This window comes from Luteibacter sp. TLI7-4A (assembly GCF_056754745.1).
Genome location: NZ_JBPGWO010000001.1, coordinates 2162523 through 2218293, shown reverse-complemented (window position 1 = coordinate 2218293; position 55771 = coordinate 2162523). Strand labels below are relative to the sequence as shown.

The 55771-nt window shown below is 65.6% G+C and carries 50 protein-coding genes and 2 tRNA genes (2 of these 52 only partly in view); 32 read left to right on the top strand and 20 right to left on the bottom strand.

Annotated features, from left to right (window positions below; translation table 11 throughout):
* Both ACR9Y6_RS09770 and ACR9Y6_RS09765 read right to left on the bottom strand, forming a co-directional pair.
* Positions 1-1087: the 5' portion of an ABC transporter permease gene (locus ACR9Y6_RS09770; RefSeq protein WP_481281106.1), read on the bottom strand. The gene continues 1397 nt to the left of window position 1, outside the view; 1087 of the gene's 2484 nt are visible here — the first part of the coding sequence; the start codon lies at positions 1085-1087; the stop codon falls past the left edge of the window.
* Positions 1084-1770 (bottom strand): ABC transporter ATP-binding protein, encoded by a 687-nt coding sequence (locus tag ACR9Y6_RS09765; protein ID WP_306851566.1) that lies wholly within the window; start codon positions 1768-1770, stop codon positions 1084-1086. Before ACR9Y6_RS09765 ends, ACR9Y6_RS09770 begins: the two co-directional genes overlap by 4 nt.
* Here ACR9Y6_RS09765 and ACR9Y6_RS09760 point away from each other — a divergent pair.
* The 3 genes from ACR9Y6_RS09760 (at position 1769) to ACR9Y6_RS09750 (ending at position 4243) form a co-directional block, all read left to right on the top strand.
* Entirely contained in the window at positions 1769-2380 is a 612-nt protein-coding gene (locus tag ACR9Y6_RS09760) for an arylesterase (RefSeq protein WP_481281105.1), read from the top strand. The genes ACR9Y6_RS09765 and ACR9Y6_RS09760 overlap by 2 nt on opposite strands.
* Positions 2381-2498: 118 nt before the next feature.
* Entirely contained in the window at positions 2499-3224 is a 726-nt protein-coding gene (locus tag ACR9Y6_RS09755; RefSeq protein ID WP_306851562.1) for a response regulator transcription factor, read from the top strand.
* Positions 3225-3250: 26 nt separating this feature from the next.
* Positions 3251-4243 (top strand): sensor histidine kinase, encoded by a 993-nt coding sequence (locus ACR9Y6_RS09750; protein WP_481281104.1) that lies wholly within the window; start codon positions 3251-3253, stop codon positions 4241-4243.
* A gap of 125 nt (positions 4244-4368) precedes the next feature.
* Here ACR9Y6_RS09750 and ACR9Y6_RS09745 read toward each other — a convergent pair whose 3' ends face one another.
* Genes ACR9Y6_RS09745 through ACR9Y6_RS09725 form a run of 5 tightly spaced genes read right to left on the bottom strand, consistent with a single transcriptional unit; the run spans position 4369 to position 9461 of the window.
* Positions 4369-4827 (bottom strand): thioredoxin domain-containing protein, encoded by a 459-nt coding sequence (locus ACR9Y6_RS09745; RefSeq protein WP_481281103.1) that lies wholly within the window; start codon positions 4825-4827, stop codon positions 4369-4371.
* Positions 4824-6008, bottom strand: coding sequence for an NHL repeat-containing protein (locus tag ACR9Y6_RS09740; RefSeq protein ID WP_481281102.1), 1185 nt, complete (start codon positions 6006-6008; stop codon positions 4824-4826). Before ACR9Y6_RS09740 ends, ACR9Y6_RS09745 begins: the two co-directional genes overlap by 4 nt.
* A gap of 2 nt (positions 6009-6010) precedes the next feature.
* Positions 6011-6592 (bottom strand): response regulator transcription factor, encoded by a 582-nt coding sequence (locus tag ACR9Y6_RS09735; RefSeq protein WP_481281101.1) that lies wholly within the window; start codon positions 6590-6592, stop codon positions 6011-6013.
* Positions 6589-7884: an ATP-binding protein gene (locus tag ACR9Y6_RS09730; protein ID WP_481281100.1), complete on the bottom strand. Its 1296-nt coding sequence runs from the start codon at positions 7882-7884 to the stop codon at positions 6589-6591. Before ACR9Y6_RS09730 ends, ACR9Y6_RS09735 begins: the two co-directional genes overlap by 4 nt.
* A 41-nt stretch (positions 7885-7925) precedes the next feature.
* On the bottom strand, positions 7926-9461 hold the full coding sequence (locus tag ACR9Y6_RS09725) for a peptide MFS transporter (RefSeq protein WP_481281099.1): 1536 nt from the start codon (positions 9459-9461) through the stop codon (positions 7926-7928).
* A gap of 299 nt (positions 9462-9760) precedes the next feature.
* On the opposite strand from ACR9Y6_RS09725, the gene ACR9Y6_RS09720 reads away from it, so the two are divergent.
* From ACR9Y6_RS09720 to ACR9Y6_RS09705, 4 genes are all read left to right on the top strand, one after another.
* Positions 9761-10135, top strand: a complete 375-nt coding sequence (locus ACR9Y6_RS09720; RefSeq protein ID WP_481281098.1) for a diacylglycerol kinase — start codon at positions 9761-9763, stop codon at positions 10133-10135.
* 86 nt (positions 10136-10221) lie between these two features.
* Positions 10222-10845: a LemA family protein gene (locus tag ACR9Y6_RS09715; protein WP_481281097.1), complete on the top strand. Its 624-nt coding sequence runs from the start codon at positions 10222-10224 to the stop codon at positions 10843-10845.
* Positions 10845-11741, top strand: coding sequence for a TPM domain-containing protein (locus ACR9Y6_RS09710; RefSeq protein ID WP_481281096.1), 897 nt, complete (start codon positions 10845-10847; stop codon positions 11739-11741). Before ACR9Y6_RS09715 ends, ACR9Y6_RS09710 begins: the two co-directional genes overlap by 1 nt.
* Positions 11741-12241, top strand: coding sequence for a TPM domain-containing protein (locus ACR9Y6_RS09705; RefSeq protein WP_481281095.1), 501 nt, complete (start codon positions 11741-11743; stop codon positions 12239-12241). The genes ACR9Y6_RS09710 and ACR9Y6_RS09705 overlap by 1 nt, the downstream gene beginning before the upstream one ends.
* Positions 12242-12493: 252 nt before the next feature.
* Here the strand turns inward: ACR9Y6_RS09705 and ACR9Y6_RS09700 are convergent, their stop codons facing one another.
* The 3 genes from ACR9Y6_RS09700 to ACR9Y6_RS09690 form a co-directional block, all read right to left on the bottom strand.
* On the bottom strand, positions 12494-15514 hold the full coding sequence (locus ACR9Y6_RS09700; RefSeq protein WP_481281094.1) for a TonB-dependent receptor: 3021 nt from the start codon (positions 15512-15514) through the stop codon (positions 12494-12496).
* Between the two features lie 277 nt (positions 15515-15791).
* Positions 15792-18671, bottom strand: coding sequence for a TonB-dependent receptor domain-containing protein (locus ACR9Y6_RS09695; RefSeq protein WP_481281093.1), 2880 nt, complete (start codon positions 18669-18671; stop codon positions 15792-15794).
* Positions 18672-18785: 114 nt separating this feature from the next.
* A complete protein-coding gene (locus ACR9Y6_RS09690; protein WP_481281092.1) occupies positions 18786-20765 on the bottom strand; it encodes an alpha/beta hydrolase family protein in 1980 nt (659 codons plus the stop codon).
* A gap of 149 nt (positions 20766-20914) precedes the next feature.
* Between ACR9Y6_RS09690 and lgt the strand changes: the two genes are divergently transcribed.
* From lgt to ACR9Y6_RS09670, 4 genes are all read left to right on the top strand, one after another.
* Complete coding sequence (lgt, locus tag ACR9Y6_RS09685) at positions 20915-21742, top strand: prolipoprotein diacylglyceryl transferase (protein ID WP_481281091.1); 828 nt, start codon at positions 20915-20917, stop codon at positions 21740-21742.
* A 13-nt stretch (positions 21743-21755) separates the two neighbouring features.
* On the top strand, positions 21756-22550 hold the full coding sequence (locus ACR9Y6_RS09680; protein ID WP_481281090.1) for a thymidylate synthase: 795 nt from the start codon (positions 21756-21758) through the stop codon (positions 22548-22550).
* 104 nt (positions 22551-22654) lie between these two features.
* The gene (locus ACR9Y6_RS09675) at positions 22655-23143 is read left to right on the top strand and encodes a dihydrofolate reductase (protein ID WP_371022071.1); all 489 of its coding nucleotides are present in this window, start codon (positions 22655-22657) and stop codon (positions 23141-23143) included.
* The gene (locus ACR9Y6_RS09670; protein WP_481281089.1) at positions 23143-24075 is read left to right on the top strand and encodes a Nudix family hydrolase; all 933 of its coding nucleotides are present in this window, start codon (positions 23143-23145) and stop codon (positions 24073-24075) included. The genes ACR9Y6_RS09675 and ACR9Y6_RS09670 overlap by 1 nt, the downstream gene beginning before the upstream one ends.
* Positions 24076-24610: 535 nt before the next feature.
* Here the strand turns inward: ACR9Y6_RS09670 and ACR9Y6_RS09665 are convergent.
* The 4 genes from ACR9Y6_RS09665 to uvrA all read right to left on the bottom strand — a co-directional run bounded on the left by ACR9Y6_RS09665 (position 24611) and on the right by uvrA (position 30355).
* Entirely contained in the window at positions 24611-25366 is a 756-nt protein-coding gene (locus tag ACR9Y6_RS09665) for an enoyl-CoA hydratase/isomerase family protein (RefSeq protein WP_481281088.1), read from the bottom strand.
* A gap of 38 nt (positions 25367-25404) precedes the next feature.
* Positions 25405-26871, bottom strand: a complete 1467-nt coding sequence (locus ACR9Y6_RS09660) for a DUF4139 domain-containing protein (RefSeq protein ID WP_481281087.1) — start codon at positions 26869-26871, stop codon at positions 25405-25407.
* Between the two features lie 108 nt (positions 26872-26979).
* Positions 26980-27420, bottom strand: a complete 441-nt coding sequence (locus ACR9Y6_RS09655; protein ID WP_481281086.1) for an acyl-CoA thioesterase — start codon at positions 27418-27420, stop codon at positions 26980-26982.
* Complete coding sequence (uvrA, locus tag ACR9Y6_RS09650; protein ID WP_481281085.1) at positions 27410-30355, bottom strand: excinuclease ABC subunit UvrA; 2946 nt, start codon at positions 30353-30355, stop codon at positions 27410-27412. Before uvrA ends, ACR9Y6_RS09655 begins: the two co-directional genes overlap by 11 nt.
* A 201-nt stretch (positions 30356-30556) precedes the next feature.
* Between uvrA and ACR9Y6_RS09645 the strand changes: the two genes are divergently transcribed.
* The 4 genes from ACR9Y6_RS09645 to cgtA all read left to right on the top strand — a co-directional run bounded on the left by ACR9Y6_RS09645 (position 30557) and on the right by cgtA (position 33197).
* Positions 30557-31081, top strand: coding sequence for a DUF2059 domain-containing protein (locus ACR9Y6_RS09645; protein WP_371022065.1), 525 nt, complete (start codon positions 30557-30559; stop codon positions 31079-31081).
* 366 nt (positions 31082-31447) lie between these two features.
* The gene (gene rplU, locus ACR9Y6_RS09640; RefSeq protein WP_306851521.1) at positions 31448-31762 is read left to right on the top strand and encodes a 50S ribosomal protein L21; all 315 of its coding nucleotides are present in this window, start codon (positions 31448-31450) and stop codon (positions 31760-31762) included.
* Between the two features lie 20 nt (positions 31763-31782).
* Positions 31783-32040, top strand: a complete 258-nt coding sequence (rpmA, locus tag ACR9Y6_RS09635) for a 50S ribosomal protein L27 (RefSeq protein ID WP_144911162.1) — start codon at positions 31783-31785, stop codon at positions 32038-32040.
* A gap of 86 nt (positions 32041-32126) precedes the next feature.
* Positions 32127-33197, top strand: coding sequence for an Obg family GTPase CgtA (gene cgtA / locus ACR9Y6_RS09630; RefSeq protein ID WP_481281084.1), 1071 nt, complete (start codon positions 32127-32129; stop codon positions 33195-33197).
* A gap of 157 nt (positions 33198-33354) precedes the next feature.
* Here the strand turns inward: cgtA and rpsT are convergent, their stop codons facing one another.
* Positions 33355-33618 carry a 30S ribosomal protein S20 gene (rpsT, locus tag ACR9Y6_RS09625; protein WP_072321609.1) on the bottom strand — a complete coding sequence of 88 codons (264 nt, stop codon included), beginning with the start codon at positions 33616-33618 and terminating at the stop codon, positions 33355-33357.
* Between the two features lie 202 nt (positions 33619-33820).
* On the opposite strand from rpsT, the gene murJ reads away from it, so the two are divergent.
* The 6 genes from murJ (at position 33821) to ACR9Y6_RS09595 (ending at position 41036) form a co-directional block, all read left to right on the top strand.
* Entirely contained in the window at positions 33821-35428 is a 1608-nt protein-coding gene (gene murJ, locus ACR9Y6_RS09620; protein WP_481281083.1) for a murein biosynthesis integral membrane protein MurJ, read from the top strand.
* An 88-nt stretch (positions 35429-35516) separates the two neighbouring features.
* Positions 35517-36497 (top strand): bifunctional riboflavin kinase/FAD synthetase, encoded by a 981-nt coding sequence (locus ACR9Y6_RS09615; RefSeq protein ID WP_481281082.1) that lies wholly within the window; start codon positions 35517-35519, stop codon positions 36495-36497.
* Positions 36494-39352 carry an isoleucine--tRNA ligase gene (ileS, locus tag ACR9Y6_RS09610; RefSeq protein ID WP_481281081.1) on the top strand — a complete coding sequence of 953 codons (2859 nt, stop codon included), beginning with the start codon at positions 36494-36496 and terminating at the stop codon, positions 39350-39352. Before ACR9Y6_RS09615 ends, ileS begins: the two co-directional genes overlap by 4 nt.
* A 49-nt stretch (positions 39353-39401) precedes the next feature.
* Positions 39402-39908: a signal peptidase II gene (gene lspA / locus ACR9Y6_RS09605; RefSeq protein WP_426287147.1), complete on the top strand. Its 507-nt coding sequence runs from the start codon at positions 39402-39404 to the stop codon at positions 39906-39908.
* A 68-nt stretch (positions 39909-39976) separates the two neighbouring features.
* The gene (gene ispH / locus ACR9Y6_RS09600) at positions 39977-40918 is read left to right on the top strand and encodes a 4-hydroxy-3-methylbut-2-enyl diphosphate reductase (protein WP_481281080.1); all 942 of its coding nucleotides are present in this window, start codon (positions 39977-39979) and stop codon (positions 40916-40918) included.
* A 42-nt stretch (positions 40919-40960) separates the two neighbouring features.
* Positions 40961-41036: transfer RNA gene (locus tag ACR9Y6_RS09595), tRNA-Thr, on the top strand.
* Positions 41037-41290: 254 nt separating this feature from the next.
* Here the strand turns inward: ACR9Y6_RS09595 and ACR9Y6_RS09590 are convergent.
* Positions 41291-42055, bottom strand: coding sequence for an SDR family oxidoreductase (locus tag ACR9Y6_RS09590; RefSeq protein WP_481281079.1), 765 nt, complete (start codon positions 42053-42055; stop codon positions 41291-41293).
* A 110-nt stretch (positions 42056-42165) separates the two neighbouring features.
* Between ACR9Y6_RS09590 and ACR9Y6_RS09585 the strand changes: the two genes are divergently transcribed.
* Genes ACR9Y6_RS09585 through ACR9Y6_RS09575 form a run of 3 tightly spaced genes read left to right on the top strand, consistent with a single transcriptional unit; the run spans position 42166 to position 43412 of the window.
* Positions 42166-42588 (top strand): winged helix-turn-helix transcriptional regulator, encoded by a 423-nt coding sequence (locus ACR9Y6_RS09585; RefSeq protein ID WP_481281078.1) that lies wholly within the window; start codon positions 42166-42168, stop codon positions 42586-42588.
* A 34-nt stretch (positions 42589-42622) separates the two neighbouring features.
* Positions 42623-43183: a GNAT family N-acetyltransferase gene (locus ACR9Y6_RS09580; RefSeq protein WP_481281077.1), complete on the top strand. Its 561-nt coding sequence runs from the start codon at positions 42623-42625 to the stop codon at positions 43181-43183.
* A 16-nt stretch (positions 43184-43199) separates the two neighbouring features.
* A complete protein-coding gene (locus tag ACR9Y6_RS09575; protein WP_481281076.1) occupies positions 43200-43412 on the top strand; it encodes a hypothetical protein in 213 nt (70 codons plus the stop codon).
* 376 nt (positions 43413-43788) lie between these two features.
* Here the strand turns inward: ACR9Y6_RS09575 and ACR9Y6_RS09570 are convergent, their stop codons facing one another.
* Positions 43789-43971, bottom strand: coding sequence for a hypothetical protein (locus tag ACR9Y6_RS09570; RefSeq protein WP_481281075.1), 183 nt, complete (start codon positions 43969-43971; stop codon positions 43789-43791).
* A 71-nt stretch (positions 43972-44042) separates the two neighbouring features.
* Complete coding sequence (locus ACR9Y6_RS09565) at positions 44043-44396, bottom strand: hypothetical protein (RefSeq protein WP_481281074.1); 354 nt, start codon at positions 44394-44396, stop codon at positions 44043-44045.
* 180 nt (positions 44397-44576) lie between these two features.
* Here ACR9Y6_RS09565 and pilV point away from each other — a divergent pair, with 180 nt between their 5' ends.
* From pilV to ACR9Y6_RS09525, 8 genes are all read left to right on the top strand, one after another.
* Positions 44577-45128, top strand: coding sequence for a type IV pilus modification protein PilV (pilV, locus tag ACR9Y6_RS09560; RefSeq protein ID WP_481281073.1), 552 nt, complete (start codon positions 44577-44579; stop codon positions 45126-45128).
* A complete protein-coding gene (locus ACR9Y6_RS09555; protein WP_481281072.1) occupies positions 45125-46507 on the top strand; it encodes a PilW family protein in 1383 nt (460 codons plus the stop codon). The genes pilV and ACR9Y6_RS09555 overlap by 4 nt, the downstream gene beginning before the upstream one ends.
* Positions 46508-46529: 22 nt before the next feature.
* Complete coding sequence (locus ACR9Y6_RS09550) at positions 46530-47144, top strand: pilus assembly PilX family protein (RefSeq protein ID WP_481281071.1); 615 nt, start codon at positions 46530-46532, stop codon at positions 47142-47144.
* Positions 47145-47155: 11 nt separating this feature from the next.
* Positions 47156-50965, top strand: a complete 3810-nt coding sequence (locus tag ACR9Y6_RS09545) for a pilus assembly protein (RefSeq protein ID WP_481281070.1) — start codon at positions 47156-47158, stop codon at positions 50963-50965.
* On the top strand, positions 50955-51386 hold the full coding sequence (locus ACR9Y6_RS09540; protein WP_481281069.1) for a type IV pilin protein: 432 nt from the start codon (positions 50955-50957) through the stop codon (positions 51384-51386). Before ACR9Y6_RS09545 ends, ACR9Y6_RS09540 begins: the two co-directional genes overlap by 11 nt.
* Positions 51386-52021, top strand: coding sequence for a GspH/FimT family pseudopilin (locus ACR9Y6_RS09535; RefSeq protein WP_481281068.1), 636 nt, complete (start codon positions 51386-51388; stop codon positions 52019-52021). The genes ACR9Y6_RS09540 and ACR9Y6_RS09535 overlap by 1 nt, the downstream gene beginning before the upstream one ends.
* A 48-nt stretch (positions 52022-52069) precedes the next feature.
* Positions 52070-52144, top strand: a tRNA-Val gene (locus tag ACR9Y6_RS09530).
* A 97-nt stretch (positions 52145-52241) separates the two neighbouring features.
* A complete protein-coding gene (locus tag ACR9Y6_RS09525; protein WP_481281067.1) occupies positions 52242-52574 on the top strand; it encodes a lipid-A-disaccharide synthase N-terminal domain-containing protein in 333 nt (110 codons plus the stop codon).
* Positions 52575-52722: 148 nt separating this feature from the next.
* On the opposite strand, the gene metH is transcribed toward ACR9Y6_RS09525, so the two are convergent.
* Positions 52723-55422, bottom strand: a complete 2700-nt coding sequence (metH, locus tag ACR9Y6_RS09520) for a methionine synthase (protein ID WP_481281066.1) — start codon at positions 55420-55422, stop codon at positions 52723-52725.
* A protein-coding gene (locus ACR9Y6_RS09515) for a homocysteine S-methyltransferase family protein (RefSeq protein WP_481281065.1) crosses the window boundary here: on the bottom strand, positions 55419-55771 show its 3' end. It continues 730 nt past the right edge of the window; the window shows 353 of its 1083 coding nt (coding positions 731-1083); its start codon lies beyond the right edge, outside the window — the gene reads right to left on this strand; the stop codon is at positions 55419-55421. The genes metH and ACR9Y6_RS09515 overlap by 4 nt, the downstream gene beginning before the upstream one ends.

The window sequence follows — 55771 nt, the reverse complement described above, 5'->3', positions numbered from 1 at the left end:
CGAAGCCGGCAAGCACGGCCAGGCCCATCGCGGCGGCCGCGAACGCCGGGCCGAGCGGCAAGGTGGTGGGGATGTTGTCGAACAGCTGGCGCGCGAAATACCACGCGCCCTGGGCAAGGCCCAGGGCGATGGCCATGCCCAGCGCGGCGGCCGGCAGGGCGAGCGCCGCGAGCGTGGTGACGAGCAGGGCCGCCACGCGCCGGCGCGGCGTGCCCAGGGCACGGAGCAGGGCCACTTCCGCGGCCTTGCGGCGTGCATAACGTGCGGAAGCCAGCGCGATCGCCACTCCGGCGAGCAAGGCGGACAGCAGCGCGGTCAGGCGGAGGAAGGCGCTGGCGCGGTCGAACGCGGTGCGCATGCGCTCCTGCATCTTCTCGGGCGTGATCAGTTCGCCGCCCTGCGGCAGCGCGCCGCTTTCGACACGGGCGCGCCACGTCGCCACGGCGGCGGGTGGACCGGCCACGAGCAGGCGGTGGCGCGCGCGGCTACCCAGGGAAAGCAGGCCCGCTTCGCTGGCGTCGTCCAGGTTCATCAGCGCGCGTGGCGCGAGGGCGAACAATTCGCCGCCATCGGGCTGGCGTACCAGTTCGGCGGCCACGTGCAGGTCGCGGCCACCGATCTGGATCGCCTGGCCCGCGTGGATGCCGAGGCCGACCATCGCACGGTGGTCGAGGAATACTTCGCCCCGGGCGGGACCGCGGGCCGTGCGGTCGCGGCCGTCCACGCCGCGGACCTCGAGGGTGCCACGCAGTGGGTAGGCGCTGTCCGTCGCCAGGACGTCGAGCAGCTGGCTACGTTCGCCGACGAAGGCCACGCTGCGGAACGCCGCGCCGCGCGTCGCGGCCAGGCCATCGGCACGCGCCGATCGCAGCATCGGCTCGGGCAGGGGCGCGGGCGCGGACACGCCGAGATCGCCACCGATCAGTTCGGCCGCGCTGGCCAATATGCCGCGCTCGATCCGGGTGGAAAGCGTCGCGACCACGCCCAGCGCGATGACCGCGAGGACCAGCGAGGCGGCCAGGGTGCGGAGCTCCACCAGGTGCCATTCACGTCGCAGCGTGCGCAGGGCCAGCCGGAAGACGTTCACGCGGGCACTCCGAGGCGGCCTTCGTGCAATTCCGCGGAGCGTGCACAACGGGCTGCGAGGCGCGCGTCGTGGGTGACCAGGATCAGGGTGGTGGCATGGTGCCGGTTCATCTCGAAGAGCAGGTCGCCGATATGTTCGCCAGTGTGCTGGTCCAGGTTGCCGGTGGGCTCGTCGGCGAACAGGATGCGCGGGCGGTGGACGAAGGCGCGGGCCAGCGCGACGCGTTGCTGTTCCCCACCGGAGAGTTGGGCCGGATAGTGCCGGCGCCGCGCGCCGAGGCCGACCGATTCCAGTGCCGCATGGGCACGCTCGCGGGCGCCGTTGTCGCCCTCCAGTTCCAGGGGGAGCATCACGTTTTCCTCGGCCGTCAGCGCCGGGAGCAGGTGGAACGACTGGAAGACGAAGCCCACCAGCCGCCGCCGGATCGCCGCCCGGGCCTCCTCGTCCATGCTTTCCAGCGGCTGGCCGTCGAGACGGATGCTGCCCGCCGTGGGAACATCCAGTCCGGCCAGCAGTCCGAGAAGGGTCGTCTTGCCCGAACCGGATGCCCCCACGATGGCGAAGCTCTCGCCTTCCGCGACGCGCAGGTTGACGCCGGAGAGGATGTCCAGCTGGCCCTCGGGGCCGAAAACCGACTTGCTAACATCCGCTACTTCGAGAAGAACACGGGAAGAATCGCTCATGCGTCGTTGCCTGGTCCTGTTGCTGTTCGTCTGGTGCGCCATCGCCTCCGCGGCGGATACGCCGCGCAAGGTGCTGGTGCTCGGGGACTCGTTGTCGGCGGCGCACAACATTCCGGTGGAGGCCGGCTGGGTGCGTTTGCTGGACGCGCGCACCTCGAAGATGGCGACGCCATGGACGATGGTCAATGCCAGCATCAGTGGGGAAACGTCCCTGAGCGGCCGTAACCGGCTGCCCGGGCTGCTCGAGAAGCAGCGGCCGGGAGTGGTCGTGATCGAGCTGGGTGCGAACGACGGCCTGCAAGGCCTCCCCCTGGGCAAGCTCGCGGACAACCTCGATGCGATGATCGGCGCCGCCACGCGCGCCGGGGCGAAGGTGCTCCTCCTCGGCATCGAATTGCCGGTGAACTACGGCCCCCAATACCGCGACGGGCTACGCAAGGTCTACGTGGACGCGGCCAAGAAACACGGCGTGACGCTGGTGCCATTCCTGCTCGACGGCGTGGCCCTGGATCCGGCCCTCATGCAGGACGACGGACTGCACCCGACGGCTGCCGGCGAACCTCGCGTCGCGGAGAACGTATGGACGGCGCTAAGCCCGATGCTCCGCTAGACGACGCTGTCTCCACGTTGCGTTACCGACAATGAATCCTTGTTTTCGGTCTTCACGCTGTTCTCACCGGTCCGACCGTTAACTCTTCACATTTGTGAATCACCAGAGGAGTGGAGCGATGAGCAACGACGTACAGGCGGGTTTGATCCTTCTCGTCGAGGACAATCGCCAGATCGCCGAGATGGTCGGTGAGTTCCTCGAACGCAGGGGATACTCGGTCGACTACGCCGCCGATGGCGTCAGTGGCCTGCATCTGGCGGTTTCCAACAGCTACGACGTCATCGTGCTGGATCTCATGCTGCCGGGCATGGATGGCCTGGACGTGTGCCGCAAGTTGCGCAAGGACGGCAAGAAGTCCACGCCGGTGCTGATGCTCACGGCGCGCGACACGCTGGAAGACAAACTGGTGGGCCTGGAGGCCGGAGCCGACGACTACCTCGTGAAGCCTTTCGAGGTACGCGAACTGGAAGCGCGCCTGCGTGCCCTGATCCGGCGCGACCGCCGCCAGGTCTCGTCCGAGGTTCTCAACGTGGGCGACATGACCCTCGACACCGCCACCTTGCGCCTCACCCGTGGCGGCCAGGAACTCACCGTCTCGCCGATCGGCCTGAAACTTCTCGCCATCCTCATGCGCGAATCCCCGCGGGTCGTAAGCCGTCGCGATATCGAACGGGAAATCTGGGGCGATACGCTGCCCGATTCCGACACGCTGCGTTCGCACCTGTACAACCTGCGCCGCGTGATCGACAAGCCGTTCGACCGGCCACTGCTGCACACGATCCACTCCGCGGGGTACCGGTTGGCCGACCTCGATTCCGAAGTCGCTGCGTCGCAGACGGCATGAAGCGGGGGCGGGTTCGGAACTGATCGATGGAAGGCAGGGCATCGCAGGGGACCAGGCGCCGGCGCGGATCGTTCCGCGCGCGTGTCGCGATCGTCTTCGCACTGCAGACGGCCGTCGTGATCATCGCTTCGTTGATGGCGGCGAACAATGTCGCCCCCATCGGCGCGGCGATCGCGATCATGCTTTGTTCCGGCGGCCTTGCCTGGCTCGCGGTGTCGCGTGAGTGGATTCCCGTGGCGGCGCTGGCGCGCCTGTTGGAAGGCTGGGACCCCGATCGTCCCGACATGGAAGGCCTGGATCGCGAGAACGGGAGGCACCCCGATGGCGATGTCTCGTCGCTGATCCGCGGATTGCACGGCCTCGCCTCGCGTATCGAAGGCTTCGGTGAGCGCGAGCGCAACTTCACCCGGGACGCCAGCCATGAGTTGCGCAGCCCCCTCACCGTCATCAAGATGTCTTCCGACATGCTTGCCGACGAGATCGACCTTTCGGATTTCGGGCATCGCTCGCTGGAGCGCATTCGCCGCTCCACGCGCGAACTGGAAGCACTGGTCGAGGCTTTCCTCATCCTCTCGCGTGAGTCCGACCAGGGCCTCGCGGAAGAAGACTTCGTGGTGAACAGCGTGTTGCGCCAGGAAGTGGATTATGCGCGCGAACTGATCGCGGGACGTCCGGTGGAGTTGATCCTCGACGAGCCGGCGAGTTTCGCGTTGCACGCTTCGCCGCGGGTCTTCGCGGTGCTCTGCGGCCAGTTGATCCGGCATGCCTTGCAGCAGACCGACCAGGGCACGATCGTCGTCACGGTGATGCCCGGCAGCGTGAGCGTGATCAACCCCGCACTCGATATGCCCGAAGCCGGCAGTCGCCGGCATGCATCGGTCGACCGGCACGGGTTCGACCTGGCGATCGCGCGTCGGCTCTCGGACCGGTTCCAGTGGCCGCTGGAGTTGCGTTCCTTGCCCGGGGCCAGTCGCATCGCCAGTGTGCGGTTTCCGCATCCGCAGCCGGTGGAGGCCTGAGGCCAGGTTGTATCGCCGACAGGGTCGGCTCCCATTACCAGAGGCGATCGCCGGGCTGCCTGGTGGAAACCCATCAAGCCCGCCGGTTCTGGTGGGAGCCGATCCTGTCGGCGATGGGTGCGCTCTCAGTCCACCAGCTTCGCGATACGCCCCGCATCCAACGCCCCACTCACCGCCTCGCGCGTCCCATCCGCCCTGATCGCCAACGTCCGCGGCGTCTCCCCGCCCCATGTCGGATCGATAAGGAAATTGATCCGTTCCGGTGTCGCGTCCGCGTAGGCGCGCGAGGGCACGGCATCGAGCTTCGCCGCCTTCAGGCGTGTCTCCAATGCGGCACGCTCTCCGATGGGATCGGTGGCGACGAAGACCAGTTCCACGTTCGCATGGCTGCGTTGGAATGCAAGCAGCGCCGCGAGGTTCTCCTCGCAGTAGGCGCAATCCAGCGACCACAGCGCCACGATGCGCACGCCCTTGCCGGGTGGAGCGATGAGCGCCTTCGTGTCGGCCGCGGTCAATACGGTGGGAGCGGCGGCGGACGCCGCTGCCGGGAACAGGAAGATGAGCGCGGCGAACCAGTACCTCATAACAGTTCCGTCGGCACCAGCCGGAAGTGTCCGTCGGGATTCCAGCCGACGAAGGCGCGGTGCCGCCAGAGCAGCAGCTTCGGCCAACCCGATCCGCCATCGACGTGGGCGATGGCGCGTGCCTCTGCGAAGGTCGCGCCGCCATCGGACGATTCGCGCAGCATCAGCTCCACTCCCTTCGCCGATACCTGGTGGTAGGCGATCCACACGTGCTTCCCATCCACCGCGATATCGGCATGGGAGGCCCCCGCCGCAGCGACCGTGGCGAGGTGCGCGGGCTTGTCGCCGGGATGCAGCTGTCCGTACCAGATCGTCGCCTTGCCATCGGCCGCGCTGAACCAGACGGCGTGGCGCGTTCCCGCCGTGTCGATCGCGAGCGAGGGGCCGTGGTGCGGACAGCCTTCGATATGCCATTGGGTGAAGGTGGCGCGTTCCACCTTCGGCATGCCCTTGCCGACGGGAAGATCGGCGAAGGCGTGGTCGCGGATGTTGTCGCCGTAGATCGCACGGAAGAACGCGTCGATCGTGCCGTCGGGTGCCCGCGCCAGCGCGATGCGGCAGCACTCGCAACTTTCATCGACGATCTTGCGCTCGGGCGCGAACGTGGCGCCGCGGTCGCTCGACCAGCTGTAATAAGTGGCGGCGCCCAGGTAGGGCTTGCCGCTCGCCTTGGCCGCTTCGACATCGCGCTTGTCGATCCACGCGACGATCACGTTGCCCTTGCCGTCGACGGCGAGCGAATCGAAACGGTGAGTGATCTCGGCGCGATCGGCGTGCACGGTCATGGGCGTATCGAAATGCGCGCCGCCGTCGAGGGATCGCGAAAAGCGTACGAAACCCGTCCACGGAAGCTTGCGTGGTTGTGACCAGCTGACGTAAAGCTCGCCCTTCGGGCCCAGCGCGATCTTCGGTCGGTTCTCGCCCTCGGCGTAAAGGGGCTCGCCGATGGGATTGACGATGGTGGACATGGCGAAGCTGCGGCCCATGTCATCGGATCGCCGCGCGCGGACATGCTCGCCTACCGTGTCGACCACCCAGAGATGGCCCGCCGCATCGAATGTGGCGTCGAAGCCCAACGGGGCCTCGTGGCCCATCGTCATGCCGGCCATGCCGTCATGCGCCTGCGCCATGGTGGCGCTGGCGAGGACCGAAGCGAAAACAAGGGCGATGAACTGGCGCATGGTCAATGCTCGTCGGGACGTTCGCGCACCGGATGCTTGCTGAGCTTGCGCTGCAGCGTGCGGCGGTGCATGCCGAGGCGACGTGCCGTTTCCGAGATGTTGCCTTCGCATTCGGTCAGCACGCGCTGGATGTGTTCCCACTCGAGCCGGCGCAGCGGCAACGGGGCATCGGGCGCGTCGACCAGGTCGTCGAGATCGGCGGGGCCGGCATCGCCATCGAGCAGGGCGCGGACCACGGCGTCCGCATCCACCGGTTTGGCCAGGTAATCGTGGGCGCCGCGCTTGATGGCCTCCACGGCGGTGGCGATCGACGCATAGCCGGTGAGCAGCAGCACGCGCATGTCGGGGACCAGCGACTGCAACTCGGGGATGAGGCGCAAGCCGTTCTCGTCGCCGAGCTTCAGGTCGAGCACGCAGTACCGAGGCTGGTGGCGGCGGGCGAGGGCCCGCGCGTCGTCGGCGTTGTCGCAACCGATCACGTCGAATCCGCGCGAGGTGAGGGCGCGGCCCAGTACACGGGCGAACGTGGCGTCGTCATCGACGATCAACAGCGGGCGCCCGCCGGGTGGAACGAGGTCGTTCATGCATGGTCTCCAATGACCGGAAGGGGCAGGCGCAGGCGCATTTGCGCACCGTGGCCGGTATTGCTCGCGGAGAGTTCGCCATCGAGGCGTTCGGCGGTGGCTTCGGCCAGGGCGAGGCCGATGCCGAGGCCGGTCGCTTTCTGCGACAGCCCGAGCGTTCCCAGCTCGTCGAATTCGTCGAAACCCGGGCCTTCGTCGGTGACCACCAGTTCGAGCCACGGCCCGACGATGCCGACCCCGAGGGTGACGGCGGTGCTTTCGTTCAGCGCGGAAGCGTCGGCGGCGTTATTGAGCAGGTTGATGAGGGCGTGACGCAACCCCGGCGGCGAACGGAGTGCGATACGGCCGGCGCCGGGTTCGAGCTGGAGGGACACGTCGGCCTCGGGCCTCAGCAATTGGAAGCGCTCCAGGCAGCCGTGGACGAACTCGTCCAGGGTGACCTTCTCGGGCACCTGCGACAGCTGTGCCTGGCCGAAGGCGACCATCTCGCGGAGGATCGTGCGGCAGCGTTCGACCTGGCCCTGGAGCAGGTCGAGGTCCTCGCCCAGCGCGTTGTCGGTGGCGTGTTCGCGGCGGATCTCCGGCAGGAGCGTGCGCATCGTCGACAGCGGCGTGTTCAGTTCGTGCGCGGCGCCGGCCGCCTGGGTGGCGATGGCCAGGATGCCCTCGTCGCGCAGCGCGCGCTCACGCACGCGCTGGACTTCACCCTGCTGCACCCGGATCGCCTTGGCCAGGTTGCTGATGAAGACGCCGAGCAGGATCGCCATGATGACGAAGTTGACCCCCATGCCCGCGACGTACAGGTCGAAGTCGAGGCTCTTGCTGCCCAGCGTGGGCAGCGGCAGGTGATAGGGCACCAGCAGCACGTACGCCACGCCGGTGAGGATCGCCACGAGCGACACCCCGGCGATCGACAGCGCCGCCGCCGACAGCGCGATCGGCACCAGCAAGAGCGTGACGAAGGGATTCGCCGCGCCACCGGTGAAATAGAGCAGGTAGCCGAGAACCAGCGTGTCGGCCGCGATATGCACGATGGCCTCGCCCTCGCTGACCTTCCATGGCATCCCCAGCCGGAACGACGCCGCGGCGGCGAAGACCGCGAGCACGCACACGCCGATCATCAACGGCAGGAGGGGGATATCCAGCTTGAGCAGCGTGACGCAGGAAAGGATCGCCACGCTCTGGCCGGCGATGGCACACAGGCGGAGCCAGGCGAGGGTGCGCGCGAGCGCGAAGGGACCGGAGCGGGACGATGGCATGCGCAGATTGTCGCTCACGGTAAGTCTCTTCATGGCGAAAGGGCCGCTCCGCGAGGGAGCGGCCCTTCACCGCGTCACAGGTCTTCGTTGTGTACGGGCGGCACCGGCGGCACGTTCGCCAGCGCGTGGTTCAGCGACAGCTTCTTCATCAACGGCAGCATGCCCACGGCGATGGCCGTGCAGAGCAGGCCCACGAAGCCGAGCTTGTTGAACAGGCTGGTGTAGATCGCCAGCGACTCCAGCGGGTTCGTGATGTTGTCCGGGATGGCGGCGTAGTTGGCGACGACGCTGCCCATGTACTGGGAGACACCGGATGCCACGTAGTAGGCACCCATCATGAAGCCACCCATGCGCGCCGGCACGTAGCGGGCGATCATGGCCAGGCCGAGGCCGCTCACCAGCACTTCGCCCAGCGAATACAGGCCGTAGCCCCAGACCATGTACCACGACGAGATCGCCCCGTTGACGGCGGTGGTCGCACCCAGCCCGTACATGAAGAAGCCGGCGGCGACGGCGGCGAAGCCGAGCGCGAACTTGGCCGCGACCGGGAAGTCCTTGCCATGCTTGCCCAGGGAGTTGTAGATCCAGACCAGGATCGGCGAAAGGATGACGATCCAGATCGCGTTGAGCGACTGGAACTGTTCCGGAATCCAGCGGAACAGCTGGAAGCCGAACAGGTTGAAGTCGAGGTCGACGTTGCGCTGGGCGAACAGGTTCAGCGAGGTCGACATCTGCTGGTAGAAAATGAAGAAGAAGATCGTCTGCATCGTCAGCACCAGCGCGGCGATGAGACCGGCGCGTTCGCCCGGTTCGCTGGAGCGGATCAGGTGGACGAAGATGCCGAGGATGACGATGCCGGCCGCGTAGACGCAGGCCTCCGCCACGCCCTGGTTCTGCAGGATGTACGCCGAGGCGGCGATGATGAGCAGGCCGCCCACGATCACGCCCAGGACGTTCTTCAGCACCGGCGGCCGCTCGTCGCAGTCCGAGCCGATGTGGGCCAGGGTGCGGCGCATGAAGAAGTAGTTGACCAGGCCGAGGATCAGGCCGATCGAGCAGACGCCGAAGGCGGTATGCCAGCCCAGCGCATCGCCGTAGTGCTCGCCGACGTAGTCGCGGATCCATGGGGTGAGCAACATCGAGATCGTCGAGCCGATGTTCACCGCCATGTAGTAGATGGTGAAGGCGCTGTCGATGCGGACTTCGTCGCCCTCGTAGATCTTGCGCACGAGGTTGCCCGCGTTGGGCTTGAACAGGCCGTTGCCGAGGATGATCACGCCCAGGGCGAGATACAGGAAATACGTGTTGTTGGTCGGTATCCAGAGCAAGGCATAGCCGAACATCAGGACGACCGCGCCGGTGAGCATCGTGCGGCGCGTGCCGAGGAATTTGTCGCCGATCCAGCCGCCGATGGCCGGGGTGGCGTAGATCAGGGCGGAAGCCGCGCCCCAGACGAGGTTGGCGTCGACGTCGGCGAAGCCGAGCTTCTTCACCATATAGGTGACCATCAGCACCTGCATGCCGTAGAAGCCGAATCGCTCCCACATCTCGATGAGGAAGACCGTACTGAAGGACTTGGTCTGTGAAACAGGCGGGTTCTGGATGGACATGTATTTTCCGGACACATTGGAAACAGCGAACCGGGCTTTTCGACCCGGTTCCCGTCGCCGTGACCCTGAACGGATCACAACCGTTCAAGCGTAATACAAATGGTCCGCCCGGTTGTGTTGTGGCGCCAGAGGGGCGCGTCGATTCGCCACGGCCACGCGCCGTAAGCCGGACCCAAGGCGGGCTGTGGCATGATACCGGGCCATTCCCGTCCTCCCTTCCAGACCCGATGCCGCAGTGCACGCAAAATTTTGTCGTCCGGACCCTGCTTCGGGCCCTGGGCCCGGTGGCCTGACCGCCCATGGCCTCGACGGAGCGGCGCGGGCCGCGGCAGATCTATGCGGCGTTCCAGTGGTCCATGAAGGGGCTGAGGGCCGCCTTCCGGCACGAAGCTTCCTTTCGGCTTGAGGTTTTTCTCGCCGTCGTGATCGTTCCACTCGGCCTTTGGCTGGGCCACGGAGCGGTCGAGAAGATCGTCCTGATCACCTTCCCGATCCTGGTCCTCTCGGCCGAGTTGCTCAATTCAGCGATCGAGGCGGTGGTGGACAAGGTCAGCCCGGAATTCCACGAACTGGCCGGTCGGGCCAAGGACATGGGTTCGGCGGCCGTTTTCCTGCTGTTGACGATGGTGGTGGTGAGCTGGGGCCTGATCCTCGGCCCCCGGTTCCTCGGCTGACCCGCCCCCGGGAAGATCCGCTCGTTATCCGCCAGCCATGGCTTTAGGGTAAGTTGTTGCGGGCACACCTCAAGGAACCGTCCGCCATGAAGACACTCGTCCGCGCTTTCGCACTCGTACTTTTCGCCGGATTCCTCTCCGGCTGCGGCTACAACGCCATCCAGCGCGAGGACGAGGCGGTAAAGGCCGCCTGGTCCGAAGTACTGAACCAGTACCAGCGCCGCGCCGACCTGGTGCCCAACCTGGTCAATACCGTGAAGGGCTACGCCCAGCACGAGGAGCGTGTGCTCACCGAGGTGACCAATGCCCGAGCGAAGGTCGGCCAGACGCAGATCACCCCGGAACTGCTCAACGATCCCGAGGCGCTGGCCAAGTTCCAGGCCGCCCAGGGCCAGCTGACCAGCGCGCTCTCGCGCCTGATGGTGGTCAGCGAGAACTATCCGCAGCTCAAGGCCGACGGGTCCTTCCGTGACCTGCAAGCCCAGCTCGAAGGGACGGAAAACCGCATCACCGTCGCCCGTAACCGCTACGTCGCCGCCGTGCAGTCGTACAACACGCTGATCCGCTCGTTCCCGAACAACCTGACCGCCAAGGTCATGGGTTACCAGGTCAAGCCGAACTTCAGCGTCGAGAACGAGAAAGCGATCTCGACCGCGCCGACCGTCGATTTCGGCAGCAATCCGGCCCCGGCTTCCTCGGCCGGCCACTGATGCGCCGTTTCGCGGCGGGGCTGCTGTTCGCCATCGCCCTGCTGGTGCCACCCCTGGCGGCACTGGCGGACGACGCCGTCGTGCCGAAGCTCACCCGCCATGTCACCGACCTCACCGGTACGTTGACACCGGAACAGGTCGACCAACTGGACGCACGGCTGGTCGCCCTGGAGAAGGCAAAGGGATCCCAGGTCGTCGTCGTGATGGTGCCCACCACACAACCCGACGACTTGGAAGGTTATTCGCTCAAGGTCGCGGAGACCAACAAGGTGGGCCGCGAAGGACCGGACGACGGCGTGCTGCTCCTGCTGGCCAAGAACGACCGGCGCGTCCGCATCGAAGTCGGCTATGGCCTGGAAGGCGCGCTGCCCGACGCCATCGCCTCGCGGATCATCCGTGAGTACATGGCGCCCAAGCTCCGCGCCAACGATTACTACGGCGGTATCGACGAGGCGCTCAACGCGATCACCCAGATCGTGCAAGGCGAAGCGCTTCCCGCACCGGTCGCTCCCGATGAAAGCCACGAGAAGCGACGCGGTGGAGGAAGCGGGCTGCTCCTGCCGCTTATCTTCGGCGTGATCTTCCTGCGCGGCATCCTCGGTCGAGCGCCCCTGGGCGTGCGAATGCCGCTGGGTGGGGCGATCACGGGCGGTCTCGGCTGGCTGTTCCTGCATTCCATTCTCGGCGGCATGCTCGGCCTCGTCGCCGGCGCCGTCCTGATGGCCATTCCCTTCGGTGCCGGCCGTTCCATCGGCGGCGGTGGCTGGGGTGGCTTCGGGGGCGGCGGGTTCGGTGGTGGTGGCTTCGGAGGCGGCGGCTTCGGCGGTGGCGGTGGTGGCGGCTTCAGCGGAGGCGGCGGCAGTTTCGGTGGCGGCGGCGCATCGGGGAGTTGGTGATGGACATGCAACGTATCGCGGCCAACCTGTTCGGGGCGTGGTTCCAGATCGGGCGGCACTTCCCGCCGGCGACGCTCGACGCCATCGCAAAGACGGTGGCCGTCGGCGAGGACAGGCACCGTGGTGAATTGCGCGTGGCGATCGAATCGCGCCTGCCGTTCTCGTCGGTCGCCGCGGGCGTCACCGCACGCGATCGCGCGGCGATGCTGTTCTCCCATCTGCGCGTCTGGGACACCGACGACAACTGCGGCGTGCTTCTCTACGTATTGCTCGCCGAACACCGCATCGAGATCGTCGCCGACCGCGGCATCGCGAAAGTGGTGGCGCCGGCCGAGTGGGAAGCGATCGCCACGCACATGCGCAACGAATTCATCCAGGGACGTTTCCGCGAAGGCTTGCAAACCGGTGTGTCGGAGGCGGGTGAATTGCTGGCACGGCATTTCCCCGGCGACGGCAAGCCACGCGAAAACCAGCTGCCGGACCGCCCCCTGGTTCTCTGACACCGCCTGAGAAGGCATGACTGTGAGCCGGCCTTGTGGCCTGGTGGGAACCAGTCTTGTGCCCTGGTGGGAGCCGACCTTGTCGGCGATCCCGCGGCAGCGGGCCAGCCAGAGGCAAGCGCCCATCGCCGACAGGGTCGGCTCCCACCAGAGGATCACGGGATCGCCGACAAGGTGGCTCCCATAAAAAAGGGCCGCCCGGATGGGCGGCCCTTCTCGCGTTCGCGTCGCCGGAGCGACGCTCGGCAGATCTTACAGGCTGAAGTCGTACTGCACCATCAGACGCAGGTAGCGCGGCGTCTGGTAGTACGTCGGCACGCGGTAGGTCGTGCTGTAGTACGTCTGGTCGGCACCGTTCTCGGCGATTTCGCTGATCGCGGTGGGCTTGTCGTTGTTGAACGCGTTGATCAGGTCGAGCTGAACCGTCAGGCCCTTGGCATAAGCCGGGGTGTAGACGACGTTCGGGCTGACCGACCAGGTCCACGGCAGGCGCTTGGCACGGCCACGGCCCGAGATCTTGCCTTCGCAGTAGAAGAACTCGGAGTTGTAGCTCGGGATGCCGCCAACCGTTTCGTCACCGCCGCCGAAGCAGCTGGTCGGACGACCCGATTCGAGCAAGCCGTTCACACCGACCGACCATTCCGGCGTGATCTTGTAGCCGCCGTAGATCTTGAAGCTGTGGCGACGATCGTTCGGCAGGTAGCCGGTCGCGCCGACCATCAGTTCCGGATAGTCGAACGCGCTGGTCGTGCCGGTGTCGTCCTGGCCGTTGTCCGACTTCACGAGGCCTTCGGTGTTGCCGCGGTTCTTCGACCAGGTGTACGACGCATTGACGTACCACTTGTCGGTCGCCTTCTCGGCCGAGAGCGTGACGGCTTCGTACGTGCGCTTGGCCTTCTCGCCGAACGCGGTGCCCGGGATGGACACGTTGCGCAGGACACCGCTGCCGTCGAGGTCGACGTCGATGTTGACCTTGCTGCCCGGGTTGTAGATGAAGCAGCCCGGCATGGTCGCCGGCGGGGTGAACTGGTCGCCATTGGCGTCCATGTCCAGGCCCAGGGACTTGCCGTAGGCATAGAACGGACGCCAGTCGCAGGTGTCGTCGATGGCGTTGTTGAGCTTGCGGTACGTCGCCTTCGCGCCGACGACCCAGTCGTTGAGGAACTCGTTGTCGCTGGTGATGCGATGCTGGAAGCCGAGGATGAATTCATCCTGCGAGTACGGCTTGAGGTCCTTGGTGGCGACCGAGCGCGGGTCCGGCGTGCTGCCGTTCTCGCCGTTCACGATGGACTGGCCGCTGAGCGGCGCGCCCAGGGTCGGAACACCCGTGACCGGATCGATCGACGAGTACGAGAAGTTCTGGATCGTGTAGTACGAGGCGGTCGCGGCGCGCAGGGCGACGTTCGCGGCGATCGGCAGCGAGTAACGGCCGGCCGTACCGAAGATCTTCGTCGTGGAGTCGCCGAACAGGTCCCACGAGAAGCCGAGGCGCGGCTGCCAGATGTTGCCCTGGCGGACGAAGTTCTCGGCGGCGCCGTTCTTGTTGTTGAACGAATCGTTGCGCACGCCGATGTAGGCGAGGAACTTGTCGGTCACCTGCCAGTTGTCCTGCAGGTACCAGGACTTCTGGTCGATCGCGACCGAACCGCCCGTGCGGTAGTTGTACTGCGACACGTAATCGGTGCCCGCGGCATTCGTGCGGTAGTAGTACAGCGCGCCACCGGCGTAGCTCTGGCCGGCGTCGGACTTCCACTTCTCGCGCGAGTAACCGCCGGCGATGTCGTGGTCGCCGATCTTCCAGTCGAGGTCGACGCGGTAGGCCGTGCGCTGGTCTTCGCCGTTGAAGCGGTCGATGGTGCTGGCCAGGTAGCACGAATGGACCGGATCGGTCACACCGCTGAGCGTGCTGGAGCGACGGTCGATCACGTACGGGCAACCGGAGTTGGCGCCGTTGATGTCACCGTTGTACTTGGTGACGGTGCCGTCCGCGCTGACATAGTCCGAAGAGTTCTTGCTCTTCATCTTGCCCCACTGGGCGGACAGGGTCAGGTCGTCGGTGAGGTAGCTGGTGTACTTGAAGATGTTGACGTCGCCGCCGGTCTTCACATGGCGACGGCCGAGGTAGTCGTCGGTGAAGGGCTTGCCTTCGCCGTCGATCTCGGAATTGTAGTAACGATTCGTCGTGTGCTTCGTGTTGTTCATCCCCGTCCACTCGAGGATGTTCGAATCGTTGATGTTCCAGTCCAGCTTGATCAGGTAGAACGGATCGCTGTAGGTGTTGCGCTGCGCGGCGGCCGAGCTGGTGGCGCCCGGGTAGGCGGTCTCGGTCTCGCGATGCGACTGGAAGATGCCGTAGAAGAACAGCTTGTCCTTCACCAGCGCGCCACCGAGCCACGCCGAGTAGACGTTGTCGTTGTCGCTGTTCTTCTGGTAGGTGCGGTAGAGGTTGCCGTCCTTGGTGTACGTGGTCGGCTGCTGCTCACGGCCCCAGGCCGGGGTGTAGACCCAGCTCGCGCCACCCTTCCACTCGTTGGTGCCGCGCTTGGTGATCACCGAGGTCACGCCACCGGTGGAGAAACCGTACTGTGCGCCGTAGCCGCCGGTCTGCACGTCGAGCTGCTGGATGGCCTGGAACGGCACTTCCGAGAACGACAGGTTGTTGTAGAGGTTGGTGACGTTGAAGCCGTTGACGTAGTAGCTGTTCTCGGCGACCGAGGCGCCACCGAACGACGGCAGGTTGCCAAAGGCGGAATCGCCCTTGACCGTGCCCGGGGTGAGCGCGGCGACGTCGACGACGTTGCGCGGCACGGGCAGGCTGTTGAGCTGGTCGGCGGTGAAGCTGGTGCGCGACTCGACGGAAGCGACGTCGATCGCGGCGAGGGCGTTGGCCGACACGGTGACGGTGTCGAGTGCCTGCGCGCTGGCGTCGGACGTGGCCGGCGCGGCGAAGTTCACCTGTGCGGACTGGCCGGCGACGACGTTGATGTCGCGGGTGGAAACGGTCTGGCCGTTCTGCTGCACGTTGATGCGGTAGCTGCCGATCGGCAGCGACGAGGCGCGGTAGCGGCCGTCTTCGCCGACGGTGACGGTGCGCGAGGCGCCCGAGCCGAGGTTCTGGATCTGGATGGTCTGCGAGGCGGCGGCGCTGCCGTAGATGTCGCCGACGGTGCTCTGCGCATAGGCGGTGCCGGCCAGCAGGCAGGCGCCAAGTGCCGAGACGAGCGCAGTGCGCTTGAACACGCGAGAGCGCGCGAACAGGGTGGTGCTTGTCATGAGGTCAAAGTCTCCCTGGCCCTGCTTTGCGGCAAGGCTGAACAGCTTGTAGTAGCGCCGCTAACGGCACTCGTTTGTGGGGGTAAACAGGGTTTGGAGTGTGGGGACACTCACGTCGCGCCAACCCAAAGGCGCCATGCGACATAACGCGAACATAACGCGAGGGTCATGCTACTGCAAGAGTTTGAGACCGATTCCTATCCAGGCCTGCGGAAATGCACTGGATCGTGCGAAGTAAGGAAGTTCCTGCGTGCGGCATGCTGACGCATGCCGGCGCTCAGAACTTCTGCTGGTAACCCAGGTAGAAGTAGCGGTCGATGTCGAATGCGGGGTTGTAGGGCGGGCTGCCGCCGCCAGCGCTGGACACGTTGTAGTAGAACGGCCCCTTGCGACCGAACACGTTGTTTACGCCCAGCCGGATATTGCCGTTCCACGGCGCCTGCCAGCGAAGCTGGAAATCGTGGAAAGCGACGCCGCCCTTCCGGCTGACGCCGGTGACGCCGGTCAACGCGTTGAGTTCGCCGGGACGGTTGCATTCCACGTCCGTCGACCAGCATGAATCCTTCAATCCGGAAAAATACCGTGTCGTCCATGTGGCGCCGAAACGGCGCCACGACCAGTCCAGCGAAAGGTTCGAACGCATGCGGTAGAGTCCCTGCACGCCGCTCATGTAGCCGGCAAGATGACGCGGCGCGGCGCCAGGGCTGCTGACCTGCGTGTAATCCTTCAGATAGGTGCTGTCCGAGAGCAGCGTGAACTCGCCGTAGCGGGTTTCAGGGAATCGATAGTGCAGGCCGAGGTCGTAGCCTTCGGTGCGCAACGTGCCGAGGTTGGCGAGGCTTTCGTCGAGCGCGGCGACGTGGCCGTCGGCGGCGCGCGTGAAGCGCCCGCACCAGGTGGGATCGTTGCGCACGTAGCAGAAATCGAGGATGTCGCCCGCGAGGATGGGCGTGATGACATCGCTGATGTCGATCTTGTAGTAGTCGAGCGTGATGTCGAGCCCGTCGACATAGCCCGGGCTGTAGACAAGACCGGCCGTCCGCGTGATCGACGATTCCGGCTTCAGGGCGGGATTGGCGCCTGTGCGGAAGGCGGTCTGGCTTTGTCCACCGGTCGTCGAACCGATCTGCGCGCCGGACTGGTCGATCTGCCGGTAGTTTGCAGGCACGCCCGCTGCGCCACAGCGCGCGCGTACGGCGGCATCGGTGGCCGAGGCACCGAAGGCGCTGTCGCAGGGGTCGAGGAAGCTCTCGAAGCTCTCGCTCGATCCGGCATAGAGATCCGCCACGGTGGGTGCCCGGAAACCCTGGGCATAGGTGCCGCGCAACAGGAGGTCGTCGAACGGCTTCCAGCGGAAACTGTACTTGTTGTTGGTGCGACCGCCGAACGCGGAGTAATGCGAATAGCGGGTGGACGCGTTCACCGCGAGTTCGCGCGCCAGCGGCAGGTCGGCGAGCAGGGGAATGTCGAATTCGAGATACGCCTCGTTGACGATGTAGCCGCCATCGGTGGGATCGCTGGCGAGTTGCGTGGTCAGGCCGGCGGAATCCGCGGGATCGGGCGTATAGCGGCCGTTCTCGCGCCGATGCTCCAGGCCTCCAGCGGCGCGAAGCGTGCCGGCGGGCAGGTCGAGCAGGCCACCGGTGAGGTTGGCGACCAGGTCGTTGGTCCGGGTGACCTGGCGGGCGGTGGTGGTGGAGGCCACGTAGTTCCACACCGTGCCGGGCGTGCCGCCCGGGCCGGCGAGGATGTTCCACGGCACGCACCCCGCGGCACGATCGGCGGCGTCGGCACAGACGGTCTGCCCATCGATCGTGGTGGTGGGCCCCAGTGCCTTGCGCGCGTTCACCAGGTTGATATTGCCGCTGGTGGTCCGGCTGGCCCGCGCCTCGGAATAGGCGTAGGTGACGTCCCAGTTCCAGGTATGGGCGATCCACTGGAACGTTCCCTCCGCGCCGGCGTCCGCATGCAGGGTCTTGCTCTTGGCCCAGATCATGCGCGGAAGCTCGGTGGTGCGCCGGAAGAACGGCGTGGCATAGCCGGGGAAGGGGTTGTACGCGTTCGCCGGATCGATGAACAACCCTTGCTGCCGTCCCGCGCCGCTCTCCAGCGGATAGCCGGCGGCCTGGCTGCGCGTATCGCGCACGCCATAGCTGGCCATGCCACGCAGGGCGATATCGTCGGTGAGGTTGTAGCGGCCCGTGCCGAACAGGTTGCGCAACTTGCTGCCGGCGCGGAAGGTCATGTCCTGGGCGGTGGAGTACTTGTCCGCGTTGCTGGCGACATCGTACGGATGGTAGTTGGCGAAGTCCGCCGTATCGCCCACCACGCCGCCGGCATGGTCGATGACGTAACGATCGGCCGGAGCACGTGGATCGACCACGCCGCCGTAGGGTCCCATGCCGAAACCATCGTCCGCATGCCGCGGGCCGTAGGCGCTGCGGGTGGTCGGGCGCTTGCTGTCGCGCAAGGTGTCGCCATCCTCGTAGCTCGCGCCGAGGATGATCGATGCGCGTTCGTTGCTCTTGCCCCAGGTGAACGCGCCATTTTTCTGGGCACCATCGTCCTTGCCATTCACGCCGTAGAAGACGTCGGCGGACGCGCCTTCGAACCGATCCGTGGTGATGATGTTCACCACGCCGCCGATGGCGTCCGATCCGTAGATGGACGACGCGCCATCCTTGAGCACTTCGATGCGTTCGACGATCGAGACGGGGATGGTCGAGAGGTCGGTCAGGCCACCCAGGCTGGTGGTCCAGCGGCGCCCGTTCACCAGGACCAGCGTGCGCACCGCGCCCAGGTTGCGCAGGTTGGCATAGCGGCCTCCGGCGTCATTGCTGGAGGACAACGTATCCTGCGGCGTGACCTCCGGCATGGAGGCGGACGGCATGCGGGCGACGATGTCGCCCAGGCTGGTGAGGCCCGTGGCGCGGATGGCCTGGCGGTCCATCGTGAAGACGGGCTGGGCCGTTTCCACGTCGGTTCCGCGGATGCGAGAGCCGGTGATCGTGACATTGACCGGAGCCAGCATCTCGGCGGACGAGGGCGCCGTTTGCTGCGCCCGGGCGGTGGCGAGGGGCAGGGCAGCCAGGAGTGAGGTCGCGAGCACCATGCGTCGCAGCGCGACATGGCGCCGGTGCTCCGAGCTGACGTGCATACCCCGTAACCTCCCAAGCCCCGCCATACCCCATCCGGGCGCGACGATCTCGCGACCATAACGCCTGGGGTATGGCGGGCGCAACCGCCGGAAGCAACGGGAGGGCCGAATCGTTTATGGCGCGGCGGGGGCCGCCGGTGCTTGTCCGCCGCCGATATTCTTCTCGAGGAACGCCTGCAGGCGGTTATAGAACTCCTCGATATTCTCCGGCTTCACGAAGCCATGCCGTTCGTCGGGCTTGGTCAGCGTTTCATAGGGCTTGTGCGCGGCGTCGAGCGCGGCGCGCATCGCCTTGAACTGGGCGAAGGGAGCACGTTCATCGTCCTCGCCGTGAACCAGGAAGACGGGAACGCCGATCTTGTCGGCGAGGTGCGTGGGCGAATTCGCCGCGAGGTCCGCCTGGTCCTTGCCGATGACCGTGGTGAGATAGCTGCGGCCCGACTTCCTGTCCTTGATGTCGCCCTTGTTGTACATCATGTCGAGATCGTAGATGCCGTCATAACCCACCGCGCACTTGAACATGCCCGGTGCGCGCACGGTGGTCATCATCGCCGCGTAGCCGCCGAAGCTGGCGCCGAAGACACAGACGCGGGCGGGATCGGCGAAATTCTCGGCGATCGCCCATTTCACGCCATCGATGAGATCTTCCTGGATGCGGGTTCCCCACTTCAGGTAACCGGCTTGCTCGAACTTGCTGCCGCGCCCGCCCGAACCGCGGTAGTTCACCTGCAACACGAGGTAGCCGCGGTTGGCCAGGAACTGCGCGTCGTCGTCGAAGAACCACTCGTCGGAAATGCCGTGCGGGCCGCCATGGGGAACGAGCACCATCGGCAGGTTGGCTTCGCTCCTGCCCTTCGGGAAGGTGAGGATCGCTTCCAGTTCCATGCCGTCGCTGGCCTTGAAGCGCATCGGCCGGCGTTCGGCCATCTGCTTGGGATCGATCCAGGGCCGTGCGTCGAACAGCTTGCTCACCTTGTAGGTTTTCGTGTCGATGAGCATGTAGCGGCCCGGCTCGCGATCGCTGGCCACCTTGAACATCAGCTGGCTACCGTCTTCGCTGAAGTCGACGAAGCTGAGGAAATTGCCGGGGAATTTCTGCGACAAGGCCATGTGCAGCTTCGAGATCGGCGCCTGCGGATCGATGTACGTGGCCTGGGGCACGCCGGTCGTCGCGACGGTGCCGAAGGGACGCAGCGGTGCCGGTGTCCACAGGCCCGACGAGGCGACCTCGCTGAAGTCGTCCTTGCGGATCACGCGCAGATTGCCGCCGTCCTCGTCCTGCTCGACGAACTCGCCACCCTTGCCACCTGGGCTGAAGACCGCGTAGATGCGGTTGCCGTTCCCGGCGACGGTGGCTACCGGGGTGAAGTTCTGGCGTTCTTCACTCGCCTGCAGCTTGGTCCAGCCACTGCCGTCGCGGTGGAACACCACCCACTTGAAATCATCGTCGGTACCGAAGGCGAAGCGGGGCGTACCATCCGGCGCGATCATGAAGCTCATGCGGCCGATGCCGATGTCGGCCATCTGCCTGCGCGCGCTGGTCTTGGCGTCGACGTCGTAGAGCGTGCTGCGGTCCTGGTCGGCCCATGCGGTAGCGCGCATGTAGAAGTGGCCGTTGCTCTGTACCGGAGCGCCCTCGATCGTGCCCCAGCCGCGGTCGAGCGCGCGAGTGGCGGCGCGCTTGCCGTAGGCCTCGAAACCGTAGAGATAATCGGGGTTCTTGCCGTCGACGTCGATCGCCATCAGCTCGCCGGTGTACGACGCGGCGCCGATCGAGCCGTCGACCTTGCCGCGCGCCACCACGAGGCGGGTGGGGCTGGTCCAGATCATGTCGGCCGGCATCTCGTACGGCGGCATGCGGATCAGGGTGGCGGGCTTGCTCATGTCGCCCACGCGGTAGATCGCTAGGCCATGGTTCTTGCCGTCGGGATCGTGGTAGGCGAGGGAGACATATTGCCCGTCCGGGGACAGGCGCGGACTGGTCAGCGGCATGCGCCGGGCGAAGTCGCTGACCGGGATGAGGTCGGCGGCCACGGCGGTGGCCGAGGCAAGACAAAGCGCGGCCACGATGGGCCGCACGAAGCGGTACGTCATGAATTCCCCCTGGTTCGATGGATCCGTATCGTGCCGTCCCCCCGGACGGCCTCCGATGGCGGATATAGCCGATCGGTGGCTCGACGGCAAGCCGACCTTCGGTCGTGGCGGGGCGTTACACTTGGCGCTGCTTTCGATCCGGGCACCCCATGGCCACTCCGTTCATCGTAAAAATCGACCCCGTCGCGTTCTCCCTGGGTCCTGTCCATGTCCATTGGTATGGCCTGATGTACCTGGGCGGGTTCCTCGGCGGATGGGCGCTGGGTGAGTACCGCCGCCGCCAGGGCCGCCTGCCGGTGAACGCGGATCGCTTCGGCGACCTCATGTTCTACGCGATGATGGGCGTGGTGATCGGTGGCCGGGTCGGTTACATGTTGTTCTACACGGCGATCAACTGGATCTGGACCGACCCGCTGGCGATCTTCCGCATCTGGGATGGCGGCATGTCCTTCCACGGCGGCCTGCTCGGCGTCCTGGTGGCAGGCTTGTGGTGGTCGCGCCGCAACGGCGTGAAGTTCTTCGACACCGTGGATTTCGTGGCACCGCTGGTGCCGGTCGGCCTCGGGCTCGGCCGCCTGGGCAACTTCATCAATGGCGAGCTCTGGGGCAAGCCGACCGACCTGCCGATCGGCATGATCTTTCCGAACGCACCCGACGCCTTGCCCCGGCATCCGAATCCGCTCTACGAGTTCGCGCTCGAAGGCGTCGTGATGTTCACCGTACTGTGGCTGTTCTCGATGAAGCCGCGTCCGCGCTACGCGGTATCGGGCCTGTTCGGGCTGCTGTACGGCTGCTTCCGCTTCGCCGTGGAATTCGTCCGCGTGCCCGACGCGCAGTTGGGCTACATCGCCTTCGGCTGGCTCACGATGGGCCAGATCCTGTCGTTGCCACTGATCGCCGTGGGCATCTTCCTGTTGCTGCTCTCGCGCCGCGCGCCCTACGCGCCGGTGGGGATCACGCCCGTCAACGCCAGCTGATATCGTCCTCGCCATGCAGCCCTATCTCGATCTCCTTCGTCACGTCCTAGAGCACGGCGCCGAGAAATCCGACCGCACCGGCACCGGCACGCGCAGCGTGTTCGGCTGGCAGATGCGCTACGACCTCTCGAAGGGCTTCCCGCTGGTCACGACCAAGAAGTTGCACCTGAAATCGATCGTCCACGAACTGATCTGGTTCCTGCAGGGCGATACCAACACGGCTTACCTGAAAGAGCACGGCGTCAGCATCTGGGACGAATGGGCCGACGCGAAAGGCGACCTCGGCCCCGTCTATGGGGCCCAATGGCGTGCATGGCCCACCCCCGACGGCAGGACCGTCGACCAGATCGCCTGGGTGGTGGACGAGATCAAGCGCAATCCGGATTCCCGTCGGCTGATCGTCTCGGCATGGAACGTCGGCGAGTTGCCGAAGATGGCGCTGATGCCGTGCCATACGATGTTCCAGTTCTACGTCGCGAACGGGAAGCTGTCGTGCCAGCTGTACCAGCGTTCGGGCGACATCTTCCTCGGCGTCCCGTTCAACATCGCCAGCTATGCCCTGCTGACGCACATGGTCGCGCAGGTGACGGGCCTGGAACCGGGGGACTTCATACATACCCTGGGTGATGCGCACCTTTACTCGAACCACGTCGAGCAAGCGACGAAGCAGCTCACGCGCGAACCGAGGCCCTTGCCGAAACTGGTGCTGAACCCCGACGTGCGCTCCCTCTTCGACTTCCGTTTCGAAGACATCGCGATCGCCGGCTACGACCCGCACCCGGCGATCAAGGCGCCCGTGGCGGTGTAAGTCAAACGGCCGTTAGTTCCACCGCAACCCGCGGAGGACTACTATCCGCTGCGCACGGGCCGCAGGCCCGACCATTTCCGTCTTTGACTCGCGAAGGAAGTTTCATGGCCGTTCACCTGGTTGCCGCGCTCGATGAAAACTTTGCCATCGGCAAGCAGGGAGGACTTCCCTGGCACCTTCCCGACGACCTGAAGTACTTCAAGCGCCTGACGATGGACAAGTCGGTACTGATGGGCCGCAAGACCGCCGAGTCGATCGGCCGGGCGCTGCCGGGCAGGGTGAACTACGTGCTCTCGCGCAAGGGCGTGGCGCCTTTCCCGGGGCAGATCACGGTGCGCTCGGTGACCGAGGCCCAGGCCAGCTGCGGCCACACCGGCCTCATGGTGATCGGTGGCGGCGAAGTATTCCGCGAGGCGCTGCCGTACGCGCGCAGCCTTTACCTCACGTGGGTCTACGCGGCCGTGGAAGGCGCGGACGTCTTCTTTCCCGGGATCGATTTCAAGGAGTGGACCGAGGTGTCGCGCGTGCACCACGCGGCCGACAAGGAACATCCGCATCCGTTCGACATGGTCGAATACGTCCGGAACGTTTGATGCACGTCGTCGCCGGCGTCCTCGTCGACGACCGCGGCCGTATCCTCATCGCCCAGCGGCCGCCGGGCAAGCACCTGGCGGGCCTGTGGGAGTTTCCCGGCGGGAAACTCGAACCGGGTGAGGTCGCCGCGGCGGCGCTGGAGCGCGAGCTCGACGAAGAACTGGGGATCGTCGTCGATCCGCATTCGTTCGAAGCGTTGATCCGCGTGCCGTGGAACTACGGGACGCGCCAGATGGTGCTGGAAGCGATGGTCGTCCGTGCCTGGAACGGCGAACCGAAGGCGCTCGACGCGGCGGCTATCGCGTGGCATGAGCCCTGGGCGATCGATCCGGCCATCCTCGCCCCGGCCGACCGGCCGATCCTCGCCGCGGCTCGCCTGCCGGGGCGCTACCCGATCACCGCGGCCCTGGCGACGCCGGACGAGGCCGTCGCCGGATTGCTCGCAGCCCTGGACCGCGGCGAGCGGCTCTTGCAGCTGCGCCTTCCCGCACAGCCTGTCGAGGTCGTGCGCGCGGTGGCGTCACGCGTATTACCCCATGTGCGGCGTTTCGGAGCGCATCTGCTTCTCAACCGCGATATCGAAGGCGCGTTGTCGTTGGGTGCTGGCGCGGGAGTGCATCTGGCCGCAGCGCAACTGCGCGACCTGACGGCGCGACCGCTCCCACCGGCCCATGTCGTCGGCGCCTCTTGCCACGATGCGGAAGAACTTGCGCTCGCCTCGCGGCTCGGTTGCGATTTCGCGACCCTGTCGCCCGTCCTGCCGACGGCAAGCCACCCCGATGCCGAGCCGCTGGGGTGGCCACGTTTCGCGAAACTGGCCGAGGCGGCGTCGCTCCCGGTCTATGCGTTGGGTGGGCTCGGGCCCGGGGACATGGCCGAGGCGCGGATGCATGCGGGGCAGGGCGTGGCGGGGATTCGCGGGTTTTTCTGAGGCTCTTTGGGGAGGCCGGAGGGACACGGCTCGGCTTCGCCATCGCGTTTTTTGGTGTCGAGGCACGGGGGAGCCGCCGGGTGCCGTTCTCTTCGCTAAGTCCTCGTCCGGCCTACGCCTCCCTGCGGAATCGCTCTGAGAACGACACCCGACGCCTCCCCCTCCAAACGACGCGGTGGGTTGTTTGACGAGCGGGGTGAAGGTGCTTTGACGCACGGCTTTTTCCGCGGACGCCACGTGCCGACCGGTAGCAATTTCTTGCCGACCAGAGGCGACTCAAGGTGGGAGCCGACCTTGTCGGCGATGGGTGCTCGCGAAAACCTATCGCATCACACAACGCCGACGGCATATCAAAGGCATGGCTTGTCCGCGCTCGCACACGACGCAAGCCGACCAAGACAATCACCTTCGCTCATCGCGACGGCTTCCCTGCCTCGGGGCAAAGCAAAACACGATGGCGAAGCCGAGCCTGATGTCGCCAGCCACCCTCGGAAAATGCGTGACGACTCTCTCCAAGGTTTCAGCGGCGATGCTTCTACTTGGACTTCAGTCGGGCTACCAGCGCCTGCAAAACGGCCTGGGTCTCATCGCCGAAGAAATCGTCGATGAAACCGGGATCGAGCAGGTTCGACGTGTCGCCCCACACCGAGACGAGATCCGCGCGGGCGATGGCCCGCGTGCGCAGCATGGCCTTCGGCGGCAACTTGAGTAGGTCGGCCAGCCAGTTCACGGCGCGCGTGACCACCTGTTCGACCGCGGCCAGTTCATCGACCAGCCCGATCGCGTGGGCCTGCTCGGCGTCGACCATCGCGCCGGCCACCAGCAAGCGCTCGGCGCGGTACGAGCCGACGATGCGGCGCATCGCGAACTGTATGGGCTCCGGAACCGACAGCCCCACCTGCACCTCGTTGAGGCCGATCTTGTACGGGCCGTGCGCCATCACGCGGTAATCGCAGAACAGCGAAACCACCGCGCCACCCGCCGGGCTGTGACCGGTGACGGCGGCCACCGTCGGAACGCGTGAGGCGGCGATGGCCCCGCACAGGGCGAAGAATTCGTCCCAGAATTCGCGTACGCCCGCGCGGTCCCGCTGGAGCAGGGCAGGGACGTCCACGCCGGCGGAGAACATGCCCTGCGCACCCGACAGCACGATGCCGCGCGCGCCGTTGGAAGGAGCATCGGCGATCGCGTCACGCAGCGCCCGGACCAGGGCGATGTCGAATGCGTTGACCGGCGCGCGCGCCATGCGGATCTCGTGGATGTCGCCGTCGTGCAGGAGGATGTCGAGCATGTCGTTGTCCGTGGTGTGGATGGGGCGATCGGGTCGTGTTACCTGGGCAGGTCGGCGTCGGTCCAGGTATAACGCACCGCGTAATCGAGATCGGCGCTGCCGTTGGCCGGCACCTCGACCTTGAACTCGAGCAATTCCGGCGAGACCTTCGATGGTTTCACGGAGGAAGACGTCACCGTCCATGCGCGCCAGCGGCCGGGATGTTCTCGCACGACGATGGTACGGGCGGTGTCGCCCGCGTTGGTGAGGTGGATGCGCATGCCTTCGTCGATGCGGTGCGCGGCGGCATCGGCGGTGAAGGCCGTTTGCTCGCGCGTCGCGCCGAGGTCGAAGGCGTTGCCGAGCGATACGGTCGTGTCCTTGTTCTTCGGCGTGTCGTCCAGGCGTCCCTCGCCGAGGAGTTCGGCGTTACCGTCGCGGTCGGTGGTGAGCACGCGCACGTACCCGGCGGGAAGGGCGTCGAAGGCCTTGAAGCGCAGGTTCGAGACGACCGGCACGCCGTTCGTCGGGAGGCCGATGTCACGCTCCATGCGCGGCTGTGGCGGCTGGTAGGCCATGCCCGTGTCGTAGACGGCTTCGCGCTGGCAATCCAGTGTGCGGCTGTCGTAAAGCGGGGTTTGCGTGACGCTGCCATCGGGAAGGTCGACCGCGGTGGGCAGGGTGTAGGTGCGCAGGTCGCCAAGCGTGGCCTGGCGGGGTTCCGCCGATGCCATGTCCATGGCCGCCATGGGGGCGGGTGCGCGGGCCATGAACATCTTCTCCCGCTGCGGCGGTGCCTTCGCGCGGCGCGCGTCGCCCGCGACGAGCTTGAGGGACACGTCCTTCCAGTCGCGCCCGCTGCGGTTGGCGATGCTGGCGGCGGCGTCGAAGGCCATGCGGCAGGTGTTGCCCGGGGCGAGCGTGGCCACGTAGGCGCCGCGCCAGCCGAGCCCGGAGGTGGGATAGTCGAGTTGCGCGGTCGTCGATCCTGCCGAGCCGCCGTTGACGCGCACCTGCAGGGTCGAGCCGCGGGCGAAGTCCGTGGCATCGGCCGCGCGCAGGGCGGCGTATTGGCGGATCAGGCTGGCCTGGCCGTTCGCTTCGCGTACGACGAGCGCGTCGCCGCCGCGGACCAGGGTGCCGGTGGCGATCGGCTGGCCGTTCTCGCCGATCACGCTGACGTTGCGGCCGACGAGTCCGGCCACGGCTCCGTCGAAACCCTGCCCGAGTAACAGGCGTTGGGAGACGACACGCGTGTTCTTGCCGGGAAAGCGCAGCGACATGGCCTCGCTGTCCAGCGCGGCGGGAAGGCCGTCGATGGAAAGGTCTTGCACGCCGCCTTTCAGGTCGAACGCGCGACGCTCGTGGACGACGGCGTAGCCGTCGCCGGACACGGCATCGCCGCCGGTGGAAAAGAGTTGGTCGCCATCGGCGCGGTAGAGCGTGAGCGCGGTACGCTCATCGGCGGCAAGGGCGGGCAGGGCGACGGCGCAGGCGATCGCGAGTACGAGGGAACGGCGCAGCATGATTCACTCTCTCCGTGGGTGACCCTGACGGATCATACCGGTCGGATCTGAATCCGCGCGATCTTGCGAAGTGCGGCAGGCCTCACTTTCGAGACCTGCCTGCCTGGCTCAGGCGTTCTCGGCTTCCGCCACCGCGTCGCGGATCACCTGCGGCACCTGTACCGGGCGCCCGTTCCTCGGGTCGATCCAGACCATGGTGACGCTGCCGTCGCAATGGATCTTCGTGGCGTCGTCGCTGGTCACGATGCGGTGGCCGATGGTCATGGAGCTCGTGCCGATGCGATTGACGAAAAGCTCGATCTGGATGTCCGCCGGGTATTCGATGGGCATGCGGTAGTTCAACTCGCTGCGCGCCATCACCGGCGTGCCGTCGTCGCCGTACCACTTGCCCGGCAGCTGTTCCAGCCACTTGATGCGTGCCTCCTGCAGATAGACCAGGTAGTTCGCATTGTTGACGTGGTTGTAGGCGTCGAGGTCCTGCCAGCGCACGTCCATCGGCGTGATGAACAGCGGCACGGGCGTCGGGGTGTTCGAGGCTTCAGTGGTCATGCAGTCCTTTTTTCTTCGCGTCCGGGGCCGCTTTGGCGGCCGGTTTCTTCGTGGCGGCCTTGCTGGCCGCCTTCGTCGTCGCCTTCGTCGCCACCTTGGCGACGGGCTTGGACGGTTTCAGGTGCGGCAGAAGGAACCGGCCGGTATGCGATTCCTTCGTCGCGGCGACCGTTTCCGGTGTGCCGCTGACAAGTATACGCCCGCCGCCCGCTCCCCCTTCGGGCCCGAGATCGATCAGCCAGTCGGCTGTCTTGATGACGTCGAGGTTGTGTTCGATCACGACCACGGTATTGCCGTGCTCGACCAGCTTGTGCAGCACGTCGAGCAACTGTTCGATGTCGTGGAAATGCAGGCCCGTGGTGGGCTCGTCGAGGATGTAGAGCGTGCTTCCCGTGTCACGCTTGGACAGTTCCTTCGACAGCTTCACGCGCTGCGCCTCGCCGCCGGAGAGCGTGGTGGCGCTCTGGCCGAGCTTGATGTAATCGAGGCCGACGGCTCGCAGGGTTTCCAGCTTGCGCGCGATCACCGGTACGTTCTCGAACAGCTTGAAGGCATCTTCCACGGTCATGTCGAGCACGTCCGCGATGGTGTGCCCCTTATAGAGCACTTCCAGTGTTTCGCGGTTGTAGCGCTTGCCGTGGCACACGTCGCAGGGCACGTACACATCGGGGAGGAAATGCATCTCCACCTTGATCATGCCGTCGCCCTCGCAGGCTTCGCAGCGGCCCCCGCGCACGTTGAAGCTGAAACGGCCCGGCGTGTAGCCGCGCTGGCGCGACTCGGGCACCTGTGCGTAGAGCTCACGCAAGGGCGTGAACAGGCCCGTATAAGTGGCCGGATTCGAACGCGGGGTGCGGCCGATCGGTGACTGGTCGATGTCGACCACCTTGTCGAACAGTTCCAGGCCCTCGATCGAATCGTACGGTGCCGGTTGCTCGCTGGCGCCGTTGAGTTCCATCGCGGCGAGGCGATAGAAGGTGTCGTTGATCAGGGTGGACTTGCCCGAACCGGACACGCCCGTGACACAGGTGAACGTGCCCACGGGGATGCGGACGTCGACGTCCTTGAGGTTGTTCCCGGTGGCGCCCTTGAGTTCGATCCACTGGTCGTCGCGAGCCTGGCGGCGCTTGGCCGGCACCTGGATGCCCCGCTCTCCGCTGAGGTACTTCGCCGTGACCGAGCGGGGCGACGCCAGCACCTGTTCGAGCGTACCCTCGGCGACGATGTGGCCGCCGTGCACGCCGGCGCCCGGGCCGATGTCGAGGATATGGTCGGCGGCGCGGATGGCGTCCTCGTCGTGCTCCACCACGATCACCGTGTTGCCGAGGTCGCGCAGGCGCGTGAGGGTGCCGAGCAGGCGCTCATTGTCGCGCTGGTGCAGTCCGATGGACGGCTCGTCCAGCACGTACATGACACCGACGAGGCCGGCGCCGATCTGGCTGGCCAGGCGGATGCGCTGCGCCTCGCCACCAGACAGGGAGTCGGCCTGGCGGTCGAGCGTGAGGTAATTGAGGCCGACGTCGTTGAGGAAGGTGAGGCGCTCGCGAATCTCCTTCACGATCTTCACCGCGATTTCGCCGCGCCAACCCGGCAGCTTCAGCTTCTCGAAGAAGGACAGGGCATTGTCGATCGCGAGCGATGTCAGTTCAGGGATCGCGCGATCGGCCACGAACACGTTGCGTGCCGACGGGTTGAGACGTTGCCCGCCGCAATCCGGGCACGGATGATCGGCGATGTAGCGAGCCAGTTCCTCGCGTACCGCGGCGGATTCCGTTTCGCGGTAGCGGCGCTCCAGGTTCGGCAGGATGCCCTCGAACTTGTGCTCGCGGGTCACCTTGCCGCCGCGCTCGGTGATGTAGCGGAACGGGATGAGTTCGCGGCCGGAACCGTTCAGGACGGCGTTCTGCACCGATTTCGGCAACTCGCGCCAGGGCGTCTCCGGATCGAAGCCATAATGCTTCGCCAGTGAAACGATCATCTGGTAGTAGTAGGCGTTGCGACGGTCCCAGCCGCGGATGGCGCCACCGGCAAGACTGAGCTCGGGGTGCCCGACCACGCGCGAGGGATCGAAGACCTGGGTGACGCCCAGGCCGTCGCAGGTCGGGCAGGCGCCGACCGGAGAGTTGAACGAGAACAGGCGCGGTTCGAGCTCCGGCAGCGAGTAGTCGCACATCGGGCACGAGAAGCGCGAGGAGAACAGCTGCTCCGTCGCTTTCTTGTCGTCCATGTCGACGAGGATCACGATGCCGTCACCGAGGCGCAACGCGGTCTCGAACGACTCGGCCAGGCGCTGCTTGATGTCCTCGCGCGGACGGAAGCGATCGATCACCGCCTCGATGGTGTGCTTCTGGCGCAGCGTCAGCGGCGGCACGGCGTCGAGGTCGTACACCTCGCCGTCGACGCGCGCGCGGACGAAACCCTGGGCGCGCAGCTGGTCGAACACCTGCACGTGCTCGCCCTTGCGCTCCCGGATGACCGGCGCGAGGAGCATCCAGCGCTTGTCCGGGTCCAGTGCCATGGCCGTGTCGACCATCTGGCTGACGGTCTGTGCTTCCAGGGCGATGCCGTGAGTCGGGCAACGGGGGGTGCCGACGCGCGCGTAGAGCAGGCGCAGGTAGTCGTACACCTCGGTGATCGTGCCGACGGTGGAACGGGGGTTATGCGACGTCGACTTCTGCTCGATCGAGATGGCCGGCGAGAGGCCTTCGATCGTGTCCACGTCCGGCTTTTCCATCATCGAGAGGAACTGCCGCGCGTAGGCGGACAGCGACTCGACGTAACGACGCTGGCCTTCGGCGTAGATCGTGTCGAAGGCGAGCGAGGATTTGCCGGACCCGGACAGCCCCGTGATCACGATCAGGCGATCGCGGGGGAGGTCGAGGTCGATATTCTTGAGATTGTGCGTGCGGGCGCCGCGGATGCGAATGCTGTCCATGTGCCGACGTAAATGGGGGAAGTCGCTGACTATACCAAGGGTTTTCGGCCTTCATTCCGTATCGACCTTTGACAGGTCATCACATTTGTTATGCGGGACCGGAACCCTGCCGGATGTGGGTTACCCGGAGGGCCGCGCGCGGCTACCATGGCCCGGCCCCGGGGAGGGGTCGAAGCCACCCATTCGAAGAGGAAGACACGCATGCGTAAGTGGACAGGGATCGCTGCCGGCCTGGTGCTGGCGGGTTGTGCGGGACAGGCGCTGGCGGCGCCGCCCTCCGAGCAGCAGGTGCGCCAGCTGATGGATGCCGTCGGCATGGGCCGCATGCTCAGCCAGATGAACAGCCAGATGGCGGGCGTGATGCAGAACGCGTTGCCTTGCGTGCCGGCCAGCTACTGGCAGGGTTTCGTGGATGCCAATGCCACCAACCAGTTGATCGGACGGATGGTTCCGGTCTACCAGAAGCATTTCACGGCCGAGGATATCGACGGCCTGCTCAAGTTCTACCGCTCGCCCCTGGGCCAGAAGGTGATCACGCAGATGCCGGCGACCATGGCCGAAGGCATGCAGATCGGCAAGCAGTGGGGCCAGGAACGCGGCCAGCAGATGATCGCCCAGTTGCAGAGCCAGGGCACGTTGAACCAGCAGGGCCAGTGCCCGGCGGCCGGCGCGGCGGCGAAACCGGCTCCGGCCCCCGCCCCGGCGGCGCCTGCGAAGAAGAAGTAGTTCCGGCGGGGAGAGTGGGGCGCGGCGGGGGCAGCCGCCTTCGGCGGCATCGCCGACAGGGTCGGCTCCCACCAAGCCAGGCCGGTTCCTATCCTGATCAGGCCGGCTTCCATCCCGAGCCAGGCGGTTCCCATCGAGGCCCTTGCCCGGTGGGAGCCGACCCTGTCGGCGATTCCCGTCCACCGGACAGAAGCTAAGGCCATGTTTTCAAACCAATGTCTTCCAGGGAGGCCGACCAGGGCCCGTCCCGGCATTCCGGCCTTAACCAACTGATTGACCTTGCCTTTTGGGCCCCGCTATAATTCGCGATTCGCAACACCCGCAAGACCCTAAAAAGAACTACATAATCAGCAACAGGAAACAACCATGAGCTACGCAGTCATCAAGACCGGTGGCAAGCAGTATCGTGTGATGGCAGGTGAAATCCTGCGCGTCGAGCTGCTCCCCGCCGAAGTCGATTCCACCATCCAGTTCGACCAGGTCCTCCTGGTGGGCGAAGGTGAATCGATCACCGTTGGCGCCCCGCTGGTCGCCGGTGCCACCGTCAGCGCGAAGGTTCGCGCCCACGGCCGCGCCGATAAGATCCGCATCGTCAAGTTCCGTCGTCGCAAGCACTACAAGCGCACGCAGGGACACCGTCAGCATTACACCGAAATCGAGATCACGGGCATCAACGCCTGAGTCGCCGGAGGATATAAGTCATGGCACATAAAAAAGGCGTAGGTTCCAGCCGTAACGGCCGCGATTCGAACCCGAAGTACCTCGGCGTGAAGATCTACGGTGGCCAGGCTGTCGAAGCCGGTAACATCATCGTTCGCCAGCGTGGCACCAAGTTCCACGCCGGCGTGGGCGTCGGCCTCGGCCGCGACCACACCTTGTTCGCGCTGGTCGACGGCACCGTGTCGTTCAAGACCCGCGGCGAAAAGGGCCGCAAGTTCGTCGACGTCGTCCAGGCGTAAGCCTCTTTCGACGCGATAGCGAAGGCCCCGCCATAGGCGGGGCTTTTCGTTTGTACGGCGGCATCACTTCTACCAGGCCATCTTCCATGAAATTCGTCGACGAAGCGCAAATCAGGGTCTCGGCCGGTGACGGCGGCAACGGCTGCGTGAGCTTCCGTCGTGAAAAATTCATTCCGTTCGGCGGCCCCGATGGTGGCGACGGCGGTAACGGCGGTTCGGTGTGGCTGGTGGCCGACGAGGGGCTCAACACCCTCGTCGATTTCCGCCACATGCGCTCGTTCAAGGCGCCGCGCGGGCAGGGTGGCATGGGTAGCCAGATGTACGGCAAGGGCGGCGAAGACATCGAAGTCCGCGTTCCGGTCGGCACCGTGGTGACCAATGTCGACACCGACGAGGTCATCGGCGACCTCACCATGCACGGCCAGCGCCTCAAGGTGGCGCAGGGTGGGCGCGGCGGGCTGGGCAATATCCACTTCAAGAGTTCGGTCAACCGGGCTCCGCGCAAGTCCACGCCGGGTACGCCGGGTGAGGTGCGCGACCTGAAACTCGAGCTTCGCCTGCTGGCAGATGTCGGCTTGCTCGGGTTCCCCAACGCCGGCAAGAGCACCTTCATCCGTGCCGTGTCGGCGGCGACGCCTCGCGTGGCGGATTATCCCTTCACCACCTTGCACCCGAACCTGGGCGTGGTGCGCATCGGTACCGACCAGAGCTTCGTGATCGCCGATATCCCGGGGATCATCGAGGGGGCCGCCGATGGTGCGGGCCTGGGCATCCAGTTCCTGCGCCATGTGTCGCGCACCAGCCTGTTGCTGCACGTGGTCGATATCCGGCCGATCGACGGCTCCGATCCCGTGGAGCAGGTTCGTGCGATCGAGCACGAGTTGCAGCAGTTCGACACCGAACTGGTCGATCGCCCCCGCTGGCTGGTGATCAACAAGTCCGACGTGATCGACGACGAGGACGAGCTCAAGCACGTGGTCGACGACATCGTCGCGCGGCTGGAGTGGACGGCGCCGTGGTTCGTCGTTTCCGCCGCGGGCCAGGTCGGCACGTGGGATGTGTGCCTGAAGGTGCAGCAGTTCTTCGATGCCGAGCGCGTCGCGCGCCGCGAACGTACCGAGGCGGCGGACGATGTCCGCATGCGCGGCGAAGACTGAGGGTGGGAGGTGGGAGCCGACCCTGTCGGCGATGGGTGCTTGCCGTTTAACCCGGGCCCGCTGCCGCGGGATCGCTGCTGAAGCGGCTCCCACAATATAGGGCAACAAAAAAGCCGGCGTAAGCCGGCTTTTTTGCGAACGGCGATGTCGCGCAGGCTTATGCCAGGTCGCGGATCTTCGCGTTCAGGCGGCTCTTGTGGCGAGCGGCCTTGTTCTTGTGGATCAGGCCACGGGCGGCGTAGCGATCCATCACCGGCACGGCGACGGCATACGCGCTGACGGCGCCAGCCTTATCCTTGGCGTCGATCGCCTTGACGACCTTCTTCAGTGCGGAACGCACCATGGAACGCGCGCTGACGTTGCGCAGACGGCGCTGCTCCGACTGACGCGCACGCTTCTTCGCGGACTTGATGTTGGCCAAGGTAAAGCTCCAGAGTTCGGTTGGTTTTAAAAAAGACGCTCATTTTGAAGCCAAAGACGGGTTGCGTCAATAGCTTAGCCCCCGCGCGGGCGGGTCGGCGGACGGGAAGGGCGGACCGCCCCGGAAATTCCAGATGGCGGACTGTCCTCCGCCCCGGCGCCGCTGTCAAACTAGGGGTTTGTTCCAGGTATTCCTCGTCCGGATGAAAACCCCCAGTCTCCTTCGCGGCATGCTCAGCTTCAGTGGCATGACCATGGTGTCCCGCGTGCTCGGCCTGGTCCGCGATATGGCTATCAACGCCTCGTTCGGTGCCAATGCCGCGACGGACGCCTTCTGGGTGGCTTTCCGCATCCCCAACTTCATGCGGCGGCTGTTCGCCGAAGGCTCGTTCTCGACGGCCTTCGTGCCCGTCTTCACGGAAGTGAAGGAGACCCGTCCGCACGAGGACCTGAAGCGGCTGATGTCGCTGACCGCCGGCACCCTTGGCGGCGTCCTGCTGGTGGTGGTGGCCCTGGGCGTGATCTTCGCGCCACAAGTAACGGCCCTCTTTTCGCCGGGCGCGGTCGAGGCACCGGAAAAATTCGGTCTCACCGTCGACCTGCTGCGGCTGACCTTCCCCTTCCTCCTGTTCGTCTCGCTCACCGCCCTGAGCGGCGGCGCGCTGAACAGCTTCCACCGGTTCGGACTGCCGGCGCTGACGCCGGTGATCCTCAACCTCTGCATGATCGCCGGGGCGCTGTGGCTCGCGCCGAAGCTGCACACGCCGATCATGGCGATGGGCTGGGCCATCCTCGTGGCCGGCGTGCTGCAACTGGTTTTCCAGATGCCCGCGTTGAAGCAGCTGGACCTGCTCACGCTGCCGCGCTGGGGCTGGAGTTCGCCGGATGTGCGCCGGATCATGCGGCTGATGGTGCCGACCCTGTTCGGCTCCTCGGTCGCACAGATCAACCTGCTGCTCGACACGGTGATCGCCTCGCTGCTCATCGCCGGTTCGCAGAGCTGGCTGTCGCAGGCCGACCGCTTCCTGGAACTGCCGCTGGGCGTGTTCGGCGTGGCGCTGGGAACGGTGATCCTGCCCTCGCTGTCGCGCCACCACGTGACCACCGACAAGGAAGGTTTCTCGCGCGCGCTGGACTGGGGCCTGCGCACGACGCTGCTGATCGCCGTGCCGGCGATGTTCGGCCTGATGATCCTTTCGGTGCCGCTGGTGGCCACGATCTTCCAGCATGGCCGGTTCACCGCCTTCGACACGCGGATGGCGTCCTTGTCGATTTCGGCGCTGAGTTTCGGCTTGCCCGCCTTCGCCCTGGTCAAGGTCGTGTTGCCGGCCTTCTACGCGCGCAAGGACACGACGACCCCGGTCCGCGCCGGCGTGGCTTCGCTGGTGGCCAACATGGTCTTCAACGTGGCCTTCCTGGCGTTGCTGTTCTTCCTCTGGGCGACCCCGGCGCAGAAGGCGGGATCGTGGATGGAGGCGATCGCCACGATCCCGGGACTGCACATGGCCCTGGGCATGGCCAGCGCCCTGGCCAGCTATCTCAACCTGTTGCTGCTCTGGCGCTGGCTGGGCAAGGCCGGCGTGTATACGCGCCAATCCGGCTGGGGCCGTCATCTGGCCCGCCTGGGCGTCGCCTGCGCGGTGATGGTGTCCGTCCTGCTCGCCGGCCTGCATGTCTGGCCGGAATGGAGCGCGGTCGAGAAATGGGAGCGGGTATGGCGCCTGGCCGTGCTGGTCGGTGCCGGCGGCGGCGCTTACGTGGGCACGCTGTTCGCGATGGGTTTCCGCCTGCGCGACCTGCGCGCCCGGTGAGGCGCACGGCGTCGCATTGTGCGGCGCAATGGGGCGGCTATACTGGCCTGATGGCTTTTATTCCGCATCGATCCAAGGGCGCCCCGGCATGACGCTGCGACTTCATCGCGACGTCGACGGCCCATGCCTCGCACCCGAAGGCAGCGTGGTCGCGATCGGCGCGTTCGACGGGCTGCACCTGGGCCACCAGGCGATCCTGTCCGAGGTGCGCCAGCGGGCCGAAGCGCGCGGCCTGGCCCCCGCCGTCATCACCTTCGAACCCTTGCCCCGCGCCTTCTTTTCGAAGGAGCCGGTGCCGCGCCTTTCAGGGGTTCGCGAAAAGGCCGAGGGCATGACGGCCGCCGGCATCCGCGAGTTGCTCTCGTTGCGCTTCGACCAGGCCTTGACCGCGATGTCCGCCGAGGACTTCGTCCGCAAGGTGATCGTCGGCCGCATGGCCGCGCGCGAAGTGTGGGTGGGTGAGGATTTCCGCTTCGGCCACCGTCGCGGTGGCGATTTCGCCCTCCTGCAGGCGATGGGCGCCGACCTCGGCTTCACCGCGCACGCGGTGCCACCGGTACGGGTCGACGGCGAACGGGTGTCGTCGTCCCGGGTGCGCACGCTGCTGGCCGAAGGCCGTTTCGGTGAGGCCGCCCGCCTGCTGGGACGGCCGTTCGTCATCGACGGCCATGTGGAACACGGCCAGCAGCTGGGCCGCACCCTTGGATATCCCACCGCCAACGTCCATCTCAGTGAACGGGTGAGCCCGATCCATGGCATCTTCGCCGTGCGCATCGGCATCGGCGACGGTCCCTGCAGTTGGCCGGGCGTGGCCAGCCTGGGTTACCGGCCGACGGTGAACGAGGTGCGCGAGCCGCTGCTCGAAGCCCACCTTTTCGATTTCTCCGGCGATCTCTACGGCCAGCGCATCGGCGTGGAGTTCGTTCGGAAACTGCGTGACGAAGAAAAATTCGACGGCCTCGACGCCCTGACCGCGCAGATGCGCCAGGACGAGATCGCCGCCCGGCAGGCCCTTGGGATGAACCCCATACTTGTCGATGCCCCAGAAACCCACGGTTCCCAGCGATGACCCAGGATTACAAGAACACCATCAACCTGCCGCAGACGGATTTCCCGATGCGTGGCGACCTGCCCAAGCGCGAGCCGGGCTGGCTGGCCACGTGGGAACGCGTGGGCCGCTATGCGCAGATCCAGGCGCACACGGCGGAGCGCGACAAGGTGTTCGTGCTGCACGACGGCCCTCCCTATGCCAACGGCATGATCCACCTCGGCCATGCGGTCAACAAGGTGCTCAAGGACGTCGTCGTCAAGTCGAAGCTGATGGCCGGTTACCGTGCGCCTTACGTGCCGGGCTGGGATTGCCATGGCCTGCCGATCGAGATCGCGATCGAGAAGAAATTCGGCAAGGCGGGCGACAAGCTCGACGCCGCCACGTTCCGGCAGAAGTGCCGCGAGTACGCGATGGCGCAGATCGACCTGCAGCGCGCCGACTTCAAGCGCCTGGGTGTCCTGGGCGATTGGGAAAAGCCGTATCGCACGCTGGATTTCACCTACGAGGCGGACATGATCCGCGCGCTGGCACGCATCGTCGCCAACGGCCACGTCGTGCGTGGCGCCAAGCCGGTGTACTGGTGCTTCGATTGCGGTTCGGCGCTGGCCGAGGCCGAGATCGAATACGCCGACAAGACCTCGCCGGCGGTGGACGTCGCTTATGACGCGGTCGATCCGGTGTCCTTCGGCGCCTTGTTCGGCATCGCCACGGGCGAAGCGGACATCGCCGTTCCCATCTGGACCACCACGCCGTGGACGCTGCCTTCCAGCCAGGCCGTGTCGCTGGGTGGCGAACTCGAATACGCCCTCGTCGAAGGGCCGTCGCGTGATGGCAAGCCGCTGCTGCTGGTGATCGCCTCGGCGCTGGTCGAGAAGGCGCTGGCGCGTTACGGCGTGGAGACCGTGAACGTGCTCGCGCGCGTGCAGGGCGCGGTGCTGGAGAACCAGCCGCTGCGTCATCCGTTCTACGACAAGCACGTGCCGATCATCCTCGGCGACCACGTGTCCGACGAGGACGGCACCGGCGCCGTGCATACCGCGCCCGACCACGGCGCGGAAGATTTCGTCGTCGGCCAGAACTATGGCATCGGCACGCTCAACTACGTCGACGGCCGTGGTGTCTATCGGGCCGACCTGCCCCTGGCGGGCGATGTCTCCTTCGCCGGCGTGCACATCTGGAAGGCGAACGACCAGATCGTCGACCTGCTGCGCGACCGTGGCGTGCTGCTCGCCTCGGCGAAGCTCACGCACAGCTACCCACACTGCTGGCGGCACAAGACGCCGGTGATCTTCCGCGCCACGCCGCAGTGGTTCATCGGCATGGAGCAGGCCGACCTGCGCCGCACCACGCTCACGTCGATCAAGGCCGTGCGCTGGGTACCCGGCTGGGGCGAAGAACGCATCGCCGGCATGGTCGAAGGTCGTCCGGACTGGTGCATCTCGCGCCAGCGCACCTGGGGCGTTCCCATCACCCTGTTCGTCGACAAGAACACGCACGACCCGCATCCGGATTCCGTCGAGCTGATGGAGAAGGTCGCGCGGAAGGTCGCGCTGGAAGGCATCGACAGCTGGTTCTCGCTCGATCCACGCGAACTGCTCGGTGACGAGGCGGACAAGTACGAGAAGGTGACCGACGTCCTCGATGTCTGGTTCGATTCCGGCGTCAGCCATTTCGCCGTGATCGGCGCGCGCCCCGAACTGCAGGCCGGCGACGCCAGCGAGTACAAGGTGATGTACCTGGAAGGCTCCGACCAGCACCGCGGCTGGTTCCAGTCGTCGTTGCTCACCTCGGCGGCGATCCACGGCCGCGCGCCTTACGACCACGTGCTGACCCACGGCTTCACGGTGGATGCGCAGGGTCGCAAGATGTCCAAGTCGCTGGGTAACGGCATCGAGCCGCAGGACATCATGAAGACCCTGGGCGCGGATATCCTGCGCCTGTGGATCTGCTCGACCGACTACCGCAACGAGATGTCGCTTTCGGACGAGATCCTGAAGCGCGTGGCGGACACCTATCGACGCATCCGCAACACCGCGCGCTTCCTGCTCGGCAACCTGGATGGCTTCGATCCGGACAAGCACCTGCTCGCCACCGATGCCTGCCTCGACCTCGACCGGTGGGCGGTGGGACAGGCGGCGGACACGCAGGCGGCGATCGTGGCCGCGTACGAGCGCTACGACTTCCCCGAGATCGTCCAGCGCGTGCAGAACTTCTGCACCAATGAACTCGGCGCGCTGTACCTCGACATCACGAAGGACCGCCTCTACACGATGCCGACGGACAGCCGCGGCCGGCGCAGCGCGCAGAGCGCGATGTACCGGATCCTCGAGGCCATGGCCCGTTGGCTGGCGCCGATCGTCAGCTTCACCGCCGAGGAAATCTGGGCGCACATGCCGGGTTCGCGCAGCGAATCGGTGCTGTTCGAGACCTTCTACGAAGGGCTCGACGTGCGCCAGGACGCCGACGCGCGCGGCTGGTGGTCGACCTTGCTGGCCATCCGCGAGACGGCGTCGCGCGTGTTGGAAGGGATGCGCAAGGAAGGCCAGATCGGTGCCTCGCTCGACGCCACGTTGACGATCCATGCCGATATCGCCACCCAGGCGGCGCTGGCTGAATCGGCTTCCGAACTGCGCTTCTTCTTCATCACCTCGGATGTGACGCTCGCGCCGCTGGAAGGCCGTCCGGCGTCCGCCGAGCGGGTGGAGCTGGACGGCGCCGAGGTGTACGTCTCGGCCACGGTCAGCGATGCGGTCAAGTGCATCCGTTGCTGGCACCATCGTCCCGATGTCGGTGTCGACCCGGCGCATCCGGAGATCTGCGGCCGCTGCGTGGAGAACGTGACGGGGCAGGGCGAGGACCGCCGCTGGTTCTGACCGGCGGCTTCGCCACATCATCCCTGACACCACCCATGGTCCCCGACGCATGACCGTACGCCCCAAACCCAACGCGCTGTCCTGGCTCTGGCTCGCCGCCGTGATGATCGTGCTCGACCAGCTGACCAAGTGGTGGGCGCTCACCGCCCTGCAGCCGGCCGAGACGCCTCATCCGGTGATTCCGGGCGTGCTCAACTGGACGCTCACCTTCAATACCGGCGCCGCGTTCAGCTTCCTGGCCGATAGCGCCGGCTGGCAGCGCTGGTTCTTCGTCCTGCTGGCGGCCGTCATCAGCGGCACCCTGGGTGTGTGGCTCTCGCGCACCCCGCGCCACGACTGGCGTACCGCCGCGCCCCTGGCGCTGATCGTGGGCGGTGCACTGGGCAACGTGATCGACCGCGTCCACGCGGCCAAGGTCACCGATTTCATCCAGGTCTACCTGGGCAGCTATCCGTTTCCGGTCTTCAACGTGGCCGATTCCGCCATCAGCGTGGGTGCCGCGGCCCTGATCGTGTTCAGCCTGTTCAGCGGCTCGCCCAAGCCCGCCGTGCGATAATGCGCGGGTTCCGGCGCCCCCAGGGCGCCCAAAGCCCATAGCCATGGCCTCACGGCCACGAGGTCCCCTTGGACATCCTCCTCGCCAATCCCCGCGGTTTCTGTGCCGGCGTCGATCGCGCCATCGCCATCGTCGAGCGCGCGCTCGAATCCTACGGCGCGCCCATCTACGTGCGCCACGAGGTGGTGCACAACCGTTATGTCGTGGAGCGCCTGCGTGCCGACGGCGCGGTCTTCGTCGACGAACTCGACGAAGTGCCCGATGGCGCCACCGTGATCTTCAGCGCCCATGGCGTGCCGAAGGCCGTGCGCGAAGAGGCCGACCGCCGCCACCTCAACGTGTTCGACGCCACCTGCCCGCTGGTGACCAAGGTGCACATGGAAGTCGCGCGCCTGGGCCGCGCGGGGCATGACGTCGTCCTCATCGGCCACGCCGGCCATCCCGAGGTCCAGGGCACGATGGGGCAGTGGAACCGGGCCAACGTGGGTCGTATCTACCTCGTCGAATCCGTCGAGGATGTCGCCGAACTGATGCCCTCGCAGCCTGACAAGCTCGCCTTCGTCACCCAGACGACCCTCTCCGTGGACGACACCATCGCGATCATCGGCGCCTTGCGCGAGAAGTTCCCCAGCATCGAGGGGCCGCGCAAGGACGACATCTGCTATGCGACGCAGAACCGTCAGGATGCTGTACGCCGTCTCGCCGACGCCGTGGACCTCGTCCTCGTGGTGGGTTCGGTCAACAGTTCCAATTCGAACCGCCTGAAGGAACTGGCCGAGAAACAGGGCGTCACCTCGTACCTGATCGACGGCGCCGAACACATCCAGCGCGGCTGGCTGGAAGGCAAGACCCGCGTCGGCGTCACCGCGGGTGCCTCGGCACCGGAAAAGCTCGTCCAGGAAGTGATCGCCCGCCTGCAATCCTGGGGCTCGGGCAGCGTGCGCGAACTGGATGGCGAGGCGGAAAACATCACGTTCGCCCTGCCCAAGGAGCTGCGCATGGCCGGCTGAGGCTTGCGCCGGGTGCCAAGCTTCCCTAGAATTCCGCTTCTCGCCGGAATAGCTCAGTTGGTAGAGCGCGTCATTCGTAATGATGAGGTCGTAGGTTCGATTCCTATTTCCGGCACCAGCGCCTTTCTCCCGGACTGCCGACGAGCGGTCCCGGAGGACACAAGAAAACCCGCGCCAGCGGGTTTTTTTGTGTCTGTCGTAAGAGCATCGCCGACAAAGTCGGCTCCCACAAGGTAGCTGCAAGCTGGCCGGGTAGTCACAAACCATCCAAGTAGCTGCAAGCCGGCCAGGTAGCTGCAAGCCGGCCAGTAGCCATAAGCCGGCCAAGTAGCCATAAGCCGGTGGGAGCCGACTTTGTCGGCGATTCGACAGCTACGGAGCGTGATCCGCCGCGTTGTCGTTGAACTGCTTGAAGAAGCCCGCGTAACTCCCGTTCGCCTCGGCGAAGCGCAGTGGTTTCACACGCTCGACGAGGATTTCCGTGGCGTCCGGCGTGGTCTCGATCAGACGCATCGTCTCCTCGATGAACGCTTCCAGCGGCATCGCGTTCGGATCGTTCTTCTGCCGCTCACCCATCAGTTCGGTCTGCACATAGGGCGGTACCAGTTCCAGCACCTGCACCGACGTGTCCTTCAACTGGTAGCGCAGCGTTTCCGAATACGAATGGATCGCCGCCTTGGTCGCGCAATAGGTCGGAGCGACGGCGAAGGGAAGGAAGGCCAGGCCGGAAGACACCGTGACGATGCTCGCCTTCGGCTGCGCCAGCAGGTGATCGATCAGTGCCGCGGTGAGCCGGATCGGTCCGAGCAGGTTGGTGGTGATGGTGGCTTCGGCGGTATCCGTGCTGCCGTCGGTCAGTCGTTCCGGACGCATGATCCCCGCGTTGTGGATCACCACGTTGAGGGCCGGGAAGTCCTTGCGCAGCTGGGCGGCGAAGCGCTGGATCGCCGCGGGGTTCTCGATGTCCAACACGGCCGACTTCATGCCGGGATTGGCCTCGGTGGTCGCGTCGAGCACGCTCTGCCGGCGCCCTGCGATGACGACCTGGTTGCCGCGTGCGTGGAAAGCTTCCGCCAGCGCCCGGCCGATGCCCGAGCCGCCGCCGGTGATGAGGATCGTATTGCCTGAGATGTTCATGGGAACCTCGTCGGAGAAAAAGTAGGGATAGGCTAGGCCGGACACGATCCTATGGAAAGTAGGCGCCTAAAAGTTCCATACTTACCGCTTGGGAAGTATGGAGTGCGGACATGGCCGCCAAGACCAAGAAGATCTACGACGAACCCTGCCGTGTATTGGGCGAGCCTTACACCGATCCGGAACTCGATGCCCTCGTGCGGGGCATCATCGAACGCGTGGCCGATCGCTGGACGATGCTCACGCTGGAGGTGCTGGCGGAACATGGCCGCCTGCGTTTTGGCCGTCTCGCCGACCTGATCGGCGGGGTCAGCCAGAAAATGCTGACCAAGACCTTGCGCCAGATGGAAGCCGACGGGCTGGTCACGCGCACGGTCTATCCGGTGGTGCCGCCGCGCGTGGAATACGAACTCACCGAGATCGGCCTGAGCCTCGGCGCCGCCTTTTGCAGCGTATGGTTGTGGGCGGAAAAGCATCGCGCGGACATCGAGGCGGCGCGTGCCGACTACGAAAAGCGTGGTGCCGGCGAGGACTAGTTGCGGCGCCGGCCGGATAGGCCGAGGATGCCGCATGGACCATCCCGTTCACCCCGTCTTCCTCACCGCGCGGCTGCGCCTGGACCGCCTCGTTCCGGCGGACGCACCGCTCCTGCATGCTTATCGTGGCGACGATGCCGTGGCCCGCTACCAGGGCTGGAAACCGGCGGACGTCGGCGATGCCGAGGCGTTCATCGCGAAGCAGGCCGTCCAGCCCTTCGCCGCGCCCGATAGCTGGTTCCAGCTCGCCATCCGGGAAAAGGATTCCGCCGAACTCGTCGGCGATCTCGGCATCCATTTCCCTCCGGCCCCGGACGGGGCGATCGAGTTCGGGGTATCGCTCCGGCCCGAGCGGCAAGGCCGTGGCTATGCCCGTGAAGCCATGGCCACGGCCCTCGGCCTCGCCTTTGGCGATTGGGGCTATCGGCGTGCCGTGGCCTCGGTGGACCCGCGCAACGTCGCCAGCATCGCGCTGTTGCGCTCGCTCGGCTTCCGCCAGGAGGCCCACCATGTGGAGAGCTATTTCTTCCGCGGCGAGTGGGTCGACGACGTCGTCTTCGCCCTGCTGGCGCGTGAATGGCCTCGTCAGGGTTGAGGAAAGGCTACGAGCGATGCGCTACGTCCGTGTCTACGTCATGCAGCCCCCGCAATCCGGCGCCGAATGGGCGGTGCGGGTGGATGCGGAGAAGCCGGTGCGTTTCGAACAGGAACGCGATGCGTTGTCCTATGCGCTGCGCCAGGCCCGCGCGCACCACGCGGGTGGCGCCTCCGTGGAACTGCGGATCGAGGACGACCATGGCCACTGGCGCAGCATGGCCCTTTGAGGCCTAGCCGGCGGCGAGACGTGCCATGGCCGCCGCGCTGGGTGGTGCCAGGTGGAGCAGGGGAAGCATCCGGCAGGTAGCGCCAGTCGCTCAGGCGCCGGGGCAGGCGGGCATCGGGATGATCGGCACGAAGGGCATGGATCGCCTCTTCGGCGTTGTCGTAGCGACCGGTTTCGCGATCGCCGTGGAGCGCACGCCAGCGGTGGCCGTGGCGAACGATGCGGAACGGAACACCCGCCGAGGTGAAGACATACTGCGCGAGCACGGACGAACTCCTTTCTTAGCCCGCTCATTCTCACCGCTGCTTCGTGACCGCTGCGTTATACCGATGCGACGCCGGCGTGTCGGCGACACGCGCGGCGTCGTGTGGCGCGTTTTACTTGGGTGCTTTCGCCGGCACGAAGGGCGAGACCGGATCGCTGGCCGGGAAGGTCTCTTCCAGGGCGTGGTCCTGGTTCTCGTCGGCGTGCTCCTTGCGGGCCTTCTTCTCGCGTTCCGACTCCGGATGCTTCGGTTGGCTGTGGTCGGGGTGTTTGACGTCCTGGCGGTCGTGGTTCATGGCTGGGCCTCCCGTTGTGGGTGAGACCGCCATGGAGCCCCCAGGGACGTGAACGTGCGGTGCGCTTTACGTCAGGGTGTCGCGAGGGTGTTGGTGATGAGGGTGGTGGCCTCGCTGCAGGAAACGTCCCGCAGTTCCTGGCCATCTCCGTTGTCCTGACGAGCCTGATCGATCAACTTCCTGGCTCTCGCTTCGCCGGCATGGAACGCCGCGCTCGCCGTTCCTCCCGCCGTGAGGGTGTCCACCTTCTTTCGGAAGGCATCGATCTGGCCGCCGGGAAGCCCGCAAAGAAACTGGCCGAAACCCGCCGCTTGCCCCGCGTCGTCCAAGGTGGCGCCGGGTAGACCGGTTTCCTGGGCATGCGCGGGGGTCCAACACGTCCATAGAAGGCTGGTGGCGATAAGGATCGCGCTGGTCGGTCGCATGATATTTCCCCATGTGGTGGTCAGTGCCGCCCCAGGCGACTCCGGGCTGCCATCCTAGCGTGAGCCCCGGCGCTCGTCAGGCTCCGCTTGTCGGCGGCCATCTACCGCTCGTCGGGAAGCGCCTTAACAAGGCTGGGGTCCGGGATAGGCTATCGGAAGGGAAATGCAGGGGAAGCCTACGTGGCCAGTATTCGTTCCCGCCGCGCGGTGCGCGGCGTGTCGTTGATCGAGGTCTTGATGGCCGTGCTGATATTCAGCATCGGTCTCATCGGGCTCGCCGGTTTGTTGATCATCTCGACGCGGTCCAACCAGTCGGCCTTCGTCCGCACGCAGGTGACCTTCCTTGCCAACAGCATGGCCGATCGCATGCGGGCCAACCCCTACGGGCTGTGGAAAGACGATTACTCCGCGACCTATCCATTCACGACGGGCACGATGCCCAAGTGTGACGCGACAGCGCCCTGCAGTCCCGACGACATCGCGTTGCGCGACAAGCTGCTCTGGACGGCACAGCTGCAGGCATTCCTGCCTGGACTGGGGCCGAGCTCGATCGCATGCACGAAGGCCGGCGACCTCGGCTACGACCCCACGGCGCAGATCGGCTTGCGTCCGCCCTTCGGCGGCACATGCACGATGACCATCACCTGGGCCGAACGCGGCATCGGCGGCGGCACGGATGACAACGTCGACGACGGCAACCTGCAATCGTTCACCTGGGTCTTCGAACCATGACCATGCGTATCCCTATGCGTCGCGCCATCCGCGGCGTCACCCTGATCGAACTGATGGTCGCGATGGTGCTCGGCCTGCTGGTGTCGGCTGGGATCATCACGCTGTTCCTCTCGACCTCCAGCAGCAACCGGGTGCAGACGCAACTCGCGCGGCTGCAGGAGGACGGCCGCTTCGCCATCGGCAAGCTCAACGACGACCTCAGCATGGCCACCGGCATGTATTGCAACAACACCGGCGGTGTCGCAACGAAGACCACGTCGGACGTCTACCTGGACGGCCTGCGCACGCCGCGCATCCTCGCCAAGAACTTCCTGGACGTACCCGCATTGTTCGAGAACACGACCCCATGGGGTGGGGCCTCGGGTGAGTCCGGCGTCAATTATCCGGCCGCGCCGACAGCGCCGTATGCGATGCCGTCCTTCATGTTCATGCGCGGCTACAACTGCACGGGCACGGGCGCGTGCCTCCCGATTCCGGTGACGTTCCTCGGCGGCAAGCTGAACACGGCGGGGACCGCGGTAGGCAATCGCGTCGTGGGCACTGATGTCCTTACGTTGCGTTACCTGGATTCTTCGCGCGGCTGGCGCCTGGGCGACACCAACAAGGTGGTGCCCGACCTGACCGGTAATACGCTGAAGGAAATCCAACTGGCTCCGACGGCTACCGAACCGCCGATTTCGGAATTCAAGAGCGGCATGGCGCTCGTCGCCGACTGCTCCAGCGCACAGGTCTTCGCGGTCACTGGCAGCACGACGGCCAAGCTCGTACCCGCGGCGGCGAGCAATTTCATCACGCCGCTGGCATTGCAACCGCAGTCGGCTCCGCGCCTGTTCGATTTCGTCAATGACATGCAAAACGTCACGTACTACGTGCAGGTGGTCAGCGACAATGGATCGGACACCGGCGTGAAGACGGGCGCGCTGATGCGCCGGGTCAACGGCACCACCGTTTCGGTGCCCGACCAGGAGTTGATTCGCGGCGTGGAGCGCCTGACCTTCCGCTACGGCGTGGAGGATGCCAATGGCGCCGTGCGCTTCCTCACCGCCGACCAGGTCGACTCACGTGTGAACAAGACGGTGACCTGTCCGCCGACGGCGAACACCCTGACGACGAGCGATCCGGGATGCCTGTGGCGCGCGGTGAAGAGCATCGAGGTGTCGTTGCTGCTTTCGAGCCAGGTCACCATGCCGACCCTCACCACGCCGGAAACGGCCTTCCTGTATACGCCCGATAGCAGCAACGGCAATTTCGCGCCGGTCTATCCGGCGCAGTCGGGCACGGCAGGTCTCGCCATCAAGCCGTCCCAGCAAGGGTTCGACGACAAGCGTCTCCGCCGTCAGTTCACCTCGCTGGTGATGCTGCGCAACTACAACCCCTGATGCGACGCGTTCCGGAGCAGACATGAAACGCTTTCCCCTTCATCGAGCATGGCAGGCGCCACGGCGGCAGGCTGGCGTCGTGCTCGTGATCGCGCTGATCTTCCTCCTGCTGATCACGATCCTCGCCATCGCCGCGTCCGGTACGTCACTCATGCAGCTGCGTCTCGCCGGCGGCCTGCGCAGTTCCCAGTTGGCCGACTTCGGTGCGGAATCCGCCCTTCGTGGTGCGGAATGGCGCCTGTGGACGGCGAGCAACCTGGATCCGATGGCCTGCACCACGTCCGGTCCCGTTTGCTACAAATACGATGCCACTGTCTCCAACACCAATGTGGATACGTTCCGCAACTCACCGGGCTGGGTGGACACGGGAAGCACGGTGTATTCCGCCGGCACGCTCACGGCGGAAAGCGCGGACAAGACCTTCAAGCTGACCAAGGATCCGGTGTACATCATCGAAGACCTGGGTGTGGAGCTGCCGGCTGGCGCCGGCTCGCAGCACGAGTCGGGGCAATCCTCGCCGGGTACCGGCAACACCAGCGTCGACAGCCACATCTACCGGATCACCTCCCGCTCGACCGGAGCGAACGACAACACGGTCCGGGTCATCGAGACCACGTTCGCGGCCAAGGCCAACTGAGAGATATCGTCATGAGCGCATCCCACCGCTTGCTTTCGGCCGCTACCGTGCTGGTCCTGACGATGCTCGGGGGCCTGCCTGGATTGGCCAGTGCAGACAGTACCAATCTTGGCGCCATTCCGCCCGATCTCACGACATCTGTGGCACCCAATGTCGCCGTGACCTTCGACGATTCCGGGTCGATGCAGAGTTTCTACATGGGCGACAACCGGCCGTTCGACAACAAGTCGTGGCAGGACGCGGTAAGCGGCAACACGGGCTACTACATGCCCTGGGTCTGCGCGGGTGTCATCGATCCTCGTATCACCGACAAGACGGATCTCCGTTCGGAGGCGATGAACGGCGTCTATTTCAATCCAAACATTTCGTATACGCCGCCCGTGCGGGCCGATGGCACTTCATTTCCCAATGCCGATGCTACGCTGAAAGCCGTCTGGATGAACGGCATCGATGTCAACCGTCGAATCAACAAGCAGACGACGTCTGCGGCGGCATACCGGAATAACGGTAACAGCCAGAGTGATGCGTTCGATGGCCGCCAAGCCAACTTAACGGGCGTGATCGTGACGTCCAAGAACGGCAATGTCACCGATAACCGCTGGCGCTGCACACCCAACGCCACCAGCCCTTTCGACGGCACCTATACCGACCCAAATGGCCTCAAACCGATTGGCGGTCCCTACTACTGGCGTCTCAAGAGCACGGCCAATATCAAGAAGTCCGACGGAACGGTCGACACCAGCGTGTTGTACAACTCCGCCAACTGGGAAGCGGTGGCCGTACCGAGCAGCAACTACCAGAATTTCGCCAATTGGTTCGCCTATTACCGCACGCGCAACATGATGACGCGTACGACCATGTCGCAGGCCTTCGCCAAGATCGGCAACTCGATCCGCATCGCCTGGCAGAACATGAAGAACACGAGAAACTCCAATGATTCCACGGATCTTTCAGTGCGCTTCGGGGCGACCGCGAATCTGCAGAACATCGGCGACCTCACCTCGACGGTGCGCCAGGACTTCTTCGACTGGATATTCCAGGTCGTCGGCGGCAACGATACGCCCGCGCGCGCCGCGACCATCCGTGCGTCGAACATCTTCCGGGCCCCGCTGACCAAGGATGATAACGATCCCTACTGGAATGGCCTTTCCGGCAACGATAGCGCCGATCTGATATGCCGCAGAAATTTCCACATGCTGGTGACGGATGGTTACTGGAACGAGACCGATCCCACGCTTCCGGCGGCAAGTGCCGACGGCGCCCCGGCCATGGGGTCCACCAATACCAGCCAGGTCAACCAGACGCTGCCCGACAAGACGGCCTATTCGACCAGCGACACCGTATCGAAGATATACGGCAACGTTTCCGGTACCGTCTATACCTCGTCCATGGCGAATATCGCCTGGTATTTCTGGGCGACCGATCTCCAGCCCAAACTGAAGGACGGGGTCAAGCCGTACTTGCCGGACCTGACGTCGTCGTCCGTGGTGGATCCGGATGCTCCCACCAAGAACGTGGATGTCTACTGGAATCCTTCCAACGACCCCGCCACCTGGCAGCACGTCTCGCAGTTCTACGTGACGTTGGGCGTTGCCGGTACCCTCGATTTTCCGAACGACCTCACCGCGCTTAAGGCGGGCACGAAAGCCTGGCCCCGGCCGGTCAATAATTCCCCGCAAGCCATCGACGACACATGGCACGGTGCGGTCAACAGCCGTGGTGGTTTCTTCAACGCCTCGGATCCGACCACCCTGGTCAACAGTCTGGTGAACATCATCAAGTCGGTGCTCGCCACGACATCGAGCGCGGTTTCCGCAGCCTTGAGCTCCGGCGTGATCAGCACGGATGCCGTGACCTATGTTCCCAGCTTCTCGTCGACCGACTGGTCGGGCAAGCTCGAGGCCTATGCCGTGACATCCAGTGGTGGCCGTGGCAGCCTGCTATGGGAAGCCGGCAAGGCGCTCACCGATCGGACGGACTCACGCATCATCGTGACCAGCGCCGGCCCGGGCGAAGGGAAGGGCGTCGAGTACCTGTACGCCAACATGACGGCGGCACAGAAGGCGATCATGAACATCGCGCAGCCCGATCCGGATCCCACCAAAGTGATCAGTGACACCAATGGCGAGAAGCGCGTCAACTGGGTCCGTGGTATCCGCACCGATGAAGGCACGCTGCTGCGCACGCGCACCTCGTTGCTGGGCGCGATCGTCAACGCGCAGCCTGTGTACGTAAGCTATCCCTCGAGCGGATATCGCGACTTCTTCCCTCCCATCGATGCCAGCACCCCGGCGCCCGAAACGGCTGCCTACACGAGCGACCCGAAGAAGAGCTATTCACAGTTCGTCGCCGATCATCTCGATCGTCAACCGATACTCTATGCGGCCGCGAACGACGGCATGTTGCATGCTTTCGACGCACGCCTGGCCGCACAGAGCGGATCCTCGCCCGGGCGGGAGCAGTGGGCCTACGTGCCCTCCGCTTCCTACCAGAAGCTCTGGTACTTCTCGAGGAAGAACAATTTCAGCTACCAGCCGACGGTGGACGCCACGCCGATCTACCGGGACGTCTACTTCAGCCAGGCCCGCCCCACATCGACGATCGGTTGGCACACCATCCTCGTGGGCGGCCTTCGTTATGGCGGCCGTGGCATCTATGCGCTGGACATCACCGATCCCACGGGTGCCAGTGCCACCGCCGTGGCGGGCAAGGTACTCTGGGAATTCAATTCCGACTCGGTGGGCGGTGCGAACCTGGGTTATACCTTTGGCCAGCCCAATATCGGCCGCCTGAAGAGCGGTAAGTGGGTCGTGCTGGTGCCAGGTGGTTATTTCCCGACCGATAGCCTCGATCCGGCCTACAACGCCACCGCGGCATCGAACAAGTTCAGTTCGCTCTTCGTCCTGGATGCGCAGACGGGTGCGGTGTTGAAGGAATTCCAGACGCCGACGACCTATGGCGGCAGCGCCGTCACCAGCTTCGGACTGGCATCTCCGGTGCTGGGCGACTACGACAACGACCAGGTCGACGATGTCGCCTTCGCGGGCGATCTCGCGGGAAACCTGTGGCGTTTCGACCTGCGCGACATCAGCACGGGCACGGTCGACCTCATCTATCGTCCGACCAGCGGCAGCCCTGCGAACACGGTTCCCGGCGACCAGCCGATCACCGTGATGCCGCGACTGTTCCCCGACCCGAACTCGCAATACTTCATGGTCGTGTTCGGCACGGGCAAGTTCCTGGGCGACGACGACCGCACCACGACGGGTGCGAAGACCCAATCCGTCTACGGTATACGCGATCCGGGCCTGGGCAATACGACCGGCCTGCCGTGGACCCGCTCGAATCTGGTAGCGCAAGACCTGGTCGAAGACGCGAGCTTCAACCGTGGCTTGACCAGCAACGCGGTCGCGGGCAGCACGGGAGGGTGGTACTTCGACCTCGACGTGTCCGCGGGCGAGCGTGTCGTCGTCACGCCCACGGCGTTGTTCAATACCAACCGAGCGATCATCACCACGCTGATCCCGACCAGCCCCGACCCGTGCAACCCCGGTCGTGCCGGTGCGTTGATGGTCGTTGACGCGGCGACGGGCGGGCCGGGTGCGGGCGTCGTCGGCACCGGTTCCTTTGGCGCCGGTTACTCGCTCGCCGGTGCGCGCGTCGACAATCCACCCGCGACGGGCAGCCTCGCCGCGGCGACCCTCATCGGTGGCGGCACCACCCTCGTTCCTGGGGTCACGCTGAAGGGTACGTCCACCGCATTCTCGGTAGGCTCTCCCATCTGGCGTCGTCGTTCCTGGAGAATCCTCAATGACCAGTAAGCTTCGCCCCGTACGTGGCTTCACCCTCCTCGAACTGATGATCGTGGTCGTCGTCATGGCGATCCTGGCGACGATCGCGATCACCCAGTATGGCCGTTACGCCTACCGTGCACGCCGGGCGGATGGCCAGGAGCTGCTCATGCGCGTCGCCAATGCGCAGGAACGCTACTACGCCACGTTCAACCACTACGGCGACGACCCGGTGACGGGCGATCTCAAGCTCGGCAGCGCCACATCGGAGAAGGGGTACTACAAGGTCACCATCAACTCCGACGATCTGACCAAGACCTATACAGCGACGGCCGTTCCGCAAGGAGACCAGAGCGAGGACGTCTGCGGTTCGCTGAGCATCGACTCCACCGGAACGAAATTGCCGGCGTCGACGGACACGACGAGAAACACCAACGGGCGTTGCTGGTGATGCGCGCGCTGACGGTTGGTACAACCGGGGTGAGGGAGCGACCAGCCGGGCTTTCCCTGATCGAGCTGATGGTGACCATTTTCGTCCTGGCCATCCTGGCGGCGGTCGCGATACCCAGCTTCCGTTCGGTAATGAGCCGGGGCGACATCGCCAATGCGATCAATTCCCTCTCGGCGGACATGCAGTTCGCGCGTGGGCAGGCGGCGAGCCAGCACCGTTTCGTATCGATCTGCCGCAGCACCACGGGCACGGAATGCCAGGAGGCGACATCCGATCCCTTCGACTACGACGCCGGTTGGATCGTGTATTCCTACGACGTGACCGCGGATGGTGCGAACCAGGCCTTCGTCACCGGCGAGAAGAACATGGACATTCTTCGCTACACGCCGCAGATCCGGGGCGTGTCCCTGCGCGGGACGGACGGCTCGATCTTCACCTTCAACCAGACCGGTGAATTCGTGACCAGTGCAGGCCGTACCACGCTGAACTTCGTGGCGTGTGCGCGTAAGCCAGGCGACCCGGTCAGCCAGGTCGGCACGAATGAAGAGGGCAGGCAGGGCTCGCTGTTGACCCTGCGTGCTTCCGGTGCGATCACGGTGACACCCTTGCCCCTGACCTCATCCTGTTTCCCCTGACCCGACCTTGACGGTCTGGCGGATTCTACGTAGAATCCCGCGCTCGATGGGCGGTTAGCTCAGCGGTAGAGCACTGCCTTCACACGGCAGGTGTCACAAGTTCGATCCTTGTACCGCCCACCATCGAATCCTGAAGACCCGGCCACGCGCCGGGTTTTCTTTTGGGTCACACCATGGTTCCCGGGGCTAAAATGCGCCGGCTCACCCAGCGGACACCGCCATGCACGAAGCCCTCGCCGATCTCCACCTGTTGACCCTCACGCCCTGGAAGATCATCGGTCTCCTGGGCACGTTGCTCTTCACCGCGCGCTGGTTCGTCCAGTTCCATGCGACCCGGAAGAACAAGAAGGTCACCGTGCCCATGTCCTTCTGGTACCTGTCGGTCAGCGGCAGCGTGCTGACGCTCGCCTATTTCATCTGGGGCAAGAACGATTCGGTCGGCATCATCCAGACGGCCTTTCCGATGATCGTGTCGTTCTACAACGTGTTCGCGCACCTGAAGCATCGCGAGCGGGGGGAGACGGTGAAGCCAGGTGGGCCGGAGGAGACTTGAGGGCTGGGGTTGGGTGACGGTTTGGCGAGCCCCCGATCGCCGCTTAAGCGGCTTCCCACCGGGGGCTTCCTACCAGTTGCATCCCACCAGTGACTTCTCACTAGCGGCTTCCCACTAGCGGCTTCCCACCCGAAGGTGGGAGCCGTCTTCAGTCAGGGTCGTAGTCGAGGTAGGGGGCTAGCCAGCGTTCGGCTTCGCGGCGTTCCCAGCCCTTGCGCCGGGCGTAGTCCTCGACCTGTTCGCGGCTGACCCTGCCGACCACGAAGTACTGGCTGTCGGGGTGGGAGAAATACCAGCCGGATACGGCGGCCGTGGGGTACATGGCGAAGCTGTCGGTGAGCTGGATCGACGTGTGTTCGGTGGCCTGCAGCAGGTCGAACAAGGTCCGCTTCTCGGAATGTTCCGGGCACGCGGGATAGCCCGGGGCCGGGCGGATGCCGCGATACCGCTCCGCGACAAGGGCGTCGTTGTCCAAGGCCTCGTCGGGCTGGTAACCCCAGAACTCCTTGCGCACGCGCTCGTGCATGCGTTCGGCGAAGGCTTCCGCCAGGCGGTCGGCCAGGGCCTTGAGCAGGATCGAGGAGTAGTCGTCGTGCACCGCCTCGAAGCGGGCCACGTGCTCGTCGATGCCGATGCCCGCGGTCACGGCGAAACCGCCGATCCAGTCCTGTACACCACTGTCCTTCGGCGCGACGAAATCCGACAGGCAGAAGTCCGGACGATCGGCCGGTTTATCCACCTGCTGGCGCAAGTGGTGCAGGGTGGTCACCGCCTTGCGCTTGCCGGTGCCCGCTTCGGCGTAAACCTCGATATCGTCGCCCGACTGCGCGGCGGGCCAGAAGCCGATCACGCCCTTGGCCGTAAGCCACTTCCCGGCGATGAGCTTGTCGAGCATCGCCTGCGCATCGTTGTAGAGCTCGGTGGCCTGCGGCCCGACGATCTCGTCGTCGAGGATGGCCGGGAACTTGCCGGCCAGCTCCCACGCGTTGAAGAACGGCGACCAGTCGATATAGCCGCGCAGTTCGGCAAGGTCGTAGTCGTCGAACACGGTGACGCCGGGCACGCGTGGCGTGGGCGGCGTATAGGCCTGCCAGTCGCCCGTGTAGCGCTGGGCGCGGGCCTTCGACAGGGGCACCAGTTGCTTGCCCGCGCCGCGGCTCTTGTGGCGATCGCGCACCTCCGCGTACTCGGCGCGCACCTTGGTCATGAACTCGTCGACGAGGTCCTTGCTGACCAGCGACTGCGCGACGCCGACGGCTCGCGAGGCGTCCTTCACCCACACGGTGGGCGACTTGTAATGCGGCTCGATGCGCAACGCTGTATGTGCGCGCGAGGTGGTCGCGCCGCCGATCATCAGCGGCACGCGGAAATCCTGCCGCTCCATCTCGCGGGCGACCTGGCTCATTTCTTCCAGCGAAGGCGTGATCAGGCCGGAGAGGCCGATGATGTCGGCGTTCTCGGCGCGCGCGATGTCCAGGATCTTCTGGGTCGGCACCATCACGCCGAGGTCGATCACCTCGAAGTTGTTGCACTGGAGCACCACGCCGACGATGTTCTTGCCGATGTCGTGGACGTCGCCCTTGACCGTCGCGAGCACGATCTTGCCGTTGTTCTTGCCGGCGTCGCCGGAACGCAGCTTCTCTTCCTCGATATAGGGAATCAGGTGCGCGACGGCCTTCTTCATCACCCGGGCGGATTTCACCACCTGGGGCAGGAACATCTTGCCGGCGCCGAACAGGTCGCCCACCACGTTCATGCCGGCCATCAGCGGCCCCTCGATCACATCGAGCGGGCGCCGGGCGACCAGGCGCGCCTCTTCCGTATCCTCCACCACGAACTGGTCGATGCCGTGCACGAGCGCATGGGTCAACCGTTCGGCGACAGGCTTGTCGCGCCATGCGGCGGTTTCAACCGCCACCTCGCCCTTGCCGCCCTTGTAGCGGTCGGCGATCTCGAGCAGGCGTTCGGTCCCGTCCGGGCGGCGGTTCAGTACCACGTCTTCGACGCGTTCGCGCAGTTCCTCGGGCAGGTCGTCGTAGATCGCCAGCGCACCGGCGTTGACGATGCCCATGTCCATGCCCGCGGCGATCGCGTGGTAGAGGAACACCGAGTGGATCGCTTCGCGCACCGGATTGTTGCCACGGAACGAGAACGATACGTTGGAGACGCCGCCGGACACATGCGACGAGGGGAAGCGCTTCTTCAGTTCGCGCGTCGCCTCGATGAAATCCACCGCGTAGTTGTTGTGTTCCTCGATGCCGGTGGCGATGGCGAAGATGTTGGGATCGAAGATGATGTCTTCCGGGGGGAAGTCCAGCTCGTTCACCAGCAGTTCGTGGGCGCGTGAACAGATCTCGATCTTGCGCTGCTTGGTGTCGGCCTGGCCGGCCTCGTCGAAGGCCATCACGACCACGGCGGCACCGTACTGGCGGACCTTGCGTGCATGGTCGAGGAAGGCGGCTTCGCCTTCCTTCATCGAGATGGAATTGACGATGCCCTTGCCCTGCATGCAACGCAGGCCGGCCTCGATCACGCTCCACTTCGAGGAATCCACCATGATCGGCACGCGCGCGATGTCGGGCTCGGAGGAGATCAGGTTGATGAAGCGGGTCATCGCCGCCTCGGAATCGATCAGGCCCTCGTCCATGTTCACGTCGAGGATCTGCGCACCGTTCTCCACCTGTTGGCGGGCCACGTCCACGGCTTCCTCGTAGCGGCCCTCCTTGATCAGCTTGCGGAACTGGGCCGAGCCGGTGACGTTGGTACGTTCGCCGACGTTGATGAAGTTGAGGTCCGGCGTGAGGACCAGCGGCTCTAGGCCGGACAGGCGCGTGTATCGAATGCTCATGCGGCTTGTGCGGTGTCCTTGGGAACGCGAGGCGGGTAGGGCGCCACGGCGGCGGCGATCGCCGCGATATGCGCGGGCGTGGTGCCGCAGCAGCCGCCCACGATGTTGATGAGGCCGTCGGCGGCGAAGCCACGGATGGTCGCGGCCATGCTTTCCGGGGTCTCGTCGTATTCGCCGAAGGCGTTCGGCAGTCCCGCGTTCGGGTGCGTGCTGACGGCGCTCCCGGCGATGCGCGCGAGCATCTGCACGTGCGGCCGCAGGTCGTCGGCGCCGAGCGCGCAGTTCAGGCCTACCGACAGCGGCTGGATGTGTTCCACGGAATAGAAGAACGCTTCGGCGGTCTGGCCCG

Excerpts from the sequence above, each read along its gene's own strand:
- ACR9Y6_RS09760 (WP_481281105.1), top strand. The coding sequence starts at position 1,769 with ATGCGTCGTTGCCTGGTCCTGTTGCTGTTCGTCTGGTGCGCCATCGCC.
- ACR9Y6_RS09765 (WP_306851566.1), bottom strand. The coding sequence starts at position 1,770 with ATGAGCGATTCTTCCCGTGTTCTTCTCGAAGTAGCGGATGTTAGCAAG.
- ACR9Y6_RS09755 (WP_306851562.1), top strand. The coding sequence starts at position 2,499 with ATGAGCAACGACGTACAGGCGGGTTTGATCCTTCTCGTCGAGGACAAT.
- ACR9Y6_RS09750 (WP_481281104.1), top strand. The coding sequence starts at position 3,251 with ATGGAAGGCAGGGCATCGCAGGGGACCAGGCGCCGGCGCGGATCGTTC.
- ACR9Y6_RS09745 (WP_481281103.1), bottom strand. The coding sequence starts at position 4,827 with ATGAGGTACTGGTTCGCCGCGCTCATCTTCCTGTTCCCGGCAGCGGCG.
- ACR9Y6_RS09740 (WP_481281102.1), bottom strand. The coding sequence starts at position 6,008 with ATGCGCCAGTTCATCGCCCTTGTTTTCGCTTCGGTCCTCGCCAGCGCC.
- ACR9Y6_RS09735 (WP_481281101.1), bottom strand. The coding sequence starts at position 6,592 with ATGAACGACCTCGTTCCACCCGGCGGGCGCCCGCTGTTGATCGTCGAT.
- ACR9Y6_RS09730 (WP_481281100.1), bottom strand. The coding sequence starts at position 7,884 with ATGAAGAGACTTACCGTGAGCGACAATCTGCGCATGCCATCGTCCCGC.
- ACR9Y6_RS09725 (WP_481281099.1), bottom strand. The coding sequence starts at position 9,461 with ATGTCCATCCAGAACCCGCCTGTTTCACAGACCAAGTCCTTCAGTACG.
- ACR9Y6_RS09720 (WP_481281098.1), top strand. The coding sequence starts at position 9,761 with ATGGCCTCGACGGAGCGGCGCGGGCCGCGGCAGATCTATGCGGCGTTC.
- ACR9Y6_RS09715 (WP_481281097.1), top strand. The coding sequence starts at position 10,222 with ATGAAGACACTCGTCCGCGCTTTCGCACTCGTACTTTTCGCCGGATTC.
- ACR9Y6_RS09710 (WP_481281096.1), top strand. The coding sequence starts at position 10,845 with ATGCGCCGTTTCGCGGCGGGGCTGCTGTTCGCCATCGCCCTGCTGGTG.
- ACR9Y6_RS09705 (WP_481281095.1), top strand. The coding sequence starts at position 11,741 with ATGGACATGCAACGTATCGCGGCCAACCTGTTCGGGGCGTGGTTCCAG.
- ACR9Y6_RS09700 (WP_481281094.1), bottom strand. The coding sequence starts at position 15,514 with ATGACAAGCACCACCCTGTTCGCGCGCTCTCGCGTGTTCAAGCGCACT.
- ACR9Y6_RS09695 (WP_481281093.1), bottom strand. The coding sequence starts at position 18,671 with ATGCACGTCAGCTCGGAGCACCGGCGCCATGTCGCGCTGCGACGCATG.
- ACR9Y6_RS09690 (WP_481281092.1), bottom strand. The coding sequence starts at position 20,765 with ATGACGTACCGCTTCGTGCGGCCCATCGTGGCCGCGCTTTGTCTTGCC.
- lgt (WP_481281091.1), top strand. The coding sequence starts at position 20,915 with ATGGCCACTCCGTTCATCGTAAAAATCGACCCCGTCGCGTTCTCCCTG.
- ACR9Y6_RS09680 (WP_481281090.1), top strand. The coding sequence starts at position 21,756 with ATGCAGCCCTATCTCGATCTCCTTCGTCACGTCCTAGAGCACGGCGCC.
- ACR9Y6_RS09675 (WP_371022071.1), top strand. The coding sequence starts at position 22,655 with ATGGCCGTTCACCTGGTTGCCGCGCTCGATGAAAACTTTGCCATCGGC.
- ACR9Y6_RS09670 (WP_481281089.1), top strand. The coding sequence starts at position 23,143 with ATGCACGTCGTCGCCGGCGTCCTCGTCGACGACCGCGGCCGTATCCTC.
- ACR9Y6_RS09665 (WP_481281088.1), bottom strand. The coding sequence starts at position 25,366 with ATGCTCGACATCCTCCTGCACGACGGCGACATCCACGAGATCCGCATG.
- ACR9Y6_RS09660 (WP_481281087.1), bottom strand. The coding sequence starts at position 26,871 with ATGCTGCGCCGTTCCCTCGTACTCGCGATCGCCTGCGCCGTCGCCCTG.
- ACR9Y6_RS09655 (WP_481281086.1), bottom strand. The coding sequence starts at position 27,420 with ATGACCACTGAAGCCTCGAACACCCCGACGCCCGTGCCGCTGTTCATC.
- uvrA (WP_481281085.1), bottom strand. The coding sequence starts at position 30,355 with ATGGACAGCATTCGCATCCGCGGCGCCCGCACGCACAATCTCAAGAAT.
- ACR9Y6_RS09645 (WP_371022065.1), top strand. The coding sequence starts at position 30,557 with ATGCGTAAGTGGACAGGGATCGCTGCCGGCCTGGTGCTGGCGGGTTGT.
- rplU (WP_306851521.1), top strand. The coding sequence starts at position 31,448 with ATGAGCTACGCAGTCATCAAGACCGGTGGCAAGCAGTATCGTGTGATG.
- rpmA (WP_144911162.1), top strand. The coding sequence starts at position 31,783 with ATGGCACATAAAAAAGGCGTAGGTTCCAGCCGTAACGGCCGCGATTCG.
- cgtA (WP_481281084.1), top strand. The coding sequence starts at position 32,127 with ATGAAATTCGTCGACGAAGCGCAAATCAGGGTCTCGGCCGGTGACGGC.
- murJ (WP_481281083.1), top strand. The coding sequence starts at position 33,821 with ATGAAAACCCCCAGTCTCCTTCGCGGCATGCTCAGCTTCAGTGGCATG.
- ACR9Y6_RS09615 (WP_481281082.1), top strand. The coding sequence starts at position 35,517 with ATGACGCTGCGACTTCATCGCGACGTCGACGGCCCATGCCTCGCACCC.
- ileS (WP_481281081.1), top strand. The coding sequence starts at position 36,494 with ATGACCCAGGATTACAAGAACACCATCAACCTGCCGCAGACGGATTTC.
- lspA (WP_426287147.1), top strand. The coding sequence starts at position 39,402 with ATGACCGTACGCCCCAAACCCAACGCGCTGTCCTGGCTCTGGCTCGCC.
- ACR9Y6_RS09590 (WP_481281079.1), bottom strand. The coding sequence starts at position 42,055 with ATGAACATCTCAGGCAATACGATCCTCATCACCGGCGGCGGCTCGGGC.
- ACR9Y6_RS09585 (WP_481281078.1), top strand. The coding sequence starts at position 42,166 with ATGGCCGCCAAGACCAAGAAGATCTACGACGAACCCTGCCGTGTATTG.
- ACR9Y6_RS09580 (WP_481281077.1), top strand. The coding sequence starts at position 42,623 with ATGGACCATCCCGTTCACCCCGTCTTCCTCACCGCGCGGCTGCGCCTG.
- ACR9Y6_RS09575 (WP_481281076.1), top strand. The coding sequence starts at position 43,200 with ATGCGCTACGTCCGTGTCTACGTCATGCAGCCCCCGCAATCCGGCGCC.
- ACR9Y6_RS09570 (WP_481281075.1), bottom strand. The coding sequence starts at position 43,971 with ATGAACCACGACCGCCAGGACGTCAAACACCCCGACCACAGCCAACCG.
- ACR9Y6_RS09565 (WP_481281074.1), bottom strand. The coding sequence starts at position 44,396 with ATGCGACCGACCAGCGCGATCCTTATCGCCACCAGCCTTCTATGGACG.
- ACR9Y6_RS09555 (WP_481281072.1), top strand. The coding sequence starts at position 45,125 with ATGACCATGCGTATCCCTATGCGTCGCGCCATCCGCGGCGTCACCCTG.
- ACR9Y6_RS09550 (WP_481281071.1), top strand. The coding sequence starts at position 46,530 with ATGAAACGCTTTCCCCTTCATCGAGCATGGCAGGCGCCACGGCGGCAG.
- ACR9Y6_RS09545 (WP_481281070.1), top strand. The coding sequence starts at position 47,156 with ATGAGCGCATCCCACCGCTTGCTTTCGGCCGCTACCGTGCTGGTCCTG.
- ACR9Y6_RS09540 (WP_481281069.1), top strand. The coding sequence starts at position 50,955 with ATGACCAGTAAGCTTCGCCCCGTACGTGGCTTCACCCTCCTCGAACTG.
- ACR9Y6_RS09535 (WP_481281068.1), top strand. The coding sequence starts at position 51,386 with ATGCGCGCGCTGACGGTTGGTACAACCGGGGTGAGGGAGCGACCAGCC.
- ACR9Y6_RS09525 (WP_481281067.1), top strand. The coding sequence starts at position 52,242 with ATGCACGAAGCCCTCGCCGATCTCCACCTGTTGACCCTCACGCCCTGG.
- metH (WP_481281066.1), bottom strand. The coding sequence starts at position 55,422 with ATGAGCATTCGATACACGCGCCTGTCCGGCCTAGAGCCGCTGGTCCTC.